The sequence below is a fragment of the Nonomuraea soli genome (assembly GCF_013761175.1).
Classification (GTDB): domain Bacteria; phylum Actinomycetota; class Actinomycetes; order Streptosporangiales; family Streptosporangiaceae; genus Nonomuraea; species Nonomuraea soli.
On the sequence record NZ_JACDUR010000004.1, the window covers coordinates 960,618 to 1,016,514 of the forward strand.

The following is a 55,897-nucleotide window of genomic DNA, read 5'->3' on the forward strand; positions in this document are numbered from 1 at the left end:
CCTGCCGTACGCGCCGAGCTTCGCGCCAGCCAGACCAGGTGAGCCGATGACGGATCCCCGGTGGAACAGCGGTGGGTGGGACCCGCTGCCTCAACCCCCTCCCCAATCCGATCCCGCCTCGCCGGTGCGCCCCTACGCGGTGACCGGCGGACGTACGGCCCCGCGGATGAAGCTGGCGATGGAGGCTCTGGTCTCCTCGGCGACGGCCGAGCGCAGGGAACTCACGCACATGACTCCGGAGTACCAGGCGATCAGCCAGTTATGCAGGCAGGTCCGCTCGGTCGCCGAAGTCTCCGCGCTGCTGCGGATCCCGCTGGGCGTGGTCAGAGTGCTGATCGCCGACATGGCGGCAGAAGGTCTGGTCCGAGTGCACCAGCCTGAATTGAACTCGGGCAGGCCCAACCGGGTGCTGCTGGAAAGGGTACTCAGTGGACTTCGCAGGCTTTGAGACGACCTCCGCGAAGATCGTGGTGGCCGGTGGTTTCGGAGTCGGCAAGACGACCTTCGTCGGCGCGGTCTCCGAGATCATGCCGCTGACCACGGAGGCGGTCATGACCGACGCGTCCGTAGGCGTCGACGACCTGGCGATGACGCCACTGAAGTCGACCACGACGGTGGCCATGGACTTCGGCCGTGTCTCGCTCGACCGCGACCTGCTGCTCTACCTGTTCGGCACCCCGGGCCAGCAGCGATTCTGGTTCATGTGGGACGACCTGGTGCGCGGCGCCATCGGCGCCATCGTGCTGGTCGACAGCCGCCGCCTGGCCGACAGCTTCTCGGCCATCGACTACTTCGAGGAAGCGCAGCTGCCCTTCGTGATCGGCCTCAACGGCTGGGACGGCAAGTTCGCGCACGGCGACACCGAGGTGCGCGAGGCTCTGACCTTGTCTCCCTCCGTCCCGCTCGTACGGCTCGACGCGCGTGAACGGGGCTCGGTGAAGTCCTCGTTGATCACGCTTGTGGAGCACGCGCTCAACGTCGACGCCGCGGTCTCCGGTTGGGGATAGGCTGGAAGCCAAGCCTAAATATCCCGAGGACTGGTCCACCACGTGTTCGAGACGCTATCCGACCGCCTGACATCGGTCTTCTCCTCCCTCCGGTCGAAGGGACGCCTTTCCGAGGCCGACATCGACGCGACGTGCCGCGAGATCCGCATCGCACTGCTCGAGGCCGATGTCGCGCTTCCCGTGGTCAGGGCGTTCGTCGCCCAGGTCAAGGAGCGCGCCCGCGGCGCGGAGGTCTCCCAGGCACTCAACCCCGCCCAGCAGGTCGTCAAGATCGTCAACGACGAGCTCATCGCCATCCTGGGCGGCGAGACGCGCCGGCTGCGCTACGCCAAGACCCCGCCCACGGTCATCATGCTCGCGGGTCTGCAGGGCGCCGGTAAGACCACCCTGGCCGGCAAGCTGGCCAAGTGGCTGGTCGCCCAGAACCACGTGCCCCTGCTCGTCGCCGCCGACCTCCAGCGCCCCAACGCCGTGCAGCAGCTGCAGGTCATGGGCCAGCGCGCCGGAGTGGCCGTCTACGCGCCCTTCGAGGGCAACGGCGTCGGCGACCCGGTGCGGGCCGCACGCGACTCGATCGAGTACGCCAAGCGCCAGCAGCACGACATCGTCATCATCGACACCGCCGGCCGCCTGGGCATCGACTCCGAGCTGATGAAGCAGGCCGCCGACATCCGCGACGCGGTCTCGCCCGACGAGGTCCTGTTCGTCGTCGACGCCATGATCGGCCAGGACGCCGTGACCACGGCGCAGGCCTTCATGGAGGGCGTCGGCTTCGACGGCGTGGTGCTCACCAAGCTCGACGGCGACGCCCGAGGCGGCGCCGCGCTCTCGGTGCGCCACATCACCGGCAAGCCGATCATGTTCGCGTCGACCGGTGAGAAGCTCGAGGACTTCGACGCCTTCCACCCCGACCGCATGGCCTCCCGCATCCTCGACATGGGTGACATCCTCACCCTGATCGAGCAGGCCCAGAAGACCTTCGACGAGGAGCAGGCCGCCAAGATGGCGGGCAAGCTCACCTCCGGCGAGGACTTCACGCTCGAAGACTTCCTCGAGCAGATGATGATGGTCCGCAAGATGGGGCCGATCAAGAACCTGCTCGGCATGATGCCCGGCATGGGGCAGATGCGCGACCAGCTCAACTCCATCGACGAGCGCGACCTCGACCGCATCCAGGCGATCATCCGGTCGATGACGCCCGGCGAGCGCGCCGACCCCAAGATGATCAACGGCTCCCGCCGGGCGCGCATCGCCCGCGGCTCCGGCGTCGAGGTCTCCGCGGTCAACAACCTCGTCACGCGCTTCTTCGAGGCGCAGAAGATGATGAAGAAGATGGCCAGCGGCATCGGCATCCCCGGCATGCCGGGACGTGGCGGCAAGCAGGGCAAGCAGGCCAAGAAGGCCAAGGGCCGCCGCGTCAGCGGCGACCCGCGCAAGGCCGCGCTGGGCAAGGCCAAGCCCGAGGCCGCCGACGACGAGCCGAAGCCCACCAAGGGCGGTGCACTGGGCAACCTGCGCCTGCCGCCGGGGATGCAGCTGCCGCCGGGGTTCGATCCCTCCAAGTTGAACCTGCCGGACCAGAAGTGACACCGCGGCGAGCCGGGTGGTGGGGCCGGCTCCGGGCGTTCGCCGGGAGCCTGGTCGACGGCTCGCGGCGGTCTCGGCTGGTGATCGCGGTGCTGGTGCTGGCGATCGCGGTGCTGTATGCGATGCAGGCATGGGGGATCATTCCTCGCGCATAGGGATGATCCCTGAGGCCGTGCCCCGAGAGATCGGGGCACGGCCTTTTTGGTTGCGTGCCCTGCTCGGGGGTCAGGTGGCCGGCGTGGCCGGCCGGGGCTGAGGTGTGTCGCTCGGGGCGTCCGGTGTGCCTTCTGGCCGGGGGTGGTGTCTTCTCATCGACGGAAGGGCGGCGAGTGCTGCCGGCAGAACCACGGTCAGTACCGCCACGCCGAGGAAGGCCTGCTGCACGCCGAAAGCGTCGGCGAGCATCCCGAAATACGCAGGCCCACCCAGAAACCCGAGGTAGGCGGCTGTGGAGATGACGGATGCCGCCCGCCCGCGCGACCCGTCGGGGACCCGGCGCAGGCCGTACGACAGCAGGGTCGGGAAGAGGACCGAGGTGCCCGCCGCGGCGAGGACGACTCCGGCCAGCGCGAGCGGCAACGTGGAGGCCGATGCCGTCACCACACCTCCAGCCGTGGCGATCACGCTGCCGCCGACCAGCGTGGCGATCGGACGGCTCAGGGTGAGGGGCGCGGCCGAGAAGCGCAGCACGGCGGCCGTCGTGGCGAAGAGCGCGGGCGCGGCCGAGGCCAGCAGGGGAGAGGCGGCGAACGAGTCGGTCAGCAGGACGGCGCCCCAGGACTGATAGGCGTTCTCCGATGCGAAAGCCAGGGCGCCGATCGCGCCGATGACGAGCGGGACGGCCCACCAGGGCGCCCCTTGACCCGCGCCTGCGCGCGACGGCGCCGCACGATCGCGGTCCGGTGCCGGGATCGAGCGCGTCGAGGCGACGACGGCCACGCCCAGCGCGACGGCGATCACGGCGGCCGCGCCGAAGTTCACCCACAGGCTGCCCGCCAGACCGGCGAGGGCACCCGCTCCCAGGCTGGAGAGCGCGACGGCCGCGGAGAAGGCGGCGTGCGAGCGCGACACCACGGGCCGCCCCGTGTGTCTCTCCACGGTCGCCGCCAGCGTGTTGATCGCCACGTCGGCCGCCCCCGAGGCCGCTCCCACCAGGAGGATCCCCGCGCACAACGCCACGAGGTCCCCCGAGGCGAAGGCGAGCACGACACCCGCGACGCCCAGCAGCGCGAGAAGCACTCCCGCCACGCGCAACCCGAGCCTGTCGACGAGGTGGCCGGTCACGAGCATGGCGGGCAGGGCTCCCGCGGCCACGAAGAGCAGGGCGTTGCCGAACTGCGTGTCGCTCACTCCGGCTTGGGTGCGCAGGAGGGGAAGGGTCGCGCCCCACACACCCCAGAAAGCGCCGAATCCGGCGAATCCGAGGAGGGGAGCCAGGCGGGGCATGCTACGCATGTGTGTAACGCTACACAACTACCATGGGTCTGTGCGAAGACGTGTGACGCTGAAGGACGTGGCGGATCGGGCGGGTGTGTCCCTCATGACCGCCTCCTACACCTTCACGCGCCCGTCGCGGGTCGCGGCCGCCACCCGAGAGCGCGTGCACCAGGCGGCAGCAGAGCTCGGCTACCACCCCGACCCCGTGGGCCGCGCGCTGAAGTACGGCCGCACCCACCAGCTCGGCGTCGTGTTCGGCGAGCACCTCGCCTACGCCTTCGACGACCCCCAGGCCGCCCAGTTCCTGGCCGGGGTCGCCGAGGTCTGCGTCGAAGAAGGCCTCGGACTGTCGCTGATCCCCACCCGCGGCGACGACGCCGACGCGGACCGCGTGCTCTCCGCCGCGGTCGACGCGTTCGTGCTGTGGACCACGTCCGAGGACGACCCCGTCCTGGCGGCGGTCGCCGGCGACCCCCGCCCCGCCGCCATCCAGGGCGGCCCACGGCGCGAGGGGATCGCGTGCGTCACCCAGGACGACCACGCCGCCGCCCTGGCGATGGCCACGCTCGGACTGCGTGACGGCAGGTCGCCCGTGGTCATCTCCTTCCCGCTCGACCGCCGGCGGGAGCCCGGGCTGACGAGCGGCGCGCACGTGCCCGAGCGCGTGCCCTTCCACGTCACCAACGCCCGCCTGAACGGCTTCCGCGAAGCGGTCGCGGGGGCGGGGCTCGACTGGGCGGGCACCCCCGTCGCCGTCGTGGCGCGCAACTCCCGCCAGGACGGGCTCGACGCCGCCCGGCTGCTCGCACCCCACCTCGCCGCTCACGGGGTCGTCATGGCCATGAGCGACGAGCTCGCCCTGGGGGCGCGCCAGGCGTTGCACGACAGCCACCCGGGCCTGGTCTACCTGGGGTGGGACGCGTCGCAGGAGGGGCGGCGGGCGGGCATCGTATCCGTCACCAACCCGCTGCGGGAGCAGGGGCGCCGCTGCGCGGAACTGGCGGTGAAGGACGACCGGCGGGGCGCCGCCGAGATCCCGTGGACCATCGTCGGCGCCCTGCCGTGAGGCGTCGCGGCCTCTCCCACAGCCCGCCCTCGCCGCTGCGACGGCTCCCGCTTATGCGCCTGCCTTCGCCGTAGTGACGGCATGGGTCTCAGCGCCTGCCTTCGCCGTAGTCACGGTTTCGGTCTGAGCGCCTGCCCTCGCCGCCGTGGCGGACCGCCGTACGCTGCTTTCGCTGTCGCCGGTGCCCTGCCGTACGGCGGCGCGGTGCCGTACGGCAGGCCGGGCCGTACGGCGGGCGTGGGCGTGTGGCCGGCCCCACGGGAGCGTCAGCGGCGGCGAGCCATGTAGCGGACGGTCAGACCGAGCGCGATCGCGGCCAGCGCGGCCATCGGCCAGACGAGGTGCAGGCCGGTGAAGGGCAGCTCGTCGCGGCCCGAGACCATGGACATGTCCCCGTCGTCATCGCCACCGTCGTGAGGAGGCCTGGGCGACGGGTTGTCGTCGGGCGTCGGCTTGGGAGAGGTCGTCGGAGGCTCGGTCGGCGGCTCCGTCGGGCTGGGCGACGTCGCGGTGGGCGTGGGTGTCGTGGGCGTGGGCGTCGGCGTCTCGGTCTGGATGGAGTTCGTCGGCGTCGGAGTGGTGATCGTCGGAGTGGGCGTAGGGGTGGTGACTGTGGGCGTGGGCGTCGGAGTGGTGACCGTGGGAGTGGGCGTCGGGCTGGTGGTCGTGGGAGTGGGTGTCGGGGTGGTGGGCGTCTCGGTCGGGCACGGCGTCGTGGACGTGGGTGTCGGAGTCGTGGGTGTCGGCGTGGGGACCGAGTTGCAGTTCGCCTCGGTCCTGGCCAGGACGAGGAAGGCCAGGTCGCCCGAGTAGATCTCGTAGTCCGCATCGTCGCGCAGGACGGCGGTGAAGGTCACCTCGGTGCGCGCCTCGGCAGGAAGCGTTCCCAGTGGGGTGACGACATCGGTCCTGCTCGCGGTGACATCCGCGGTCGCCACGCCTGGGAAGCCGAGCTGGTCGCCGGTCAGCGTCCTGGTCACGGTCCCGCCGTTGTTCAAGGCTGTTCCACCGGCAGGAGCCTCCCCGAAGACGCGGATGGTGCCCGGCGCCGTCTGTACGGCGGCGAATCCGTCGGCCTGCTCGGTGCACTGCGCGAAGTTGCTGACGTTGCCCGTGAACAGCAGCGGGATCTGAGCTGATGGCGCGAGCTTGAACTGGTCGACGACCAGGTTCGACGAGCCTCGCCACGCGTCGGGCGCGTCCACTCCCGAAGCCTCGAGGGTGCCGGTGGCGAGGGTCATGTACTGCGTCACGCCGTCCGGATCCGGCCACGTCGGATGGACCGCGCTCTCCGTCCCCGGTGTGTCGTCGACCGCGACAGACCCCCAAGTGCCCTGGAAGGCCGCCTGGTTGATCTCGGGAATCGCAGGAAGGGTCAGCTCCGCGCCGTTGGCGTGCCCGTAATCGCCGGGAGTCGCCCTCGCCGAGAAGGTGAGCAGCGCGCCGACCGACACGGTCGCCACGGCTGCCGTCAGCAGCGCGCGAGACTTGAGTGTGATGGTCACGTGAGAAATTGGCAGGTAAGAACGCATGGCGCACCTGCTGGACACACCGTGCTTGCCGATGCTTTGCGAACGCCTGCCGTACCTGGTCGTATGCAGTGCTCGCCATCTGGCACAATGACATGTTGGAACACCGTGACTGTGTGGGTGCCCTCTCATCTCCCGCCTGTCGCGCCTGTCCCTTCGAGCGGCTTCGCATCGTGCCCCACTCGATGAGACGCCGTTCACCCGCGCTCTAATGCAGGAGAGACCACACCCGTGGCAGTCAAGATCAAGCTCAAGCGGCTCGGCATGATCCGCAACCCGCAGTACCGTGTCATCGTCGCCGACAGCCGCACCAAGCGTGACGGCCGGGCGATCGAGGAGATCGGCCTGTACCACCCGAAGGAGAACCCTTCGGTCATCCAGATCGACGCCGAGCGCGCCGCTTACTGGCTGGGTGTCGGCGCGCAGCCGACCGAGCCGGTTCTCAAGCTGCTCAAGCTCACCGGCGACTGGCAGAAGTTCAAGGGTGAGCCGGCTCCGGCCCCGCTGAAGGTGGCCGAGCCCAAGGCCGACCGTCACGCGATCTACGAGGCCGCGGCCAAGGAGGCCATGTCCGGTGGCGACACCGGCACCGCCGCCACCACGCCGCGGAAGGCCAAGAAGGCCGAGCCGAAGAAGGAAGAGGGCTCTGCGGCCAATAGCGCCGAGGAGGCCTCCGCCGAGACTCCGGCCGAGGCCTGACATGCTCGAGGAGGCACTCGAGCACCTCGTGAAGGGCATCGTCGAACATCCCGACGACGTCCGGGTCCGTGCCCGCCGCATCCGCAGCGGGAGCGTGCTCGAGGTCCGGGTGCATCCCGACGACCTCGGCAAGGTCATCGGCCGCAACGGCCGCACCGCCAAGGCGCTGCGCACTGTCGTCAACGCCCTGTCCGGAGGGAAGCGCGTCCAGGTCGATCTTCGTGACCTGTACGAAGTGGCCCGCTAGCGGAAGTTTCGTCTGAACGCGCCCTCATCGGTTTCGTGCCGGTGGGGGTGCGGTCGTTTCTGAGGAGTTCATTGTGGAGCTAGCCGTCGGCCGCATCGGCCGTCCCCACGGGGTGCGCGGCGAGGTGACCGTCGAGGTGCTCACCGACGACCCGGAGGCCCGTTTCCAGCCGGGCACCGCCTTCGGCGACCTCGTGGTGGAGGCCGCGCGCTGGCACAAGGGCGTGCTGCTGCTGCGGATCGAGGGGGTCGGCTCCCGCGACGAGGCCGAGGAGTTGCGCGACACGATGCTCCTCATCGACTCCGCCGACGTCGCGGCCTCCGACGACCCCGACGAGTTCCACGACCACCAGCTCATCGGGCTGCGCGTGGTGACCGTCGCGGGGGCGGAGGTCGGCGAGGTGACCGACGTGCTCCACCACGGGCAGGATCTGCTGGTGGTGGGCAAGGACGTGTTCATCCCGTTCGTCAAGGCGCTCGTCCCGGTCGTCGACCTGGAGGGCGGCAAGCTCGTCGTCGATCCTCCCGAGGGGCTGCTGGAGTCGTGAGGGCCGACATCGTCTCGATCTTCCCCGAGTACTTCTCGCCGCTCGAGGTCTCCCTCATCGGCAAGGCCCGCGCGTCCGGCACCCTCGATGTGCGGCTGCACCAGCTGCGTGACTGGGCGCACGACGTGCACAAGACCGTCGACGACACCCCGTACGGCGGCGGCCCCGGCATGGTGATGAAGCCGGAGATCTGGGGAGCGGCGCTCGACGACATCGCCGGCGACGGCTCGCCCGTCCTGGTGGTGCCGACGCCGAGCGGCCGCCCCTTCACCCAGGCGATGGCGCAGGAGCTGGCCGCCGAGCCCTGGCTGGTGTTCGCGTGCGGACGCTACGAGGGCATCGACTCGCGGGTCATGGTGGAGTACGGCAGGCGGATGCGGGTCGTGGAGGTCAGCATCGGCGACTACGTCCTGGCCGGGGGCGAGGTCGCGGTCCTGGTGATGATCGAGGCGATCGGCCGGTTGCTGCCCGGGGTGCTGGGCAACGCCAACTCCGTCGTGGACGACTCCTTCGCTCCGGGGGCGATGGAGAACCTCCTGGAGGGTCCCGTCTACACCAAGCCGCCCGTCTGGCGTGAGCATGCCGTACCCGATGTGCTTCTGTCCGGGCATCACGGCAAGGTGGCGCGGTGGCGGCGAGACCAGGCGCTGCGCCGTACGGTCGACAACCGGCCGGATCTCGCGGCGCGCCTGACCGGGCTTGACAAGCATGATCGGGCGCTGCTCGACGAGCTGTCGTTTCGCGTCGGGCCGGAAGATATGGCACACTGAATCGCTGGCCCGGTTGACCGGGTCTTGTCATCATGCACGCGTGTCCCCCTCGAGCCGAGGCCGGGTGGACCTCCGGGTGCTCATCGAAACGTTGAGGAACTGCTGTCATGCACACGAAGATCCAGGAGCTCGACAAGGCGGGCCTGCGCAGCGACGTCCCGGACTTCCGTCCCGGCGACACGCTCGAGGTCCACGTGCGAGTCGTCGAAGGTAACCGCTCGCGTATCCAGGTCTTCAAGGGCTTCGTGCTCCGCCGTCAGGGCGCCGGCGTCCGCGAGACCTTCACGGTCCGTAAGGTCAGCTACGGTGTCGGCGTCGAGCGCACCTTCCCGGTGCACAGCCCGGTCATCGAGAAGGTCGTCCTCGTGACTCGCGGTGACGTCCGTCGCGCCAAGCTCTACTACATGCGCGACCTGCGCGGCAAGGCCGCCCGCATCCGCGAGAAGCGCGACAACACCTCCAAGTAAGCTTCAGGTGTCCGAAATGACCCGGTACGGCACAGCCGTACCGGGTCATTTCCTTTATCTTGAGGCGACGCGTGACGGGTGTAGCGTCGGTCCAGGCTTGTCGCGCACGCGCATCATCTAGGCTCGGGTAGCGATGAGTAGCGAGAGCCAGGACAACGAGGTGGACGTGGTCGCGGAAGACACCCAGAAGCCCGCCAAGGACAAGAAGGACAAAAAGGGGTCGTTCTGGAAGGAACTCCCCGTCCTGGTGGTCGTGGCGCTGGTCCTGGCCCTGATCATCAAGACCTTCGTCGTGCAGGCGTTCTACATCCCGTCGGAGTCGATGGAGAACACCCTCCTCGTCAACGACCGGGTCCTGGTCAACAAGCTCGTCTACCACACACGTGACATCGAGCGCGGCGACATCGTGGTCTTCAACGGCATCGACTCCTGGGACGCCGAGGTCTTCTACGAGGAGCCGTCGAACCCCGTCGTCGGCTTCTTCCGCTGGATCGGCACCGCCTTCGGCGTCATCCCCGGCGAGAAGGACTACATCAAGCGCGTCATCGGCATCGGCGGAGACCGGGTCAAATGCTGCGACTCCAAGGGCCGCGTCACCGTCAACGGCGTCGCCATCGACGAGAAGAGCTACCTCTATCCGGGTGACGTGCCGTCACTGACGTTCTTCGACGTCAAGGTGCCCGCCGGTGCGCTGTGGGTGATGGGCGACCACCGCTCGGTCTCCCAGGACTCCCGCAGTCACCAGGGCGAGCCCGGCGGCGGTACGATCCCTGTCGATCACGTGGTCGGACGCGCCTTCGTGATCGTGTGGCCCTTCTCCCGGGCCACCGTGCTCCCCATCCCAGAAACGTTCGCCCAGCCCGCCCTGCAGGCCATGGGCGGCGCCATACCGCTGCTCGCGGGTTTCGCGGGCGCGGTCCCCCTTGTGTTGCTGCGGCGGAGGTTGTTGTTTTGGCGGAAGAAGAAGTGACGGAGCCTGCCAAGAAGAAGAAAAAGGGCGGCGGGTTCCGCGAGACGATCTTCCTCTTGGCCGGTGGCGTCGGACTGGCGCTGGTGCTGCAGGCTTTCGTGGTCGGCTCGTTCTACATCCCCTCGGAGTCGATGGAGAACACCCTGCTCGTCAACGACAGGGTGTTCGTCAACAAGCTCGACCCCTCCGTCGACCGCGGTGAGATCGTGGTGTTCAAGGGGTGGAACGGCGAAGACACCATCAAGCGGGTGATCGCCGTGGGCGGTGACAAGGTGGTGTGCTGCGACTCCAAGCGGCGGATCACGGTCAACGGTGTGGCGTTGGACGAGCCTTATCTGTATCCGGACGACTATCCGTCGGGTGACGACTTCAGTGTGACGGTGCCGCCTGGGAAGTTGTGGCTGATGGGGGACCATCGGTCGGCTTCCGCGGATTCGCGGGCGCATTACGAGCGGTCGGAGGGGTGGATCTCCGAGGACGACGTGATCGGTACGGCGATGCTGCGGTACTGGCCGCTCAACCGGATCTCCACGTTCTCGACGCCTGAGACGTTCTCCAAGGTTCACTGAGGCGCCGGACAGCGGGCTCTGGGTGCGTGCCCCAGAGCCCGGTGCTTCTTCGTCCCGCGCCGGTCTCGGCGTCAGCCGCACCCACCTTGGCGTAGGGTCGCACGGTCGTCCCGCTCTGCCTCCGAGAGGCGCAGTGCGGCCGTGTCCCGCCGCTGCGGGGTCGCAGTGCGGCCGTGTCCCGCCGCTGCGGGGTCGCAGCGCGGTCGCCCCCGCCCCTCCGCCCCCGCCTCTGCTTACGCGAGTCATGGCGCGTTCGTCCCCCTGCCACCGCCAGGCGCAGTGCAGCCGTTCCCCCCTCGCGCCTCCCGCGGAATCCTTACGGCCTTACGGCGGGCCGTTACCTGCCGCCAGACGTCAGCCGCAGCGTGGCCCGTCCGCGCCTCGTCCTACCGCGCATCGCAGGCGGACCCAAAACCGCTCCCACCTGCGCACCAAGCCCTCTCCGCCCACCCGATGGAGGACCCGCCCACCACTCCCGCGGTTCGGCTCAGCGCGCATTTGGTCGCGGGTTGCGGCATATGGGGCGTACGCTGCCTCTGCCATGACATTTTCGTTCCGCCCCCGGCCGAGCGTCGTCCGCCGCGACTCCGGGCTCTACGCCTACGAGCGGGCTCTGGCTCGGCGCGGCCTGACGCCGGTGGCCGGGGTCGACGAGGCCGGGCGGGGCGCCTGTGCGGGGCCTCTGGTGGTCTCAGCCGTGGTGCTGCGGCGCGAGATCCCCGGCCTGGGCGACTCCAAACTCCTGACGCCTGCCGTACGAGAGCGCCTGTTCGCGCTGATCATGAAGTCCGCCTTCGTCGAGACCGTGATCATCCCGCCCGAGGTGATCGACACGCGCGGCCTGCACAAGTGCAACGTCGAGGGAATGCGCCGCGCGATCGCGCGGTTGTCATTCGTCCCGGAGTACATCCTCACCGACGGCTTCCCGGTGCCGGGCCTTCCCGCCCCGTCACTGGCCGTGTGGAAGGGCGACCAGGTCGCCGCGTGCGTCGCGGCGGCGTCGATCGTGGCGAAGGTGACCAGGGACCGCATCATGACTTCGCTCGACGCGGAATTCCCTCAGTACGGCTTCGCCGAACACAAGGGGTATACAACGCTTCAGCACCGATTGGCGCTGCAGGAGCACGGGCCGTGCGACCACCATCGCTTCTCCTTCGTCACGGTCAGTAGACGGATACGCGAGAATGGAGATGTGGGGGCCGCATGACGGGCGCGACAGGAGGGACTCGATGAGCGCAGAGGATCTCGAGAAGTACGAGACCGAGATGGAGCTGCAGCTTTACCGCGAGTACCGCGACGTTGTCGGCTTGTTCACATACGTCGTGGAGACCGAGCGGCGCTTCTATCTCACCAACTCGGTGGACCTGGAGGTCCGCACGGCCGAGAACGGCGACGTGTTCTTCGACGTGAAGATGCAGGACGCGTGGGTGTGGGACATGTACCGCCCGGCACGGTTCGTGAAGAACGTGCGGGTGGTGACATTCAAGGACGTGAACGTCGAGGAACTGGCCAAGAGCGATCTCGAGATGCCCAAGGAAGGCTTCTCCGGCTGACAGCCCTCCGCAGGCTGGCCGTACCCCCCGTCGACCTGGGCGCCGCCTGCAAGGCGAATGCCGGCGCCAGGTCGCGTCCGCCCCGAGGCCGGCTCCGCAGGTGACCTTGCCGTAGGACTCGGCCTACATCACCGCCTCGTGCTCCAGCTCGGCGTGCCGTCCACCCCCACACCCGGCTTCGAGGCCTTCATCCCCGCCACAGCGGCCCGCCTCCACCCAGCCACCGGTCGCCACCGCTTCCGGCCACGGCCTCTACGCGACGTGGACTCCACATCCGCGCCCGCTTCGGCCTCGCGTCCCGGTGCTGCCCTCGGCCCTCGCCCCCCGCCCGCGCCCCCTACCCCCGGCCCCGGGCGCCGGCTCCCAGCGGCCCAGCAAGTTCCCAAGGGCCCGCCACGCGCCGAAGACTCAGCAAGCCCACCGCGACTCACCAAGCCCTTTCCCACCAAGCCCCCTTATCCACAGAACCCGTTTCACCCCCTCCCCAGCCCCGCCCCCTCCGCGAAGGTCTTCCCCGGAGGTGGTCCCCATGGCCGCGAAAGACGATCTCGGCAGGCACGGCGAGCAACTGGCCGCCGATTACCTGACCGCCGCAGGCATGCGAATCCTGGAACGCAACTGGCGCTCCAGAAGGGGCGAGATCGACATCCTCGCCCGCGACGGCGTAGACCTCGTCGTGGTCGAGGTGAAGACCCGATCGAGCCGCTCACACGGCACGGCGCTCGAGTCCGTACGGCCCGCGAAGCTGGCCCGTCTGCGCACACTCGCCGCCCAATGGCTGTCCGCCCAGCCCTCGACGTTCCGCGCCGTCCGCATCGACGTGATCGCCCTTGAGCGTTTCGCAGGCGACTACTCCATCCGCCACATCCGCGGCGTGGTGGTCTGAATGGCCGTCGCTCGCACCAGAAGCGTCGCCCTCATCGGCGTCACCGCCCGCGGCATCGAGGTCGAGGCCGACGTCGGCAACGGCCTGGCGGGCATCCACCTGATCGGCCTGCCCGATACCTCGCTCAGCGAGGCCCGAGACCGTGTCAGATCGGCGATGGTCAACAGCCACTACCCCTGGCCCGACGCCCGCATCACCGTCAGCCTCTTCCCCGCCACCCTGCCCAAACGCGGCAGCCACTTCGACCTGGCTATCGCGGTCGCCATCCTGGGTGCCGCGGGCGCCGTGCCGGCCGACCGCATCGCCACGCCGTTCTTCCTCGGCGAGCTGGGCCTGGACGGCAGGCTCCGCCCGGTGCGCGGCATCCTGCCCTCCGTCCTGGGCGCGGCCAAGACCGGCGAGGCCACCGTGGTCGTCCCGGCGTCCAATGCTGCCGAGGCGGCCCTTGTCCCCGACGTACGAGTCGTGCCGATCCACGACCTGCGCCAGCTGGTGGAATGGCTCCGCAGCGGCGAGGAACCACCAGAAACCGACGAGCCCGAGTCAGCCACGATCCCCGTCACCGAACCCTCGTCCCTCGACCTGTCCGACGTGGCCGGTCAGCCCCTCGCCCGCCGCGCCCTGGAGGTGTGCGCGGCGGGCGGCCACAACCTCTGGCTCCACGGCCCACCAGGCACCGGCAAGACCCTCCTCGCGGAGCGCCTCCCCACCCTGCTGCCCGACCTGGAGATCGACCATGCCCTCGAAGTCACCGCGATCCACTCGGTAGCCGGAGTCCTCCCGCCCAGCAGCCCGATGATCACCCGGCCGCCCTTCGTCGCCCCTCACCACACCGCCACGGCCGCGGCCCTGGTGGGCGGCGGCAGCGCGGTCGTCCGTCCCGGCGCGGTCTCCTTGGCTCATCGGGGCACCCTCTTCCTCGACGAGGCCCCCGAGTTCCCCCGCCACGTCCTCGACTGTCTCAGGCAGCCCCTGGAGTCCGGCAACGTCAACGTCTCCCGCGCCGCGGGCACGGTGACCTTCCCGGCCCGCTTCATGCTGATCCTCGCGGCGAACCCCTGCCCGTGCGCCCAACCGGCCGACAAGAGCGACGTCTGCGAGTGCTCCCCGTCCATGCGCCGGCGCTACCAGGGCCGCCTGTCCGGCCCCCTCCAGGACCGCATCGACCTCAAGGTCACCGTCGCCCGCTCCAGCAAGCGAGAGCTGATGGCCGACCGCCAGTTCGTGGAGACCAGCGCCACCGTGGCCACCCGCGTCCTCCACGCCCGCCAGCGCGCCGCCAAGCGCCTCGACAGCACCCCATGGCGCACCAACGCCGAGATCCCGCCAACGGCGCTGCACGGCGAATTCCGCCTGTCGGAGGCGGCGATGAAGCCCATCACATCGTGCCTCGACTCGGGCTCGCTCACAGCCCGCGGTCTCGATCGTGTGGTGCGCGTGTCCTGGACCATCGCCGATCTCGCGGACAAGGACATCCCCGGCGAAGAGGACACCGCCCAGGCGCTTGCACTGTGGCTGGGGGTGGGCGCGTGAACGAGCTGACCGCTCGCGTGATCCTCATGCGCATCGCGGAGGTTGGAGACCCGGTCATGGGCTGGCTGGTCGAACAGTACGGCGCGATCGAGGCGGTGAACATCGTCCGCGCAGGCTCCCCGCCCGCCTCCGGCCCCTACCGCGCCCCAGACCCCGCGAGGAAGCGGGCAGCAGCAGCGACACCCGCAACCGCCGGCCAGCAGGACAGGGCACCCACAACGGCCAAGCAGCAAGATCCGGTCTCCACACCGGCGCAGTGGCCGGCTACGGCACCCACCGATCCCTCAACCCAGCACTCATCAGCCACCCCGGATGCGACTTCAGCTGCCAGCATCCCCTCAGCAGCTAACGCCGCCTCAGCTGCCAGCATCCCCTCAGCAGCTAACGCCGCCTCAGCTGCCAGCATCACCTCAGCGGCTGACGGCACCCCAGCCCTTACCGCTTCACCGTCACCGGTGAGTCGTGCCGCCACCCCATCATCCTCATCGCCGGGAGCCGCCACCTCAATGTCCAGCGACCGTCCAGGAGCCGTCCTGAACAGGCGTCTGGCGACCTGGCAGGCGCGCCTCCCTCAAGCCGACCCCACAGCCGACTTGGCCGCAGGCGAACGCGCAGGAGCACGGTTGGTGACCCCGGGCGACCCAGAATGGCCCACCCAACTCTCCGACCTCGGCCCCGGCATCCCTCTCGGCCTCTGGCTCCGTGGTTCAGCCGACCTACGCTTCTCCTGCCTACGCTCGGTAGCCATCGTCGGCGCCCGCGCCGCCACCGCCTACGGCGTCCACGTAGCCTCCGACTTCGCCGTCGAACTGAGCGACGCGGGCTGGACGGTGGTCTCCGGAGGTGCGTACGGCATCGACGGCGCAGCCCACCGCGGCGCCCTGATCGGCGGCTCTCCCACAGTCGCCGTACTCGCCAACGGCGTCGACGTCTGCTATCCCACCGGCCACACCCAGCTGTTCGACGCCATCCGCGAGCAGGGAGTCCTGGTCAGCGAATGCCCTCCAGGCACCCACCCGACGCGCTCCCGTTTCCTCATCCGCAACCGCCTCATCGCCGCCCTGTCGCGCGGCACCGTGGTCATCGAAGCCGCCGTACGCAGCGGCGCCCTCAACACGGCCGGTCACGCGGTGACCCTGCAACGCCCCCTGGCCGCAGTCCCCGGCTCGATCACCTCTGAGGTCTCCGCCGGCTGCCACCGCCTGCTCCGCGAGGGCCGTGCGGTATGCGTGACCAACCACGAGGAGGTGGTCGAGCTCGTCGGTGAGCTGGGCACCGACCTGGCACCGGAGCCTCGCGGCCCCGTCCTACCCCGAGACAGCCTGAGCGAGACCACGCGTCGAGTCCTCGACGCCGTGCCTGCGAGAGGAGGAGCCGGGACAGCGTCCATCGCTGTGAGCGCCGGAGTGGACCTCAGCACCGCGCTGAGCAGCCTAGGTAGCTTGGCCGCGGCCGGTTTCGTCGAGCGATGCACGAAGGGCTGGCGGGTCCGCCGACACTCGTGAAGGGGCGACCACTTGGAGCCGTCTGAGCGACCCCGGGGAGCCGCCGCCGGACGAGCGCGTCGCTGAGGCGGCTAGGCCTGACTCTGGCGCCTCAAGTTAGTCGCGGTGCTGGCCTCGCGGTGCTGGCCTCGCGGTGCTGGCTCGCGGTGCTGGCTCGCGGTGCTGGGTTGCGGGGCTGGCTCGAGGTGCTGGCTCGTCGGGCTGGGTAGCGGTGCTTGGCTCCCCGGCGGGGTGTGGTGCAGCGGGGCTTGGCGTGGGGTGCCGGGACTCGATGTGCCGGGGCTCGAAGTGGTGGGCGCCCGATGTGGCAGCAGGCGGGCGGATGGAGTGGGCGTATGGAGAGGGCCCGAAGAAATGGGACCGAAAGAGTGGGGCTCGCCTTGAGAACTGCGGTCGGAATGCGCCGGGCGCGGGTCCCGCGCTGCCGATCGGGCGTCGCCTCGTAGAGGGTGGAGACTGGGGCGATCGGGTAGATCAGACAAGCCGAACAGCAAGCAGCTTCAGTGAGTGTCGAGCGGAGGTTCGCGGTGGCGGTCCGTGAAGACGACAACACGAGCCCGCGGGGCGAGGTCGATCCGCGAGGCTCGTACGGTGGGAGCCGCTCCAACGGTGGGCGAGGTTCGCAGGGCAATGGCAGCTCGCGGGGGGAAGCCGGACTGCATGGTGAGGCCGGTCTGCATGGTGAGGCCGGTCTGCATGGTGAGGCCGGTCTGCATGGTGAGGCCGGTCTGCATGGTGAGGCCGGTCTGCATGGTGAGGGCGGTCCTTACGGTGACGGCGGTCCGTACGGTGAGGGCGGTTCCCGAAGGGGGGCCGGGGCGCGAGGGGAGCGGTACTCGGCGGGCGGGGGTTCCGCGCAGGAGTCTGAAGTTCCTCCTGGGGCTGGCGGCGCGTCGACGATCATCGGGGAGTTCGAGCGGCACCTCCGCTACGAACGTGACCTCAGCCCGCACACCGTGCGCGCATACCTGACCGACCTGGGGAGTTTGCTCGCGCATCTGGACGATGGTGGGCTGGGCGGGCTGGACATCTCCACGCTGCGGGCCTGGTTGGGGGAGCAGCATGCGGCGGGGCTGTCGAGGGCGACGCTGGCCAGGCGTACGGCGTGCGCTAGGAGCTTCACCGCCTATTGCTATCGGCGGGGGTGGTTGGCGAGTGATCCGGGGCTCTTGCTGGGGAGTGCGAAGTCTCCTCGATCGTTGCCTGCCGTACTGGATCAGGAGCAGGCCCGGGCCGCGCTGGAGCCTCGTGGGGAGGGGGAGGCGGTTGATCTCAGGGATCAGGCGATGCTTGAGCTTCTTTATGCGACCGGCATTCGGGTCAGTGAGTTGTGCCAGCTGGATGTGGATGACGTGGACCGTGGGCGGCGGGTGATCCGGGTGCTGGGGAAGGGGCGTAAGGAGCGGTCTGTGCCGTTCGGGTTGCCTGCGTTGCGCGCCCTCGATCGGTGGTGTGTTTATGGGCGGCCGTTGTGGATCAAGGAGAGGACTGGGGCGGCGCTTTTTCTGGGGGTTCGGGGGGGTCGCATTGATCAGGGGACGGTGCGGCGTGTCGTGCACGCTCGGCTGCGGCAGGTTGAGGGAGCGCCTGATCTGAGCCCGCACGGACTGCGGCACAGTGCTGCGACGCATTTGCTGGAGGGCGGAGCGGATCTGCGCAGCGTGCAGGAGCTGCTGGGGCATGCTTCGTTGAACACCACGCAGATCTATACGCATGTCTCGATTGAGCGGTTGCGGGCTGCGTTTCGGCAGGCGCATCCCCGCGCTTGAGGCCGGCCGGGGGGCGGCGGCCGGAAGCCCTGGAGGTGGCGGCTGGAGCCCTGGGGTGGCTACTGCGGTGCGGCTGGAGCCTTGGGGTGGCTACTGCGGTGCGGCTGGGGGTGGTGAGGTGAGGAGGAAGGCGGGTGGGGTGGCTTGCCACTCCTCTGCTCGGAGCGAGTTGAGGGCCTCCACGATGCGCTTCTCCTCGTAGACGAAGTGCGTCTCGATCAGTGCTGCCAGGCCGTTCAGCTCTCCTCGGATTCGTTGCGCCTCGGCGGGGGTTGGGGCGGGCGCGTCTTCGGCGAGGGTGTTCAGGAGGGCTTGGAGCTTGTGCATGCTGTCGGTGACGATCTCGTGGTCGCGGCCCAGTTCGTCGAGGATCGGGCGTAGCTCGGGGAACTGTTTGGCCAGTGCGGGGAAGGCGCTGGTGTCCTCGCCTGTGTGGTGGCGGGTGAGGGCTGAGCAGAACGTCAGGCAGTGGGTCTGGAGGTCCTGCGGGCGGGTGCCTTCGCCGGCGAGATAGGCGTCCACGTCGTCGCGGAGTTCGGCCAGTTGTTCTCGCAGCCAGATGTGCACGCTGATCAGCTGGTTGCCGAACGTTTCCAGGCGGGCGTTTCGTGAGTTTTGTGTCCTCATATGTCGCTTCATGATGACATGCGGGTGCGTGCTGATCGATCAGGTGGTCCTGGCCAGTGGGGGAACAGGCGGACTTGGCCGAAGCCGACGAGGAGCAGGGGATCCAGGTATTGGCGAGTGCGGATCAGGCCCCAGCGGAGGCAGGAGACGCGGCAGTGGCCTGGGGCGTCTTGGAGCACGCCTAGCTGGGTGCCGGTGGTGACTTGTTGGCCCGGCCGTACGGAGGGCTGGACGGGGAGGTAGGTGGTGCGCAGGCCGTTGGGGTGGATGACTGTCACCACGCTGCGGTCGGCTATGGGGCCTGCGTGGCCGATCGTGCCGGGGCCGGCGGACAGGACTGGGGTGCCGGGGGATGCGGCGAGGTCGGTGCCGCGGTGGCCGCGGAGCCAGGGGGCTGGTGGGGGTGTGAAGGGGCGCAGGACGTGGGGGCGGGTGGGGAGGGGCCAGGACCAGCTGCGGGGGAGGGGGTCGGGGAGAGGCTCGGATTCCGTGTGGGGTGGGGGGCGGAGGTACGGCTCGGTGGAGGTGGACGTGGAGGTGGACGTGGAGGTGGACGCGAGGGCGGGCGCGAGGGCGCGCGCGGTGGTGGAGGCGGATGCGGTGGGGGTGGGTCCGATGGTGGTGGTGGAGACGGGGTTGGGTGGGGTGGGGTGCGGAGTGATTTGAGCCTTCGGAATGGCCGATGTCTGGGGGGCCGCTGGGGAGTGAGGGGTGAGCCACATGACGGTGGTGGTGAGGAGGAGGGCGGCCAGGCGAGTTGCGGTGCGGCGCCGGGTGGGGGTGGGGCTGGCTGGGGGAGGGGAATCGGGCATGGCGGCATGGTGGCTGGAGCGGCGCTGGCTGGGGCGGGCCGAATGCGGTTCTGTGGATGGGGCCTGCGAACAACCGGGACGGTGATGGGCGGGGCGTGGCATGCTGCTCGGCGTTCGGTACCTGGGGTTCGAGGTGCGAGGTTCGAGTGCGGTGGGCTCGCGGGAGCGGGAGCGGGAGGGAAGGTGCGATCCGTGTACGAGAAGGCGATCGCGGAGCTGGCCTCTTCGGTGCAGGTCGAGCTGCCGCCGGTGCGGGTGGTGGACGACGGGGCTCGGTTGCCCTCCCCCTTCAAGGTGGAGGAAGCCGCCGCGGTGTCCGTGGGGGCGGCGCTGGGGGCCGCTGCGGGGCTGGTGGGTGGCGAGGGCGAACTGGAGATGCGGGAGGCCCTGGCCGCGTTCCTGGATGAGCGGTTCTTCAGGGTCAACAACAAGCCGCCCCTGATGTGGGCGCCGTTCTCCGGCGACTATCGGGCGGCCGACGGGTGGGTGCGGCTGCACTGCAATTTCGACCATCACCGCGAGGCCGTACTTCGGGCACTGGGGTTGAAGCCGAAGGCTGAGCGGGAGGAGGTCGAGGAGGCTTGCGCCGGCCGTACGGCTCGCGGGGTCGAGGACGCGGTGACGGCGGAGGGCGGGTGCGCGGGGGCGCTGCGGACGATGGAGGAGTGGGCCGCGCATCCGCAGTCGCGGGCCGTACGGGAGTTGCCGCTCGTGGGGATGGAGCGGGTCGGGGGCGCGCCTGCGGGGGCCGGGCGGCGGCGGGCCGGGGAGTGGCCGCTGGAAGGGGTGAGGGTTCTGGATCTCACCCGGGTGATCGCGGGGCCAGTGGCGACCAGGACGCTGGCCGCGCATGGGGCGAAGGTGCTTCGGGTGGGGGCTCCGGCGTTGCCGGAGGTGGCGGGGCTGGTGGTCAGTACGGCTTTCGGGAAGCGCTCGACCTTGCTCGATCTTCGTTCTGAGAAGGGGGCGAGGCGGTTGCGGGAGCTGGTCGCGGGGGCGGATGTGATCGTCCGGGGGTATCGGCCGGGGGCGTTGGAGGGGCTGGGGTTCGGGGTCGAGGAGCTGGCGAGCCTTCGTCCGGGGATTGTTTGTGTTGATATTTCGGCGTATGGGGGGCGGGGGCCCTGGGGGATGAGGCGCGGGTTCGACAGTTTGGTGCAGATGGTCACCGGTATCGCCCACGGACCCGAGCCGGAGCCGTTGCCTGCTCAGGTGCTTGATCACGCGACCGGGTATCTGGCGGCGTTCGGGGCCATGGCGGCTCTGGCTCGTCAGGGGGCGGAGGGCGGCTCCTGGCGGGTGGAGCTGTCGCTGGCCAGGACGGCGCAGTGGCTGGTGGAGATGGGGCAGGCCGCTCCTGTCGAGCGGTTCCGTATCGACGGGCTGCTGGGGGAGATGGAGTCCACCTTCGGCGAGCTGACCTATGTGCTGCCGCCCGGGCGGATCGACGGGCGCAGGCCTGAGTGGACCGGCCCGCCGCCGATGAAGGGGCAGCATCATCCCGAGTGGTGGTGACGGCGGGCGTCAACGGAGCCACGGCTTGGCGAGGGTGAGGGCGTCCAGGGCACCGGGGATGGTGGCGGTGGTGGAGCCGGGCGTCGGGGTTAACGGGGACGTCGCACGGTCGTACAGCCAGCGGAGGCGGCGGCGGGCGGAGGTACTCATGGGTGGCTCCTTCGTTGTCGGTTACGGGCGGTGGGACGTGCGCAGGGGTGAGGCCCAGATCCAGACGCTGCTCAGGGCGATGCCGGCGGCGCAGATCCAGATGACGGGGCGCAGGCCGATCAGCTCGGCGAGCAGGCCGCCGAGGAGGCCGCCGAGGGCCATGACGCCCTGGGTGGCGAAGTTGATCGTGGAGTTCACGCGGCCGCGCACCTCGACCGGGGCGTCGCGGAGGATGACCGCGCCGAGGCTGGTGGCGAAGGCGACCACGATGCCGCCGGTGATCAGGCCGGTGCTGAGCAGCATCGTGAGCTTCCACCACAGCGGCCCGTCGAGCAGGGCGACGGTGACGATGCTGAGCGGGAAGAACAGGACGGAGCCGAGCAGGATGCGGTTCTCGCCGAAGCGCCTGACCAGGCGGGTGGTGACCCAGGCGCCGAGCAGGCCGCCCGCGCCGGAGACCGCGGTGAGCAGGCCGAGCAGGCCCTCGGGGATGTCCAGGACCTTGACCATGAAGAGCATGTGGACGGCCGTGTAGGCCATGGCGAAGAAGTTGATCGTCGTGCCCGAGCCGAGGAGCGCGCGCAGTGTCGGGTCGGTGATGGTGGCGCGCAGGCCCTCGGCGACGTCGCGGGTCAGGCCCCGTGAGGGGGCGGGCTCGTTGTGCTCGGGAGTCCTGATCGAGCGCAGGAGGAAGGCCGAGACCAGGAAGGACACGCCCTCGACGAGCACCGCGATCGGCGCGGTGAGGAACTGGACCAGCGCTCCAGCGAGGCCGGGACCGGCCACCGAGGCGACGGAGTAGGAGGCGTGGAAGCCCGCGAGGGCCTCGGTGCGCTGGTCGGCGTGGACCACGGCGGCCAGGTGGGGAAAGTTGGCGGCCTTGAACAGCGTCGCCGCCGTCCCGATGACCAGAGCGACCACGATGAGCCAGGTGACCGACAGGGTGCCCGCCAGCCAGGCGGCGGGCACCGAGAGGGCGGCCAGGGCCGAGACCAGCTCGCATCCGATCATCAGGGGCCGGTGACGGCGCAGCCGGTCGGCGATGGCGCCCGCGTGCAGGCCCAGGAGCAGCGTCGGAACGAACGCCGCGGCCGTCAGCACCCCCATCTGGGCGGGGGAGGCGGACAGCAGGGTGATGGCGGTGAGGGGGATGGCCAGGCGGGAGACCTCGGAGCCGGTGATCGAGGAGGTCCTGGCCGACCACAGGAGGCGGTAATCGCGCTGCTTGCGCAGGGGGATCGGCTGGAACACCGGGGGCTCCGAGGGGGATGCGGTCGAGTCGTGAAGGGTTTCCTTCATGACTCTGAAGGTAATCCTTCAGAACTATGAAAGCAACCCTTCAGATTGCTATTCTTCTCGCATGACGGAACGTCACCAGCCCCTGAGCGACCCGAAGGCCATGCGCGCGCTCGCCCATCCGGCCAGGTTGGCGATGCTCAACCACCTCGCGGTGGTGGGTACGGCGACTGCCACAGAACTGGCCGAGGTCGTGGGAGTGAGCCCGAGCGCGGCCAGCTATCACATGCGGATGCTGGAGAAGTACGGCTTCGCGGCCGACGCGCCCGCGCGCAGCGACGGCAGGGAACGGGTGTGGAAGCACCACTCGGCCGGCATCACGCTGTCGCACGAGCCCGGCGAGCCGGGGGAGACGCGGGCGGCCAGGGACCTGCTCGTCGACGCGATCTGGAGCGACGCGGAGCGAGAGGCGCGACGGGCGCTGGCCCAGGTGGAGCAGACGTCCGAGGAGTGGCGTGGAGCGACCGTCTTCGCCCGCAGCACGCTGATCGTCACGGCGGAGGAGCTGAAAGGGCTCACCGAGGAGATCGAGAAGCTCGTGGAGCCCTTTCTGGCCAAGCACCGCCAGGGTGGCAAAAGGCCTGAGGGCGCACAGGTGGCCGAGGCGCAGTACCGGCTGTTCCCGCGGGCGGAACGCCGTACGCCGGGGCTTCCGACTGAGGACCACGACGCTCGGGTGGCGGGCGAAGAGGCCTGAGAGCTCTGCGGTTCCTGGGGCCTGAGCAGTGCCGTGGCGACGCCGGGCGGGGGCTTGTGGGCAGGCAGGAGTGGTGACGCGGGTCAAGGCCGCTCGGTCAGGAGGTACACTTTTCGATGGCCTGTAACTACGGCCAACTTCGCATGCCCCACCGCGAGCCGGTCCCTCGGTCCTGGTGAAAACCAGGCTGGAGCGGCTCAGGGGCATCAGGGCGGGAGTCGCGAGGCGCCCGCAGCACAACCGAGAACCGCGCAGCGATGCGCGCCGACCTGGAGGACCAGCACATGGCCCCCGTCGTAACCATGCGACAGCTGCTCGAGAGCGGCGTTCACTTCGGCCACCAGACCCGCCGGTGGAACCCGAAGATGAAGCGCTTCATCTTCACCGAGCGCAACGGTATCTACATCATCGACCTGCAGAAGTCGCTGTCGTTCATCGACCGCGCCTTCGACTTCGTCAAGGAGACCGTCGCCCACGGCGGCACCATCCTGTTCATCGGCACGAAGAAGCAGGCCCAGGAGGCCATCGCCGAGCAGGCCACCCGAGTCGGCATGCCGTACGTCAACCAGCGCTGGCTGGGCGGCATGCTCACCAACTTCTCCACCGTGCACAAGCGGCTTCAGCGTCTGAAGGAGCTCGAGGAGCTCGACTTCGACAACGTCGCCGGCTCGGGGCTCACCAAGAAGGAGCTCCTCATGCGCCGCCGCGAGAAGGAGAAGCTGGAGCGCACCCTCGGCGGTATCCGTGACATGGGCCGCGTGCCCAGCGCGGTGTGGGTCGTCGACACCAAGAAGGAGCACATCGCGATCTCCGAGGCCCGCAAGCTGGGCATCCCGGTCGTCGCGATCCTCGACACCAACTGCGACCCCGACGAGGTCGACTACCCGATCCCGGGCAACGACGACGCCATCCGCGCCGTCGGCCTGCTGACCCGCGTCGTCGCCGACGGTGTCGCCGCCGGTCTCATGGCCCGCTCCGGCGCCGCTCGCGGTGACGAGAAGCCCGCTGCCGCCGAGCCGCTGGCCGAGTGGGAGCGCGAGCTCATCGAGGGTGCCGAGGCCGCGGCTCCGGCCGCCGCCGCTGCTGAGGTCGCCGAGGCCCCCGCCGCTGAGGCCGAGGTCGCTGAGGCCGAGGTCGCTGAGGCCGAGGTCGCCGAGGTCGCCGAGGTCGCTGAGGCTCCGGCCGCCGAGGAGGCCGCCGAGGCCCCCGCCGCCGACGCTGAGGCCGAGGCCGAGAAGGCCTGAGGCGGCTGACGCCACCAGGGCAGGCAACGGGCCACCGCCGGTGAACTCCGGCCGTGTCGGGCAGAGGCTTCAGGCCGAAACCGGGTACGGCCGGCGCCGCGCGAAAGGCCGGGCACCGTCGCAGCCGGGCCGGAACGTGATTCCGGCCCGCGCGGCTGGGCAGAGGCGCGGAAGCGCCGAAACCCGCCAGGCCGAGCCTGGCAGGGGAGCTCGGCAGAGACCGGCAGAGACCGCAATCCGCCGGGCCGACCCGGTAGGGACCGAGACCCGCGAGGGCCGGGCGGAGATCCACGGCCAGGTGGCCGGGTGAGCCCGATGGCTTGCAGGTACGGCAGGAGCCGCGAGGCGACGGCCGCACCACAGCCGGAATGGCGAACAGCCAAGCCGGCACCGAGGCTTCACGGGCCGGCGTCCGACGAGGACGCGGGCCCGAACACACGACGACATCCCACGAGGAAAAGCAAAATGGCTTCCGTGAACATGGCCGACGTCAAGCGGCTTCGTGAGCTGACCGCCGCGGGCATGATGGACTGCAAGAAGGCGCTCGAGGAGTCCGAGGGCGACTTCGACCGCGCCGTCGAGATCCTGCGTCTCAAGGGCGCCAAGGACGTCGGCAAGCGCGAGTCGCGCACCGCCTCCAACGGCCTCATCGCCGTCAAGCAGGACGGCGAGTCCGCCGCGGCGCTGCTCGAGCTCAACTGCGAGACCGACTTCGTCGCCAAGGGCGAGCGTTTCCAGGAGCTGGCGGCCGAGGTCGTCGAGCACATCCTGGCCAGCAAGCCCGCCGACGTCCCGGCGCTGCTGAGCTCGGAGTACGCCGGCAAGTCGGTCCAGAACCACCTCGACGAGGCCAACGCCGCGCTGGGTGAGAAGATCGAGATCCGCCGCTTCGCGGTGCTCGAGGGTGGCTACATCGGCGCCTACATGCACAAGACCGACCCGCAGCTGCCGCCGGCGGTGGGTGTGCTCGTGCAGCTCGACAAGCCGAACGCCGACGTCGCCAAGGACATCGCGCAGCACGCCGCCGCCATGGCGCCGAAGTACCTCAACGCCGAGGCCGTCCCGGCCGAGGTCGTCGAGAAGGAGCGCGCGCTCTTCGAGGAGATGACCCGCGACGAGGGCAAGCCCGAGGCCGCGATCGCCAAGATCGTCGAGGGCCGCGTCAACGGCTGGTACAAGGACTTCACCCTGCTGCAGCAGGCGTTCGTCAAGGACAACAAGAAGTCGATCGCCAAGTACGCCGACGAGAACGGCGTCGAGGTGCTGGCCTTTGTTCGTTTCAAGGTCGGTCAGGCTTAGTCTCAGTCCCGAGGGACGTCAGAACCAACAACGAGGAGGCCGCCGTCGTGCAGGAGAACCAGGAGCCAGCTACGTCGGCGGCTTCGTCGTATGCGGAACAGGGCAGGGCCCCGCTTCGGTGGAAGCGGGTGATGTTGAAGCTGTCCGGCGAGGCGTTCGCCGGCGGTGAGCCGCTCGGCATCGACGCGGCGGTGGTGGGCCAGCTGGCCGACTCCATCGCCGACGCGGTGCAGGAGGGCGTGCAGGTCTCCGTGGTGGTCGGCGGCGGCAACATGTTCCGCGGCGCCGCGCTGTCCAAGCAGGGCTTGGATCGCGCCAGGGCCGACTACATGGGCATGCTCGGCACCGTGATCAACTGCCTGGCGCTCCAGGACTTCCTGGAGAAGCGGGGCATCGACACCCGGGTCCAGACCGCCATCACCATGCAGCAGGTCGCCGAGCCCTTCCTGCCGCGCCGCGCCATCAGGCACCTCGAGAAGGGCCGCGTGGTGATCTTCGGTGCCGGACTCGGCTCGCCGTACTTCTCCACCGACACCTGCGCCGCCCAGCGAGCGCTGGAAATCGGTGCGGAGGCGCTGCTGAAGGGCACTCAGGTGGATGGAGTCTATGACTCGGATCCGCGCAAGAACCCCGATGCGGTCAGGTTCGACCACCTCGACTACGCCGAGGTCCTGGTGCGCGACCTCGCCGTCATGGACCAGACCGCGATCAGCCTGTGCAGGGAGAACGACCTGCCCATCGTCGTGTTCGACCTGATGGGCGAGGGCAACATCCTGCGCGCTGTCCGCGGTGAGAAGATCGGCACGCTGGTGAGTCCGGCAGGGAAGTAGGAGCGAACCCGACGAGCGAGCTTCGCGATGTTTCGCGAGGCAAGTACGGAAAGGTGAGCGACGGGAGGCAGGAGCCGCTGTGATCGACGAAACTCTCCTCGAAGCCGAGGAAAAGATGGACAAGGCCGTGTCGGTCGCGAAGGAGGACTTCGCGAACATCCGGACGGGCCGTGTCACCCCGCAGATGTTCAACAAGATCAACGCCGAGTACTACGGGACCCCGACGCCGATCCAGCAGTTGGCCTCGTTCTCGGTGCCCGAGGCCCGGATGGTCATCATCCAGGCCTTCGACCGCGGTTCGGTCACGGCGATCGTCAAGGCGATCCGTGAGTCCGACCTCGGCGTGAACCCCACCGACGACGGTGCGACGATCCGCGTGGTCTTCCCCGAGCTGTCGGAGGAGCGGCGCAAGGAGTACATCAAGGTCGCGCGGACCAAGGCCGAGCACGCCAAGGTCTCCGTCCGCAACATCCGGCGCTCGGCCAAGGAAGTCCTCGACAAGATGATCAAGGACGGCGAGGCCGGCGAGGACGAGGTGCGCCGCGCCGAGAAGGAACTCGACGACATCACCCAGCGGCACGTCGCCAAGATCGACGAGCTGCTGAAGCACAAGGAAGCCGAGCTGCTCGAGGTCTGAGCGTCCGGCTGTCGCCAGGTCCCCGCACCCCTCGTGGTGCGGGGACTCTCGCGTAGCTCGGGCGGGATTCCTCGGACGCCGCCCGCGACCTGGGTGTTGTGCGCTGCCGGGTGACGGCGAGGCCGTCGAGGGCAGTGGTACGGCAGGCGCCCGGTGACGCGTGGCCCCGACCGCAGGGACGTGGTGGGCGCGCCGAAAGGGTGGCGCCTGCCGCAGAAGCGCGGCGCGTGCCGCAGGGTGGCGTGTGTCGCGGAAAGCGGTGCGCGTGCCGAAGTGGTGGCGTGTGTCGCAGGAAGCGTGGCGTGTGCCGAAACCGGTGGCGCGGGCCGTACGAAGATGACGCTGGGGCGTGTCCCAGGTGACGCGCGCGTAACAGGTAGGGTGCGTGAGGTGCTCGCCGCTGGGCCGGGCGCACGCGTGTGGAACGTCCAGGACCCTGGGCGAGCAAGAACGGGCCGGGAGTTTTCGTGGAAGAACGTACGGCCGGCACCGGCCCGAGCGGCGGCAGCCGTACCGGCCGGAACCTGCCCGCCGCGATCGCCGTGGGCGTGGGCCTGGGCGCGCTGGTCATCGTCTCGCTCTTCACCGTCAAGGAGATCTTCCTCGCGGTGGTCCTGGGAGCGGTCGGCGTGGGCGTGGTGGAGCTGGTCCGGGCCTTCGCGACGCGTGACATCAAGGTGCCGATGATCCCGGTGCTGGCCGGCATGACGGCGATGATCTGCGGCGCCTACTGGGGCGGGCCCGGCTGGCTGGTCGGCTCGTTCGCGATCTTCACGTTCGTGGTGCTGATCTGGCGCATGTTCGCCGCTGGCACCGAGGGGTACGTCCGCGACTCCACGGCGTCGGTCTTCACCCTGGTCTATCCGGCGTTGCTGGCCGCCTTCGTGGCGCTGCTGCTGCAGCCCGACGACGGCCACTACCGGGTGCTGATCTTCGTCGCGGTGACCGTCGCCAGCGACATCGGCGGGTACGCGGCCGGGGTGCTGTTCGGCAAGCACAAGATGTCGATCATCAGCCCGAAGAAGACCTGGGAGGGGTTCGCCGGGTCCGTCCTCGCCTGTGTGGGGGTGGGGGCGTGGCTGGTGGTCTGGCTGATGGGCGGCCAGATCTGGCAGGGCGCGCTGATCGGCGCGCTGGTCGCGGTGCTGGCCACGCTGGGCGACCTGATCGAGTCGATGATCAAGCGCGACCTGGGGATCAAGGACCTGGGGTCGATCCTGCCGGGGCACGGCGGCCTCATGGATCGGCTCGACTCGCTCGTGGCCACGCTGATCCCGGTCTACGTGCTCCTGAGCTGGTTCTTCTAGCGCCAGGCCCCGGTCTACGTGCTCCTGAGCTGGCTCTTCTAACGCCATGCCCCCGTCTACGTGCTCCTGAGCTGGCTCTTCTAGCGCCAGACCCCGGTTTCTTCCAGCGCCGAGTGCCGGTCCTGCCGGCAGGGGCGCCGGTTCGTCAACGCCAGGGCTGCAGCCACAACCATCGAACGGCCTCGCCGCCGAAGGCGAAGCCTGACATGTCGGGCATGTCCGGAGGTTCGGCGTCGAGCATCACCCCGCTGTACTCCGGGCCGAACGGGAATGTCTCCGGCTCGTGATACCACTTGGCGGTGTGCCCATGCCCGAGCCAGGTGACCGAATGCCAGGGATACTGCGCCAGCCACACCAGCAGCAGCGCCGCGTCCCGCGGATCGTCGTGCGTGGCCACCGCCAGCTCGATGCGCGCGTAGGCGTCGGGACGATCGATCCACTGCTCGACCGTCGGCATGCGCTGGCAGCTCATCCCCACCGTCGACAACACGGTGACCTCCCGGTCGCCGTGCGGGGGCCGCTCGGTGATGCCCACCGTGGGCATGCGCTCGCCGCTGGCGTCCCAGTACCTTCCCGCGGGGCCGAGAGCGCCGTCCAGGTGGCCCATCACGAACTGCTGGAACGACGCCCAGCTGCCCTCGGCGTGCCGCCACTGCCAGTAGGACCTGGCCTTCGCGACGCGAGGCGCCAGACCCTCCAGGGCCTCGTCGAGCGCCCAGGCGAAGGGCGTCTCGCCGATCGCGTCCTTCGCGTAACCGGGCATGCCGCGGCTCATGTCCGCCCAGCCAGGAATGACCGCGAGAAGGTCGTCGTTCTCATACAGGGCGACGCCGTCACCCTCCTCGAACCAGAGGGGGGTCAGCTGGCCGAGAGGTCTGCGTCCGGCCGGATGGCCGGTGTTCGCCCTGGGCATCAGCGGCGGCCGGCCGGCGTTGACCCGGCCCAGGTCGATGACCGCGGGAGCGCTGCGGTGGTTGGCCAGCCAGACTGCTCCATGGACGGTGCCGTCGGGCGAGCACAGGTAAGCTACCGAGGACTCCTCGTCACGCTCCACGACCAGCGTGCGGCTTCCGTAGGGGTTGCCGGCAGTGAGGACGACCTCGGTAAGCCCCTCGCCTGTGTCTCCGGAGAGTCCGGAACCCAAGGCCGGCCGGAAAATCGCCATACATCTGGATACTTTAGATCGTCCCGGAGTGTTACGTGAGTCAGAAGACCGGAGTCACCGCGCCAGAGTCGGGTGCGGCCGGGAAGCAGAAGCCCCCGGCCAAGGAGCGGCCGCTGCTGCAGTTCGTCGCGCCGCGGCGAGCCAAGCCCGCCCGCCACCTGGCCGACCTGACGATGGCCGAGCGCCGCGCCGCCGTCGCCGAGCTGGGTGAGAAGCCCTTCCGCGCCGACCAGCTCTCACGCCACTACTTCACCCACCTGACCACCGACGTGGCCGCCATGACCGACCTTCCGGCGGCGGCCCGCGAGAAGCTCTCCGCGCTGATGCCGCCGCTGCTCACCTCCGTCCGCGAGATGACCACCGACGCGGGCACCACACGCAAGACGCTGTGGCGGCTGTTCGACGGGGCGCTGGTCGAGTCCGTGCTGATGCGCTACACCGACCGCGTCACCATGTGCGTCTCCTCCCAGGCCGGATGCGGCATGAACTGCCCCTTCTGCGCCACCGGCCAGGCGGGCCTGACCCGCAACATGTCCACGGCCGAGATCGTCGAGCAGGTGGTCGCCGGCGGGCGGGCGCTGGCCAACGGCGAGGTTCCCGGCGGTGCGGGGCGGGTCAGCAACATCGTCTTCATGGGCATGGGCGAGCCGCTGGCCAACTACAAGGCCGTCATGGGGGCCGTGCGCCGCATCACCGACCCCGCACCCGACGGGCTGGGGATCTCCGCGCGCAACGTGACGGTGTCGACCGTCGGGCTGGTGCCCGCGATCGCCAAGCTCGCCGACGAGGGGCTTCCGGTGACGCTCGCCCTGTCGCTGCACGCGCCCGACGACGAGCTGCGCGACACGCTCGTGCCGATCAACACGCGCTGGAAGGTCGCCGAGGTGCTCGACGCGGCCTGGGCCTATGCGGCCAAGACCAAGCGGCGGGTGTCGATCGAGTACGCGCTGATCAAGGACATCAACGATCAGGAGTGGCGGGCGGATCTGCTCGGGAAGCTGATCAAGAACAAGCTCGTGCATGTGAACCTGATTCCGCTGAACCCGACACCGGGGTCGAAGTGGACCGCCTCGCGGCCCGAGGACGAGCGGGCGTTCGTGCGGCGGCTGGAGTTCCACGGCGTGCCGGTCACCGTCCGCGACACGCGGGGCCGCGACATCGACGGCGCCTGCGGCCAGCTGGCGGCGGCCGAGTAGCGTCCAGGACGGCCGGGAGGCGACCTGTGCCGCCGCATGGCGGGCCCGGGGTGGCGCGCTGGGACCAGCGCGCACCGATGGCCCGGCGCGGCGGTCAACAGCCACGTACGGCGGGCGCGTCGCGGTGGGTCGCCTGCGGCGGGCGCGGGTCCGGTCAGGGTCGCGCACGGCGGCGCGCGTCCGGTCAGGGGCGGGTACGGCGGAGCTGGGCGTAGCCGGCGAAGGCCGCCGCCAACCACACCACCGAGATCCCCGCGATCAACGGCAACTGCTCCACCAGCTGGTTGTCGTTGGCCGCCTTCATCCACCCGGTCACCGGCACCGTCAGCCAGTACACCGAACTGCGCCCCACCAGCAGCATCACGATGTACCCCAGGATCAGCACCATGATGGAGATCGCCGGGCTGGGCAGGATGGCGCGGCTGGTCAGCGCGCCGAGGGCGGTGCCGGTGAGGGCCGCGATCAGGTGCAGCGCGACCCCGGCGGCCAGCACCGCAGTGGTGATGGGGGTGGCGATGCCGATCACCAGGGCGGCGGCCAGGGCCACGGCGGCGAAGAGCACGTTGGCGCCGAGTGCCGCGAGCAGCCCGGCGGCGACCTCGCGTGAGGGGCCGCCGACGGAGGTGGCCGAGATGACGCGCTGGCCGTCGGGCTCGGTGTCGAGGACGCTGCGGGCGGCCCAGGCCAGGAAGGGGATCATCAGTGCCGCGGAGTCGGCGAGCACGGCGGCTTCCTTGCCGGCGGGGGCGACGTTGCTGTGCAGGATCGCCAGCATGATCAGGATCGGCAGCAGTGCCTGGTAGACGCGGTGGGAGCGCACGTAGGCGGTGAGGCGGAAGCGGGTCAGGGCGATCATCGTTCTGCCTCGTATCCCGCCTCGCGCATCCTGGCCACGAAGGCGTCGGCTTTGTCGGCGGGCAGGGTGACCCGCACCGTGGCGGGGGCGCAGTTCCCCATGGCCGGCTCCGCGCTGCCCTCCTTCACGCTGCCCTCCTCCGCGCTGCCCTCCTCCGCGCTGCCCTCCTCCGCGCTGCCCTCCTCCGCGCTGCCCTCCTCCGCGCTGCCCTCCTTCACGCTGCCCTCCTTCACACGCCCGTCCACCACCGACCACCGGCGCACCGAGGGCACGTCCTGCAGCCCGCCCTGGTGGTCGCTGGCGACCACGATGCCCGAGCGGGCGCGCACCTCGGCGATGATGGCCGGCAGCGCCTCCCGCGTGGTGACGTCGAGCCCCGCGAACGGCTCGTCGAGGATCAGCAGCCCGGGGGCGCACATGAGGGCCTGCACCAGCCCCACCTTGTGCGCGCTGCCCTTGGACAGTTCGCCGAGCCGTACGGACAGCAGCGGTTCGAGCCCGAGGCGGGCGCACCAGGGCTCCCAGGAGGCCGTGCCGCGGACGCGGGCGAGGTGGGTGAGGTATCCGGCGACCGTGAAGGGCTGGTCGGCGGGGAAACGGTCGGGGGCGAAGCCGACCACGGAGGGCCGGTCGACGATCGAGCCGCCGGTCGGGCGGGTGATCCCGGCGAGCAGCCGCAGCAGAGTGGACTTGCCCGCCCCGTTGGCGCCCACGACTTCGATCACGTCGCCGGGCGCGAGCCGTACGGCGACGTCGCGCAGGACGGAGGGTCCACGACGGCGGTAGGCGAAGGAGACGTTCGACAGCTGCATGACACTTGTAACCGTATAGGCACAACTCGCCGGTAGCCCCGCGAGAGCCGGGACAATGGACGGGACATCAGCCCGCAGCAGGAGGACCAGGCTTGAATCGCTTTCCGCGCGTCACGGGTTTGCGGTCAGGCTACGACCCTCTCGAAGTCGACACGCTGATCGCCCGTATCGAGGCCACGCTGGGCAGGGGGCCGCAGGAGCTGCGCCCGGTGACGGCCGACGAGGTGCGGCGGGCGACCTTCGCCGTGCGCCGCCGCGGCTACAAGGAGATGGCGGTCGACTTCGCCCTGGAGGCGTTCGTCGTGGCGCTGGAGACCAAGCAGCGGGCTCCTGTCCGGCTGGCGTTCACCGAGCCGACGGAGCATCTGCGCAGGGAGCAGTGGTTCGAGGAGCAGGCGGCCAGGGTGGAGCGGGTGGCGTTCCGGCCGGGCCGGATGGGCGGCGGCTACAGCGAGGACGCGGTCGACGCCTTCCTCGACCGCATCGTGGCCACGCTGCGCGGCACGACCGAGCAGCCGCTGCGGCCGGAGGAGCTGCGGGAGGCGAGTTTTCCCACGGTGATGGTGCGCCCCGGCTATCTGATCCAGGACGTAGACGCGTTCCTGGCCGAGATCGGTGAGGTGCTGGGCCAGCGCTGGCCGTCGGCCCGTACAGGCGGGCTGATCTAGAGCGGGTCGCCGAGGAGCCGACCGCCGGGCTGATTTGGAGCGGGTCGCCGAGGAGCCGATCGCCGGGCTGAGCTAAGGCCGATCGCCGGACTGATCTAGACCGCCGCCAGGCCGCCCTTGAGCTCGCGGTTCCTGACGAGTGCCACCGCCGCCGAGGCGATGGGCGCGGCGAGGAAGGCTCCGGTGATCCCCGCCAGGACGCTGCCGACCGCGATGGCGATGAGGATGACGGCTCCCGGCAAGTCGAGCGCCCGCCCGTAGATCTGCGGCGCGAGCACGTGCCCTTCGATCTGCTGCACGGCGATGGTCACGCCGACCACGATGAGCGCCACCACCCAGCCGTGGGCGGCGAAGGCGACGGCGGCGGCCAGGAGCCCGGCGACGAAGGCTCCGACGATCGGCAGGAAGGCGCCGATGAAGGTCAGTACGGCCAGCGGCAGGGCGATGGGCACCTTGAGGATCCACAGGGCCAGTCCGATGAAGAACCCGTCGACGAGCCCGACGAGGGCGACGCCGCGGATGTAACGGCCGATCACGTCGAAGACGAGCGCGCCGCCGTCGCGCACCCTGGGGCGTGCCTTGATCGGCAGCAGCTCCACCAGCCAGGCGAAGAGGCGGTCGCCGCCGTGGGTGAAGTAGATCGCGAGGATGAGGGCCAGCACGGCCCCGATGACGACCTCGCCGACCACCTTGGCGCCGGTCAGCGCGCTGGTGGCCAGCTCGCTGGCCCGCTCGTCGATGTAGGCCCTCGTCTGCTGCAGCAGGTTGTTGAGCGTCTGGTCGTCCAGGCCGAGCGAGATCGCCAGCTCGTGGAGCTGGTCGACGGCCTGGCCCACGCTCTCCTTGAGCTGGGCGAAGCCGTCGACGGTCGGCTGTACCAGCAGGGCGATGAACGCTCCTCCCAGCACCACCCCGCCGAGGCAGACGAGCGTCGTGGACAGCCCGCGTCCCATGCCGCGCGAGCGCAGCCAGCGCGCGGGCGGCAGGAACAGCGTGGTCAGGAACATGCCGAGGATGATCGGGATGACGACGGTGCGCAGGTACCACAGGAACAGGGCGATCACCACGATGAGGGCGATCACCCCGAGTGCGCGCCACGCCCTGGTTGCGGTGGCCATAGGGCGATCTTTCCCCCGTGGGCCGGAAGTGACACTAGTGCTGTTCGCGCTTCGCCTCCCGATAGGCCCCGTAACCTGCGCTGTCCTCCGCGACGGGAACGTCCCACCAGGCCTCGGAGGAGGGCGAGTCGACCATCGGGTCGGTGCGCACGTAGACGACCGTCGTGGCCGTGGACGCCCGCGCCGTCTCCAGCGCCTTGCGCAGGTCGTCGATGCTCTCGGCCCGCAGGACCACCGCTCCGAGCGAGGCCGCGTTGGCAGCCAGGTCGACCGGCAGCGGCCCGCCGTCGTAGCGGCCGCTTCCGCGGTGGGCGTAGGAGGTGCCGAGCCGTTCGGCGCCGACGCTCTCCGACAGGCGCCCGATCGAGGCGAACCCGGCATTGTCGACCAGCACGACCGTGAGCTTGACGCCCTCGGCGACGGCGGTGACCAGCTCCTGGGCCATCATCAGGTACGAGCCGTCGCCCACCATCACGAAGACCTCGCGGTCGGGGCGCGCCATCTTCACGCCCAGGCCGCCGGCGATCTCGTAGCCCATGCAGCTGTAGCCGTACTCGACGTGGTAGCTGCCCGGCCCGCTCGGCCGCCAGAGTTTGTGCAGGTCGCCGGGCATCGACCCGGCGGCGCAGACGACCACGCCGTCGTCGCCCGCCGCCGCGTTGACCGCGCCGATGACGGCCGGCTGGGGCAGCACGGGCGAGGAGTCCAGGGCGTAGGCGGCGTCGACCGCGGCGTTCCAGCCGCGGTTGAGCTCGCCGACGCGGGAGCGGTACGCCTCGGAGGTGGCCCAGCCCTCGCAGGCGAGCGCGAGGTCGGCCAGCCCGGCCCGGGCGTCGGCGACCAGCGGCAGCCCGGTCAGCTTGCCCGCGTCGAAGGCGGCCACATTGAGGTTGATCACGGCGGCCGAGGCGGGGAAGAGCGAGCGGGAAGCGGTGGTGAAGTCGCTGTAGCGGGTGCCGATGCCGATGATCAGGTCGGCCTCGCGGGCCAGCGTGTTGGCGGCGGTCGTGCCGGTCGCGCCGACCGCCCCGGCCGCGAGCGGGTGACCGTACGGCAGAGCGCCCTTGCCCGCCTGCGTCTCGGCGACGGCGATGCCGTACCTCTCGGCGAAGGCTCGCAGGGCCTCGCAGGCCTCGCTGTAGATCACTCCGCCGCCCGCGACGATCAGCGGCCGGGCCGAGCCCTTGAGCAGCGCGGCGGCCCGCTCCAGGACCGCCTGTTCCGGACGCGGACGCGGGATGTGCCACACGCGGCGCCCGAACAGCTCCTCCGGCCAGTCGAACCCCTCCGCCTGGACGTCCTGCGGCAGCGCGAGCGTGACCGCGCCGGTCTCGACCGGGTCGGTGAGCACCCGCATCGCGGCCAGCAGCGCCGGCGGCAGCTGCTCGGGCCGGTTGATCCGGTCCCAGTAGCGCGAGACCGGCTTGAAGCAGTCGTTGACGGAGATGTCGTACGAGCGGGGGTCCTCCAGTTCCTGGAGCACCGGGCTCGCCACGCGGGTGGAGAAGATGTCGCCGGGCAGCAGCAGCACCGGCAGCCGGTTGATCGTCGCGCCCGCCGCCCCGGTGACCATGTTCGTGGCGCCAGGACCGATCGAGGTGGTGCACGCCAGCGTGGCCAGGCGGTTGCTGGCCCTGGCGTAGGCGGCGGCCGTGTGCACCATCGCCTGCTCGTTGCGTGCCAGGTGGTAGGGCAGGTCGCCGTTGGCCGCCAGGGCCTGGCCGAGCCCGGCCACGTTGCCGTGGCCGAAGATGCCGAAGAGCCCGCCGAAGAAGGGGCGCTCGACACCGTCGCGCTCGGAGTGCTGTGCGGCGAGGAAACGGGTGACGGCCTGCGCGACCGACAGCCTGATCATGGGGTCCTCCCGAAGGGCAGCCGGGGATCGGTCTCCTGCTCGGTCCAGGTCCCCCTGATCCAGGCGTGCGCGGGGTCGTCGCAGAAGGCCATGGATCGTTCGTCGGCCGGGCCGGCCAGGACGTTCAGGTAGTACAGGTCGTATCCGGGCGCCGCCATCGACGGCCCGTGGTAGCCGTAGGGGACCAGCACCACGGCGCCCGAGGAGACCTCGGCCAGGGTGTCGATGTGGCCGCGCTCGGAGCTGTAGACGCGCTGGTATCCGGGCCCGCCCTCGAAGTAGTAGATCTCCTCCAGCACGGCCTCGCCCTCGTGCGCGGTGTCGTGCTTGTGCGGGGGATAGGAGGACCAGTTGCCCGCCGGCGTGAGCACCTCGACGGCGACGAGCTTGTCGCACTCGAAGACGCCGGGGGCGGCGAAGTTGTTGACCTGGCGGGTCGCCTGGCCCGCCCCTCTGATCTCGACCGGGACGGCGGAGGCGGGCTGGTGCCGGGGCGGCAGCGCTCTGGTCGCGCGGGCCGCGGGCAGGGCGATCCGGCCCGAGCCGGTGAGCGTGACCGCGGCGCCGATCGGCAGGTAGGCGAAGTCGGTGGGCCCGGAGAAGACCGACTCGCGGCCGGCCAGGCGGAAGACCGCGGGGTCGCCGGCCGGCGAACCAGAGGTGATCGTCACAGCGCACGAGCCGGAGAGCGGGACGACGAGCATCTCCTCCTCCCCGGTCGGGAAGGTGACCGTGCCCGACAACTCCACGATCCGCAGCCCGGAGTAGGTCCATCCGGCCAGCTCGGGCGTGATCTCCACGGACCAGGGTGACGAGGCGGCCTTGCCGTACGGAATGAACGTCATCGAGAATCCTCCCTGACCAGAGCGGCGGCGGCGTCCACCGCGGCGGCGACGTCGTCGTCTGGAGGGTAGAGCAGCGCGCGCCCGACGACGAGCCCGCGCACTCCCGGCAGGCGCAGGGCACGCTCCCAGGAGGCCAGCGCGGAGTCGAGGTGCGCCGGGTCGCCGCCGAGCAGCAGCGCGGGCAGCGTGGTGGCGGCCATGACGGCCTCCATCTCGGGCAGGCACGGGATCTTGAGCCAGGTGTAGGCCGAGGTGGTGCCGAGCGCCTGGGCGACGGAGACGGCGCGGATGACGGCCTCGACCGACAGGTCGTTGCGCAGGGAGCCGGAGACGCGCGCGGACCAGAAGGGCTCGACCATGGCCAGCAGCCCGCGCCTGGCCAGCGCGCTGACGGCCTGCGAGCACGCCTCGAGGGTGGAGGCGGTGGCGGGGTCGCCCGGGTCGATGCGGCACAACATCTTGCCGCCGTCGAGGCGTAAGTCGAGCAGGGCGCCGGCGTCGAAGGCGGTGAAGCGGTCGTCGGCCTCGAAGACGGTGCCGGGCAGGCCGCCGCGGTTCATGGAGCCGATCACGATCTTGCCGTCGAGCGCGCCGAGCAGCAGCAGGTCCTCGATCACGTCGGGCGCGGCGAGCACGCCGTCGACGCCGGGACGCGACAGGGCCAGCCGGAGGCGGTCGAGCAGGTCGTGGCGGCTGGCCATCGCCAGGGGCCGGTCGCGTACGGCGAGCGAGCCGCGGGCCGGGTGGTCGGCGGCCAGGAGGAAGAGCCGGTCTTTCAGGACGCCGGGAACGCGCCGGGATGCGGCCTCGGCGATGAGCGACGGCCTGGTGGCCCGGATGTGAGTCAGCCGGTCGTACCCGCTCATCGTGATGTCCAAGGCGCCTCCCTAGAAACACAGTATGTCATGACATCATGCCTTAGATTGTGACAGGACCGTAATCGCTGTCCATGACATCTCCCCGTCACATCGAGTGGAATCGTTTACTGACCGCGAAACCGCAGCGTAAGCCAGACCCACGAGTTGATAACAGGTCTTTACGTCGTCTTCATGTCATGACATATTAGGCGCCCTGATGCCTCCCATTTCGGACAGCCCCGGAGGGTATGCATGAAGAGATCAGTGGTCGCAGTGCTCGCCGCTTCGGGCCTGGCCTTAACGGCCTGCGGCAGCGGCGGCTCCGGCGAATCCGGCAGCGGCACGATCGAGCTGACCATCACCCAGAACGCGATCGCGGGTGGCAAGAACGCCAACGCCGCCGATCACCTGACCAAGTGGATCATCCCCGAGTTCGAGAAGACGCACCCCAACGTCAAGGTGAAGTTCGTCCCGAACGGCGTGGACGACGAGCAGTACAAGACCAAGCTGGCCCTGGACCTCAAGTCCGGCAAGGGCGCCGACATCATGGACATCGACGGCATCTGGGCCGGAGAGTTCGCCGAGGCCGGCTACATCAAGCCGCTGGCCGAGGTGGCGCCCGACAGCGAGAAGTGGGACGGCTGGGCCCAGATCCCCGAAGCCGTCCAGGGCCTGACCACCTTCAACGGCAAACGTTACGCCCTGCCGATCGGCACCGACGGCCGCGTGCTCTACTTCAACAAGACCCTCTTCTCCAAGGCCGGCCTGCCCGCCGACTGGCAGCCGGCCAGCTGGCAGGAGGTGCTCGACGCCGCGCAGAAGCTCAAGGACTCCGGCGTCCCCGTGCCGATCCAGATCAACGCCGGCACCGCGATGGGCGAGGCCACCACCATGCAGGGCGTGCTGCCGCTGCTGGCGGGGGCCGGCGGCGAGGTCTACAAGGACGGCAAGTGGTCGGGCGCGACCCAGCCGCTCAAGGACGCGCTCACGCTCTACCAGAAGATCTACGGCGGCAGTGGGCTCGGCGACCCCAAGCTCCAGCAGGAGGCCAAGGGCCGCGACAAGTCGTTCGCCCAGTTCGCCGAGGGCAAGATCGGCATCCTGATGGAGGGCGACTACTTCTGGCGCGGCGTCGTCAACCCCAAGGACGGCGTGGCCAAGATGGCCGACCGCGACACGGTCGTCGGCTTCACCAGGATCCCGGCGATCGAGCCCGGCAAGGGCATCCGCGGCCAGGACTTCGTGAGCATGTCGGGCGGAGCGCTGCGCACGCTCAACCCGAACACCAAGCACCCGAAGGAGGCCTTCGAACTGCTGGCCTTCACCCTGTCGCCCGAGGCGCTGAAGCAGGAGACCAAGAGCGCGGTGCGCATCACGCCGCGCAACGACGTCAACAAGGAGATCCTCACCGGTGACCCGCTGCTCAGCTACATCTCGGAGAACGTGCTGCCGGTGACCGCCTACCGGCCCCCGCTCGCGGTCTACCCGCAGGTGTCGGTGGCGCTCCAGGAGGCGTCCGCGGCGGTGATCAACGGCACGGCGCCCGACCAGGCGGCGGCCGACTACGCCAAGAAGCTCGAAGGACTCGTTGGTGGCGCTGACAAGATCGCAAGCTGACGAGGAAGCCCAGGGGGCACCCGGCCACGGCGCTCAGGCGCCGCGGCCGGGTGCGGCCCGGTTCGCCACCGACGCCGCGGGCCTGGGAGTCGGCAGGGCGGCGGCGTTCGTCGCGCCCGCGCTGATCCTCATCGCGATCTTCCTGGTCTTCCCCGCCCTGTGGGTCATCCTGCTGGGCCTGTCGAACTACAGCCTGACCGGCGCGGCGGCGGCCAACCCCGAGTTCGTCGGCCTCGACTACTTCGCCAAGGCCCTGACCGACGGCAGGTTCGGCAACTCCACCTGGCTGACCTTCCAGTTCGTGCTCGGCTCGGCGGTCATCGGCCAGGCGGTGCTCGGGTTCATCCTGGCCAAGGTGCTGCACGGCCGGATCAAGCGGCTGGTCGAAGGCCTGGTCATCCTGGCCTGGATCCTGCCCAGCGCGGTGGTGTCGTTCCTGTGGGTGGCGCTGCTCGACCGCGACAGCGGCACACTCAACGCGCTGCTCGGCATCCCCGGCTTCGCCTGGCTGATCGACCACCCGATGTTGTCGATCATCATCTTCAACACCTGGCGCGGCACCGCCTTCTCGATGATGTTGTACGGCGCGGCACTCGGGAACGTCCCGCCCAGCCACCTGGAGAGCGCCCGCCTGGCCGGAGCCAACGCCTGGCAGCAACTGCGCGACGTGATCTTCCCGCACATCCGCGGCCACATCCTCACGAACCTGCTGCTGATCAGCCTGTGGACCTTCAACGACTTCTCGCCGTTCCTGCTCACCGCGGGAGGCCCCGACGGCAAGTCGGAGGTGCTGGCGGTCTTCGTCTACAAGGTGGCGCTGTTCGGCGGCGAGCTGGGGTACGGCGCGGCCGTCTCCACCGTCATCCTGCTGATCAACCTGGTGGTGGCCGTCTTCTATCTCAGAATGCTCAGAAAACGATGACGCGATTCGTCCTGGGCCGCATCGGCTTCTATACCTTCGTCGCGGTGGTGCTGGCCTTCTTCAGCGTCCCGCTGCTGTGGCTGCTGACCGCGCCCTTCACCGACACCCCCACCTACCGTGTGAAGATCCCGGACTTCACGGTCGCGAACTTCGCCGCCATGTGGGAGCACCCCTACGCCCTCGGCTCGCTGGGCAACTCCCTGATCCTGGCGATCGGCACGGCGGTCATCGTCGTGGCGCTGGCCGCCCTGGCGGCCTACGCGCTCAGCCGGGTCCGCATGCCCGGCCGCGACGCGCTGCTCTACACCCTGCTGCTGCTCTCCTCGATCATCACGGGCACCGCGGCGATGGTCCCGCTCTTCCAGCTCGCGGTCACCGTCGGGCTGATCGACTCGCAGTTCGGGCTGATCCTCATCATGACCGGCGGCCTGCTGCCCGCCGCGATCTTCATGCTGAAGGACTTTATGGACTCCACGCCCAAGTCCTACGAGGAGTCGGCGCGCGTCTTCGGCGCCTCGCCCCTGCAGATCGTGCGGCACGTGGTGGTGCCCCTGGTCCGGCCGGGCCTGGCGACCATCGCGGTGTGGGCGGTCGCCAACGTCTGGGGCAACTTCCTCATGCCCTACCTGCTCCTCAGCGACGTGGAGAAGCAACCCGCCGCGGTGATCATGTACACCCTGTACACCGAGGGCGGCCAGGCCAACCTGCGCCTGCTGTCCACGTTCGGACTGCTCTACTCCATCCCCGTGGTGCTCATGTATCTGTTCGTCAGCAAGAAGTACGGCTTCCGCTTCCACGGAGGGATCAAGGCATGACCGAGCTTGTCGAGGTCATCAATAGGCACAGCATCTTGATCGTGAGGCCGACGAAGGAGGCCTCATGATCGAGCTCAAGAGCCTGACCAAGGTCTATCCGGGCGGGGTGAAGGCGCTCGACGCCCTCGACCTGGAGATCCGCGACGGCGAGTTCTTCGCGCTGCTCGGCCCCTCGGGCTGCGGCAAGACCACCCTGCTGCGCACCATCGCGGGCCTGGAGACCGCCACCTCCGGCCAGGTCGTGATCGGCTCCAAGGACGTCACCCACGTCCAGCCGGGCGCGCGGGACGTGGCGATGGTCTTCCAGGACTACGCGCTCTTCCCGCACATGGACGTCACCGACAACATCTCCTACCCGCTGCGCATCAAGAAGGTCGCCAAGCCCGCGCGGACCGCCAAGGCCGCCGAGGTCGGCGCCCGGCTGGGCCTCGAGGGCCTGATGGACCGCAGGCCAGGACAGCTGTCGGGCGGCCAGCAGCAGCGTGTCGCCCTCGCCCGCGTGATGGCCACCCAGGCGCAGGCCTTCCTGTTCGACGAACCGCTGTCGAACCTCGACGCGCGGCTGCGCCTGGAGGCCCGCACCTTCCTCAAGAAACTCCAGCGCGAGCTGGGCGTGACCACCGTCTTCGTCACCCACGACCAGGCCGAGGCCCTGGCCATGGCCGACCGCATGGCGGTCATGGAGGCCGGGCACATCCGGCAGATCGGTACCCCCGCCGAGGTCTTCCAGCGCCCGGCGAACACCTTCGTCGCAGGATTCATCGGCTCGACCCCGATGAACCTGCTTGACGGGACCGTTCGCGGCGAGACCCTGGAGGTGGCAGGGTGCAAGGTGCCCGCCCCTGCCGCCGGTCTCAGGGATGGAGAGAAGATCGTGTACGGCGTGCGTCCCGAGTACGTCACCTACTCCGTCGAACCCGTCGACGGCTCCATCGCGGGGAAGGTCGTGCTCTCCGAGAGCCTGGGGGCCTCCCACCTCGTCACCCTCGAAGCGGCGGGTGAGACGGTGCAGGTCATCGTGCCGGAAGGCGACGAGCCCGCGCTGGGCGACGAGGGCTACGCGGTGCCCAGGACCGACCGGGCGCTGATCTACCGAGACGGGGAGCTGGTGTGAGGTCACGCTGGACACTGGACGACCGGCTGGAGCGCATCCTGCGCGAGGTGCCCTTCGAGGTGCCCGCCGGGACGGCCGCGGTGACGGTGAAGCTGCGTTACGACCGCTCGCAGGGCGTGCTCGACCTGGGGTGCGGCTCGCCGTACGGCTTCCGCGGCTGGTCGGGCGGCGCGCGCGACGAGTACACCGTCACCCGCGAGTGGGCCACGCCCGGCTACCTGCCGGGCGAGATCGAGCCGGGGGTGTGGCAGGTCTGGCTGCGGCTGCACCGCATCCCACCCGGCGGCCTCGACTTCGAGCTCGACATCACCACCTCCGCCGAGGTCCCGGCCAGGCCCGCCGATCCCGTCGTGCCGACCGCCGAGCGGCCGCCCGCGCGCGACATCCCGGCCGTCGGCGCGCTGCGATGGTGGGCGGGCGACTTCCACGCCCACACCGTGCACAGCGACGGCTCGCTGACCGTGCCCCAGCTGGCGCAGCTGGCCAGGAGCCGCGGCCTCGACTTCCTGGCCGTGACCGACCACAACACCGTCAGCCATCACCCCGAGCTGCCGCTCGCCGACGGCATCACGCTGCTGCCCGGCCAGGAGGTCACCACCGACCGAGGGCACGCCAACGTCTTCGGCGACGTCGGCTGGGTCGACTTCCGCCAGGACGCAGACTCCTGGACCGAGCGTGGCCTGATGTCGATCAACCACCCGCTCGGCGGCGACTGCGCCTGGCTGCAGCCGATCAAGAACAGGCCGCAGGTCGCCGAGGTGTGGCATTCCGGCTGGTGGGACCGCCGCTGGGGAGCCCCGCTGGCCTGGGCGGAAGCCTGGCGCGACGACGTGATCCCGATCGGCGGCAGCGACTTCCACCGCGACGGCAGCGACGGCCTGCCCGGCGCGCCCACGACCTGGGTGCTGGCCGAGGACCCGACGCTGGTCTTCGACGCCGTACGGCAGGGCCGTACCGCGATCTCGGCCGGGCCCGACGCGCCGCTGCTGCTGAGACTCGGCGACGAACTGCTCGCCCTCGACGCCGACGGCCTGGTGCTGGTGCGTCCCGACGGCTTTCGGCAGGTGATCCGCGGCGAGCGGGTCCTGCTGTCAGGCGGAGCGGGCACGCACCGGCTGGAGACCCACGAGAACGAGGTGATGGCGCTGTGCGCCTGATCGCGAACGCGCCGGTGAGCTTCGGCGTCTTCGAGCCGGGACAGCCGCCACTCGCCGCGGAGGAACTGGTCGCCGCCCTGTCCGAGGCCGGGTACGACGGCATCGACCTGGGGCCGCTGGGCTACCTCGACCTGGGCAGGCTCGCGGGGCTGCGCCTGGCGGGCGGCTGGGTGGACGTGCCGGAGGAGTCCTTCGACGACCTCGACGCCACGCTCGACGCCTTCGGCCGCGCACCCTCGGCTCCGTTCAGGCCGGTGCCCACGCTGGGACCCCCGTCGATGCCCGCCCGCTTCGCCCGCCCCGGGCACGGCGAGCCGGAGATGACGGACTGGGCGGCATTCGCGGCGCAGGTCCAGGCCGCCGCGGACCGATGCAGGGAGCGCGGCTACGAGCCCGCCCTGCACCACCACCTCGGTCACGCCGTCGAGACGCCCGACGAGATCGAGCGCCTGCTGGAGCTCACCGACGTCAAGCTCTGCCTCGACACCGGCCACCTCCTGCTGGCCGGCGGAGACCCGGTCAAGGCGCTGGCCGACTGGTCGGAACGCATCGGCCAGGTGCACGTCAAGGACGCCTCGTCCGCCCTCATGAACGGCGACCTGCGCTCCATGATGGGCGCGGGCGTCTTCACCCCGCTGGGCGAGGGCGACCTCGACCTGCCGGGCGTCGTCGCCGCGCTGCGCGACTACGAGGGCTGGATCGTCGTCGAGCAGGACACCCTGCCCGCCCACCGCCGCACCGCCGACATCGTCGCCGACCAGGCCGCCAACCTGAGAAAGCTGAAGGAGCTGGGACTGTGAGAATTGCTCTCGTCGGATGCGGGGCCGTGACGCAGGCCGTCTACGTGCCGCTGCTGTCCAGGCGGCGCGAGCTGTTCGAGGTGCGGGCGGTCTGCGACCTGTCGCGGACGCTCGCCGACGCCGTCGCCGACCGGCTGGGCGCCCCGGGCCGCTACACCTCGTTGCAGGCCATGCTCGCCGACGGCGGTTTCGACGCGGTGCTCGTGCTGGCCTCCGGCTCGCACGGCGAGACGGTGCGGCTGGCGCTCGAAGCCGGTTACGCGGTGTTCTGCGAGAAGCCCCTGGCCCTGACCAGGGCCGAGGTCGCGGCCCTGCCGCCGGGCAGGCTGATGGTCGGCTACATGAAGCAGTACGACCCGGCGGTCCTGCGGGCCGTCGAGCTGCTGCGCGATGTGGAGATCCGCTCGGTCGAGGTCACCGTGCTGCACCCGAGCGGGGAGTCGCAGCTCGCCTTCGCCAACCTGGTCCATGCCGCCGACGCCGATCTGACGCAGGTGCGCAAGGCGGAGCAGGCGCTGCTGGACCAGGCTCTGGGGGCCGACGCTCCGGAGAGTGTGCGTTCGGTCTACAACATCAGCCTCGGCTCCATCTGCCACGACCTGTCGCTGCTGCGGCGCTTCACCGGCTCGCCCACCGCCGTCGAGCACGTGGCGACCTGGGGTCCGGCGCCCGGTTCCGTGGAGATCTCCGGGTTGCTGCCCGGTTCCGCGCGGTTCTCCATCAGGTGGCACTACCTGGAGGACTACCCGGCCTACCGGGAGACCGTCGCGATCCACCACTCGGAGGGCACGCTGGAGCTGGCCTTCCCCTCGCCGTACCTGATGAACGCCCCGACCGTGCTGACCGTCGTCTCGCCCGGCGAGGCGCGCACGGAGTGGCGTGACGTCACCGAGGCCTTCGAGACGCAGCTCCTGGCCTTCCACGCGGGCGAGGAACCGCTGACCGGGGCCGAGGGGGCCCTGGAGGACATCGTCACCGCGCAACGTATCGCCGCCCGCTTCGCCGTACAGAACGCTCTTCCTCTCGGAGGGGAAGCCCGTGAGCTCTGACATCGTCGTCGTCCCGCACACCCACTGGGACCGTGAGTGGTACGAGCCGTTCCAGCGGTTCAGGCTGCGGCTGGTCTCCCTGCTCGACGAGGTGCTCGACCGCATGGAGGCCGATCCCGGCTACCACTTCACCCTCGACGGGCAGATGGCCTGCGTCGACGACTACCTGGAGGTGCGGCCGGAGAACCAGGGCCGCATCGAGGCGCTGGTGCTCCAGGGGCGGCTGGCGATCGGGCCCTGGCAGATCCTGCTCGACGAGTTCCTGTGTTCCGGCGAGACGATCGTCCGCAACCTGGAGATCGGCATGGAGCGGGCCGACAAGCTCGGCGGGCACATGCCGGTCGGCTACCTGCCCGACATGTTCGGCCACACCGCCCAGATGCCGCAGATCCTGCGGCTGGCGGGCCTGGAGCACGCGTGCGTCTACCGCGGCGTGCCGTCCTCGGTCGTGACCTCGGCCTTCTCCTGGGTCGCGCCCGACGGCACCCCGATCCGCACGCAGTACCTTCCCGAGGGCGGCTACGGCAACGGCGCCCACCTGTTCGAGGTGCCAGGCGAGCTCGACAAGCGTGCCGCCGAGTTCGTCGAGCGCATGGCGCGCTGGGGGAGCGGGCCCTTCCTGGCCATGTACGGCGCCGACCACTCCGCGCCCGTCGCCGGACTGCCCGCGATGGTGACCGCCCTGGGCGCCCGCATGGACACCCTGTCAGGGTTCGTCGGCGGAACGGCCGACGGCCTGCCTGTCGTCGCCGGCGAGCTGCGCTCCCACGCCCGCGCCAACATCCTGCCCGGCGTCATCTCGGTCCGCGCGCACGTCAAGCAGGCCATGGGCCGCGCCGAGCGCATGGTCGAGCGGTACGCCGAACCCCTGGCGGCCCTGTGGGGAGCCGACTGGCCGGGACGTTTCCTCGACATGGCCTGGTGGCGCCTGGTCGACGCCTCGGGACACGACTCGGTCACCGGCTGCGGGGTCGACGACACCGCCCAGCAGGTCGCCGCCCGCATCGCCGAGGCCGAACACCTCGGCCAGGCGGTCCGCGACATGGTCACCGCCCGGCTGTCGGCCACCGTGCCCGCGGGAGCCGTGCTCGTCGTCAACCCGACGCCAGCCGTACGGCAGAGCGTCGCGTTCTTCGAGGTCGCCGGGCTCGACCCGCTGCCGGTGCCCTCGCAGACCCTCGAATACGCGCCGACGCTCCTGCTCGACGAGGAGATGGAGCCCTCGGTCGCGCTGAGCTTCATCCACGGCACCGAGCTGTACGGCCAGCACATCACCGGCTGGTCGGTCGAGGACGGCGTGCTCACCTTCACCGTCGCCCGCGACTCCGACGTGGCGTTCAACGTCGCCGAGCTGCGCGGCCACCTGGAGGGCGTCACCCGCGTCCGCATCGAGGCCGAGCCCCGCCGCACGGTGGCGGCCCTGGTCGAGGTCCCCCCTCTCGGCCACGTCGCCCTCGCGCCCGTCGCGCCGCTGGGCCAGGCGGCCGCCCCCACCGCGCCGGTGCGGCGAGTCGAGACGCCGGTGGATTCCGGCGCGCCTCGTACGGCGCTCACCAACGGCCTCGTCACCGTCGAGCTCGCCGACGACGGCACCCTGACCCTCACCGGCCAGGACGGCGTCGCCATCACCGGCGCCGGGCGGATCGTCGACGGCGGCGACGTGGGCGACACCTACAACCACGCCCCTCCCGTCCACGACCTGCTGGTCGACCAGCCGTCCCAGGTCGAGGTGGAGCCGATCTGCTCAGGCCCGATCGTGGCGGCGTTCGACGTGCGCCGGACCTACGACTGGCCAAGGTACGGCGGTCACCGCACCGGTGAGCCCGACCCCCGCTCCTGGGCCGACGCCCCGCCCGAGCAGGGCCCGGAAGGCACCGAGGAGACCGTCGTCACCACCCGCGTCGAGCTGCGGGCGGGCGAGCCGTTCGTGCGCCTGACCGTCACCTTCGACAACCGCTCGGTCGACCACCGGGTGCGCCTGCACGTCCCCCTGCCGGAGCGGGCCACAAGCTCGCTGGCCGAGGGCCAGTTCGCGGTGGTCGAGCGCCCGCTGACGAGTGAGGGAGGCTGCGGCGAGACCCCGCTGCCGACCTTCCCCGCCTCCGGGTGGGTGGCCGCGGGCGGCGCCGCGGTGTTGCTGGAGCACGTCACGGAGTACGAGGTCACCGAGGACAACGAGCTGGCACTGACCCTGCTGCGTTCGGTCGGCTACCTGTCGCGCAACCGCAACGGCCTGCGGCCCGAGCCCGCCGGTCCGCAGCTGGCGACCCCTGCCGCCCAGTCGCGCGGGGTGAGGCAGGTGAGCCTGGCGCTCATGCCGTACGGTCCGCAGGTCGCGCCGGCGGCGGAGGTCTTCCGCCACGACCTGCTCGCCGTCCCCGGCTCCGGCCCGCGCGGGCTCGGCCTGCCGGAGGCGGGCACCGGGCTGGAGGTGAGCGGCGCGGTCATGACCTCGCTCAGGAGGCGTGACGGCCGGCTGGAGCTGCGCATGCTCGCCCACGAGGCGGGCGAGGCGGTCGTGTCGGGCGCCATCACCGCCGCCCGCCGCGCCGACCTGCGCGGACGGCCGGGCGAGGAGCTGACCGTGAGCGAGGGCACACTGCGGCTGCCGGTGCGTGCCTGGGAGATCGTCACGGTGCAGCTGCTCCGATGATCACTTCCGGACCGCGGCCGCACCATGACGACCGGCCTAGTCCTGCATGCCGAGCTGGCGCGCGGCCCTGATCGCCAGCCACACCTCGGCGAAGGCCTCGGTCGACGACAGGTCGCGCCCGGTCAGCGCCGAGAAGCGCCGCAGCCGGTAGGCCAGGGTGTTGGGATGCACGTGCAGCGCCGACGCGGCCTCCTCGGTGCGCCGGTCGCGCTCCATCCAGGTGCGCACCGAGGTCACCAGCCGCGAGCCGTGCGCGGAGTCGTAGGCGAGCACCTCGCCCAGCACGTGCTCGACCAGGGCGGTGAGGGTCCACGGATCGTCGGGCAGCCAGCGTCCTGTCGTGTCCTCGCCGTAGTGCACCAGCGGCCGGCCCGACTCGGCGGCCCGTGAGGCCGCCCATCCGGCCTCCCGCTGGGCCACGCGGGTCGACTCGCCGGGCGGGAAGGGCCGCGAGACCCCGGCCGACACCCCCGGCACCGAGGCGACGGCCTCGCAGAGCGACTCCGGCCCGAGCACGTGGTGGTCGTCGCCCCGGCGCAGCAGCAGATGGGGCAGGTCGTCGAGGGCGCGGCGCAGCTGGTCGTCGGGGACGCCTCGCACGACCAGCAGCACCACGTCCGCCTCCAGGCCCAGGCGGGCCAGGCGGCGGCGCGCGGTGGCCGGGTCGAGTACGTCCTGCAGCAGCTCGGCGAGGGTCTCGGCGCCCTCGCGGCGTAGCGTCTCACGGTCGTGGCGTGCCATGGCCACCTGCAGGGCCGCCACGGTGGCGATGTGCTGGGCGACCGCGAGCCCGGCGGGCTGCGCGCCGTCGCGGCCGAGGGCCACGATGAAGCCGGCGGGGCCTCCCGGCGCGGGCACCGGCAGCACGAAACCGCCCGGAATGGTCGGCGGGGCGTCGGGCTCGTCCGGGATCACCGCCGGATCGGGGACCGGCACGCCGGGCAGCAGCGGGCGGCCCGCGGGCGTGCAGGCGAAGACGTCGTAGCCGGACAGCCGCTCCAGCCGCCGGAAGAGGGAGGCGGTGTCGAGATCCTCGGCGGCCAGCCAGCGCAGCGCGCCGAACACCTGCAACTGGGCGCCGAGCCGCTGCCTCGCGTCCTCCTGCACGGCCGCCGCCACCTCCTGCGCGATGGCGATGAACGGCACCGCCAGCGGCACCTCCAGCACCGGCATGCCACGCTCCGTCGCCGCGTCGAAGAAGGCCGCGTGCAGCGGAGGCACGTGCAGCTGGGCCGACAACGCCAGGGCCGACACCCCGGCGTCGTCGAGGCGCTCCAGGTAGGCCCGCTGGGCCGCCGCCGTACGGGGGATCGCGATGCCCGTCGTCATGATGACCTCGGCGCCCAGCAACCACGGCGTCGGGTCGTCGAGCTCGCTGACGTGCGCCCACGACACAGGGCGCGACAGACCGGGCTCCCCGGCGAGAACCCGCAGCTGGAGAGCGGGGGAGCGGACAAGATCCTCCACCGAGACTTTTGTGGCCACCCACAAAGCATAGGAACCACTTTCATGGCGAGCACAATTGTCCCCCGGCGGCGCGGCTTGCACACTCTGCGTCATGACTCGAGGACCCGTCGACTCCAGCAAGATCCCCCGGTTCGCCGGACCGGCCACCTTCGCCCGGCTGCCACGCCTGGACGAGGTGGAGCGGGCCGACGTGACCGTGATCGGCGTGCCCTTCGACAGCGGCGTGTCCTACCGGCCCGGCGCCAGGTTCGGCCCGGCGGCGGTCCGCGAGGCCTCGCGGCTGCTGCGGCCCTACCACCCGGGCCTCGACGTCTCGCCGTTCGAGCGGGTCCAGGTCGCCGACGGCGGCGACATCGCGTGCAACCCGTTCCACATCGAGGAGGCGGTCGAGACCATCGACGCGGCCGCGTCGTCCATCGACTCCCGCCTGGTCACCATCGGCGGCGACCACACGATCGCACTGCCGCTGCTGCGCGCCGCCGCCCGCAAGCACGGACCGGTCGCGCTGCTGCACTTCGACGCCCACCTCGACACCTGGGACACCTACTTCGGCGCCGCCTACACCCACGGCACCCCGTTCCGCCGCGCGGTCGAGGAGGGCATCCTCGACACCGAGGCGCTCAGCCACGTCGGCATCCGCGGCCCCCTGTACGGCAAGCGCGACCTGGAGGAGGACCGCCGCCTCGGCTTCGGCATCGTCACCTCCGCCGACGTCATGCGCCGGGGGATCGACGAGGTCGTCGACGCCCTGCGTCAGCGCATCGGCGAGCGCCCCCTGTACGTCTCGGTCGACATCGACGTGCTCGACCCCGCCCACGCGCCCGGCACCGGCACCCCGGAGGCCGGCGGCATGACCAGCCGGGAGCTGCTGGAGATCCTGCGCGGCCTGGCCGGATGCAACCTGGTCGGCGCGGACGTGGTGGAGGTCGCCCCCGCCTACGACCACGCCGAGATCACCTCCATCGCCGCCTCGCACGTGGCCTACGACCTGGTCAGCCTCCTAGCCCTCCGGGAGAACAAGTGAGCACCCCCATCACCGAAGTCGAGACCTACGGCGTCGAGCGCATCCCCGACGCCGACCGGACCGCCACCCCGTTCGACCTGTTCAGGGTGGCGTTCGGCGGCGCGAACACCTTCGCCACCTGCGTGCTCGGCGCCTTCCCCATCCTGTTCGGCCTGTCGTTCTGGCAGGGACTGGCCGCCACCGTGCTCGGCCTGGTCGTCGGCGCGCTCATCCTGGCGCCGATGTCGCTGTTCGGCCCGCTCAACGGCACCAACAACGCCGTCTCCTCCAGCGCCCACCTGGGCGTGCACGGCCGGGTCGTCGGCTCGTTCCTGTCGCTGCTGACCGCGATCGCCTTCTTCTCCATCTCCGTCTGGTCGTCGGGCGACGCCCTGGTCGGGGGCGCGCACCGGCTGGTCGGCCTCCCGGAGAACGACGTGATGTACGGCCTGGCCTACGCGGTGTTCGCCGGGCTCGTCCTGATCGTGTGCGTGTACGGCTTCCGCTTCATGCTCTTCGTCAACAAGATCGCCGTCGCCGCCGCCTCCCTGCTGTTCGTGCTGGGCGCCTTCGCCTTCGCCGGAGACTTCGACCCCTCCTACGCCGGGTCGGTGACGCCGGAGCTGTTCTGGCCCTCCTTCATCGGGGCGGCGCTGATCGTGCTGTCCAACCCGGTCTCCTTCGGCGCCTTCCTCGGCGACTGGTCGCGCTACATCCCCGCCTCGACACCACGGCGCAAGGTCATGGCGGCGGCCTTCCTGTCGCAGATCGCCACGATCATCCCCTTCACCTTCGGCCTGGCCACCGCCTCGATCGCCGCCGTCAAGGCCCCCGACTACGGCGCCAACTACGTCGGCGGCTTGCTGGCCGTCTCCCCGGCCTGGTTCTTCGTCCCCGTCTGCCTCATCGCCCTGATCGGCGGCATGTCGACGGGAACGACCTCGCTGTACGGCACCGGCCTGGACTTCTCCAGCGTCTTCCCGCGCTTCTCCCGGGTCCAGGCGACGCTGTTCATCGGCACCCTGTCGATCGTCTTCATCTTCATCGGCCGCTTCGCCGCCAACCTCACCGCTTCGATCTCCACCTTCGCCACACTCATCATCACCTGCACGGCGCCCTGGATGATCATCATGACGCTCGGCTACGTCACCCGGCGCGGCTGGTACGACCCGGAGGCGCTGCAGGTGTTCAACCGCCGCCAGCGCGGCGGGCGCTACTGGTTCACGCACGGCTGGAACTGGCGCGGCCTGACCGCCTGGGTCACCGCCGCGCTGGTCGCGCTGCTCTTCGTCAACCTGCCCGGCCAGTTCGTCGGGCCGTTCGGCGAGCTCGCCGGAGGCGTCGACATCTCGCTGCCGCTCGGCCTGGCCCTGGCCGCGCTGCTCTACCTGGCGCTGCTGACGCTCTTCCCCGAGCCCCGCGAGGTGTTCGGTCCGCAAGGACCCCGGTGGGTCAGGAGCGCCGACACCCCCGTACCGCCGATCGTTGCTGTCACAGTAGAGGTGTGATGCTGATCGACCTGTCCGTGCCGATCACCAGCGGCATGCCCGTCTACCCGGGCGATCCCGAGGTGCTGGTCGCCCCGGCGCTCACCGTGGCGGCCGACGGGGTCAACGTGCTCGCCCTCCACCTCGGCTCACAGTCGGGCACGCACGTCGACGCCCCGTTCCACATCGACGACTCGCTGCCCGACCTCGACGAGCTGCCGCTGTCGCGTTTCGTGGGCCCGTGTGTGGTGGTGGACGTGCGCGGCATGCCGCCGCGCTCCGCCATCCCCGCCTCGGCCTTCTCCGAGGTGCCGCCCGACGTGCTGGTGCTGGTCGCCACCGGCTGGTCGGCGTACTGGGGGAGCGAGCGTTACCTGGAGCATCCGTACCTGAGCTGGGGCGCCGCCGCCCTGCTCGTGGCGCGCGGCACGCGGGCGGTGGCGATCGACGCGCTCAGCGTCGACCCCACGCCCGCCCAGACCTTCCCGGCCCACCGGGAGCTCTGCGGGGCCCACGTGGTGATCGGGGAGAACCTCACCAACCTGGAGCCGGTGATCGCCGCTCAGCGTGCGGGGCGGCCGATCGAGTTGTCGCTGCTGCCGATCAGGATCGGCTCGGCGGACGGTGCTCCGGTGCGGGCGGTGGCGAAGATCGCCTGAGCTCCTCCGCGACACGGTCCAGCACGTCGGACCACGGCCGGGCGGGCACCACCGGCGCCCCGGCCAGGCGTCCCCGCTCGGCGAGCCAGTCGCCGTACAGCAGGCTCACCCGGGCGCGCCCGCGCTGCTCGCCCTCCTCGGGCTCACGTGCGCGGTAGTTGGCGACCAGCTGCTCCTCGTCGGCCTCGTGCAGCACGATCGATCTGACGCCCCGCCGTACGACAGGCAGGAGGTAGTCGCCCTCGATGACCACGGGCGTGGAGGTCGACAGATGGTTGCCGACGACCGCCTCGACCGCCGGCACGAGCGCGCGGGCGACGGCGATCTGCAGCTCCACGATCTCCTCGGGAGGCAGGTGGACCGCTTCCGGATGGGCGTCCCAGTAGTGCAGCGCCGGCAGCTGCTCGGGCGTCGTCACGGCCTTCAGCGCCTCGACGATGTCGTCGACCTCGACCAGCGGCACTCCGAGGCGCGCGGCCAGAGGGTAGGACAGGCGGCTCTTGCCCGTTCCCGAGGCGCCGCAGACGAGGACGATCACAAAGCGTGATCCTAGGGCGTCTTCTTCAGCAGGGAGAGCATCAGCGTGATCTGGTCCTTGCGTGACAGCTCCACCTGCTTGGCCCAGTCCTTCACCTCGGGGTTGGCGCCGGCGAAGCCCTCCTTGACCGCCAGCTGGGCGGCGTCGTCCTGGTGGGCGATGAGCAGGTTGAGCAGGTCGCGGTCGAAGTTCTTCGACTTGCGCAGGGAGGTGATCTTCTGGAAGTCGGTCTCGGGGACCTCGTGACCGGCATGGGCGTCCGACGGAGCCGTGAGCGGCTGCCGCCACCCGTGCAGCCACCGGGTCATCCGGGTGATCTCTTCCGTCTGGGTGCTCTCGATCGCCGCGGCCAGGGTCTTGAGCTCGGCACTCCTGGCCTGTTCCCGCCCCAGCCTGACGATCTCCACGCCCTGCTTGTGATGGGGGATCATCATCTGCAGGAACATGACGTCGTCGGCGTTGACCGGATCGGCGGCGTTCTGCTCGGCCGCCCCGCACCCCGCGAGGAGCAGGACGGCGAGCAGGAACACGACTGCTTTCATCAGACCTTGCGCCACAGCGCCGCGACGTTCGGCGGCTCCCAGCCGGTCAGTGCGGTGTGCGGCTGCAGGCACTCGTAGGTGGAGCCGTTGTAGGTGACACGGTCACCGGCCCGGTAGGCGGTGCCCGCCGCCCAGGTCCCGCCCGGCTGGGTGACCGTCGGGGTGGGTGTCGGGCTGGAGGTCGGCGAGACCGTCACGGTCGGCGTGGGCGACGGCGAGGGCGTCGTGCCGCCGCCGAAGTTCACGTCGGAGCAGGTGTAGAAGGCCTCGTTGCTGCCCACCACGCGCTGCCAGATGGAGTACAGGATGTGCCTGCCGCTGCGCTGGGGCAGGTTGATCGTCCAGTTGGTGAAGGTCGACGGGTTCTGGTTGTTGAAGGTCTGGATGTGCACCAGGTCCGACCACTTCAACGGCATCGTCGGGTTCCAGCCCTCGCGGGTGATGTAGAACTCGAAGTTGCTGTTGGAGTGCGGAGCGGACGCGTGGTAGGTCAGCGTGAAGGCGCCGGAGCGCACGTTCGTGGCGGGCCAGTCCGCGCGCTGCAGGTCGAGGCCGCGATACTTGTCGCGTCCCGCGCTGCACAGCTTGCCATCGGGGATCAACTGGCGATGCCGCCCACCGGCCTCCAGCAGCGACACCTCGTTCCAGTCGTAGTAGGCCTGCGTGCCTCCGGCCGCCACGGCGGCCTTGCAGGCGTCTGACTTGGGGGTCTCGGGGCCTTCGTTCTTGCAGACGTAGACCCTGCTGGGCGGGTTGGACATGGTGCCGTGAGCGTGGGCCGCGCTCGCGGGAAGCAGGACGACCGCTCCCGTGACCGCGGCGGCCGCGGCCAGAACTGTTCTGCGCACTTCAACTCCTGGGGGGTGAACAGGAATTAAAAGGAAACCTTCCTAAGAATTAATCACCCCACCGCTGGCACGCAAGGCTCTTATGCGGCTCTTAAGGAAAATTGGGCCCCCCTAGCGGGCGCCCCAGGAGTAGGTCTGCTTACGCAGCTTCAGGTAGACGAAGGACTCCGTGGCCCGCACGGCGGGGATGGCCCGGATCTTGCTGAGGATCTCGAGCAGGTGCGGGTCGCCCTCGCACACGACCTCGACGATGACGTCGAAGGACCCGGCCGTCAGCACCACGTAGTCGATCTCGGTGATCGCCGCGAGCTCGTCGGCGACCGCCTCCAGATCGCCCTCGCAGTTGATGCCGATCATCGCCTGCCGCGGGAAGCCGAGCGTGAGCGGATCGGTCACCGCCACGATCTGCATGACACCCGTGTCCTGCAGCCGCTGGACGCGCTGCCGTACCGCGGCCTCGGAGAGCCCGACCGCCTTACCGATGGCGGCGTACGGCATGCGACCGTCGGATTGCAGCTGTTCGATGATCTGCTTGGAGAGGTCGTCGAGCACGACGGGTCCCGCCACAGCGTCGTTCCCCCGGCGTGCCTTTGGCGGTGTCGTCATGGATCACCTTCCGCAAGCGTCGTTGGTGCGACATGTTGTCAGTTCTCCGCCCTCTGTCAAGCGAATTCGTAGCATTTTGGTATCGTCGCAACGGAATCCCTTGTCGAGGCCAGGTTGCTCTGTCAGAGTCGCGGCAACCCAGCCCACCTCACCAGGAGGTCACATCTTGAATCGTCTGCAGAACTTCATCAACGGGAAGTTCGTGGATGCCAAGAGCGGCCGCTACTCCGATGTCATCGATCCGTGCACCGGTGAGGCCTATCTCCAGGCACCCGTCTCCGGCCAGGAGGACGTCGACGCGGCCTACGCCGCCGCGGCTGCCGCCTTCGAGACCTGGGGGACGACCACTCCGGGCGAGCGCGCCAATCTCCTGCTGAAGGTGGCCGACGCCATCGAGGCGCGCGCGGACGAGATCAACGACGCCGAGTGCCGCAACACCGGCAAGCCGCGCGCCCGCATGGCCGAGGACGAGACCCCGGTCGCCGCCGACCACTTCCGCTTCTTCGCGGGCGCCGCCCGCACGCTGGAGGGCCCGACGGCGGGAGAGTTCCTCGCCGAGCACACCAGCGTCATCCGGCACGAGCCCGTCGGCGTGATCGGCCAGGTCACCCCGTGGAACTACCCGATGATGATGGCGGTGTGGAAGATCGCTCCCGCGATCGCCGCGGGCAACACGGTCGTGCTCAAGCCGTC

59 protein-coding genes (2 of these 59 only partly in view) are annotated in these 55,897 nt (G+C 70.3%); 40 read left to right on the forward strand and 19 right to left on the reverse strand.

Features of this window, described 5'->3' with window-relative positions; genetic code table 11:
* The 5 genes in view from HNR30_RS22945 to HNR30_RS22965 are tightly spaced (at most 42 nt apart) and all read left to right on the forward strand, a layout consistent with a single transcriptional unit that may run on beyond the window.
* Positions 1-42, forward strand: the 3' portion of a protein-coding gene (locus tag HNR30_RS22945) for a roadblock/LC7 domain-containing protein (protein ID WP_181611986.1). It extends 381 nt beyond the left edge of the window; 42 of the gene's 423 nt are visible here — the last part of the coding sequence; its start codon lies off the left edge, out of view; it ends in the stop codon at positions 40-42.
* A gap of 4 nt (positions 43-46) precedes the next feature.
* A complete protein-coding gene (locus HNR30_RS22950; protein WP_181611987.1) occupies positions 47-448 on the forward strand; it encodes a DUF742 domain-containing protein in 402 nt (133 codons plus the stop codon).
* A complete protein-coding gene (locus HNR30_RS22955; protein ID WP_312894568.1) occupies positions 429-1,007 on the forward strand; it encodes a GTP-binding protein in 579 nt (192 codons plus the stop codon). The genes HNR30_RS22950 and HNR30_RS22955 overlap by 20 nt, the downstream gene beginning before the upstream one ends.
* Positions 1,008-1,049: 42 nt before the next feature.
* Positions 1,050-2,594, forward strand: coding sequence for a signal recognition particle protein (gene ffh, locus HNR30_RS22960; RefSeq protein ID WP_181611988.1), 1,545 nt, complete (start codon positions 1,050-1,052; stop codon positions 2,592-2,594).
* Positions 2,591-2,749, forward strand: coding sequence for a hypothetical protein (locus HNR30_RS22965; protein WP_181611989.1), 159 nt, complete (start codon positions 2,591-2,593; stop codon positions 2,747-2,749). Before ffh ends, HNR30_RS22965 begins: the two co-directional genes overlap by 4 nt.
* A gap of 70 nt (positions 2,750-2,819) precedes the next feature.
* Here the strand turns inward: HNR30_RS22965 and HNR30_RS22970 are convergent, their stop codons facing one another.
* Positions 2,820-4,049 carry an MFS transporter gene (locus HNR30_RS22970; RefSeq protein ID WP_181611990.1) on the reverse strand — a complete coding sequence of 410 codons (1,230 nt, stop codon included), beginning with the start codon at positions 4,047-4,049 and terminating at the stop codon, positions 2,820-2,822.
* Between the two features lie 31 nt (positions 4,050-4,080).
* Here HNR30_RS22970 and HNR30_RS22975 point away from each other — a divergent pair, with 31 nt between their 5' ends.
* Entirely contained in the window at positions 4,081-5,097 is a 1,017-nt protein-coding gene (locus HNR30_RS22975; protein ID WP_181611991.1) for a LacI family DNA-binding transcriptional regulator, read from the forward strand.
* Between the two features lie 266 nt (positions 5,098-5,363).
* On the opposite strand, the gene HNR30_RS22980 is transcribed toward HNR30_RS22975, so the two are convergent.
* Entirely contained in the window at positions 5,364-6,602 is a 1,239-nt protein-coding gene (locus tag HNR30_RS22980; RefSeq protein WP_181611992.1) for a hypothetical protein, read from the reverse strand.
* Between the two features lie 255 nt (positions 6,603-6,857).
* On the opposite strand from HNR30_RS22980, the gene rpsP reads away from it, so the two are divergent.
* The 12 genes from rpsP to dprA all read left to right on the forward strand — a co-directional run bounded on the left by rpsP (position 6,858) and on the right by dprA (position 16,372).
* Entirely contained in the window at positions 6,858-7,325 is a 468-nt protein-coding gene (rpsP, locus tag HNR30_RS22985) for a 30S ribosomal protein S16 (protein ID WP_181611993.1), read from the forward strand.
* Position 7,326: 1 nt separating this feature from the next.
* Entirely contained in the window at positions 7,327-7,572 is a 246-nt protein-coding gene (locus HNR30_RS22990; protein WP_181611994.1) for an RNA-binding protein, read from the forward strand.
* Positions 7,573-7,645: 73 nt separating this feature from the next.
* On the forward strand, positions 7,646-8,119 hold the full coding sequence (rimM, locus tag HNR30_RS22995; RefSeq protein WP_181611995.1) for a ribosome maturation factor RimM: 474 nt from the start codon (positions 7,646-7,648) through the stop codon (positions 8,117-8,119).
* Positions 8,116-8,889: a tRNA (guanosine(37)-N1)-methyltransferase TrmD gene (gene trmD / locus HNR30_RS23000; protein WP_181611996.1), complete on the forward strand. Its 774-nt coding sequence runs from the start codon at positions 8,116-8,118 to the stop codon at positions 8,887-8,889. Before rimM ends, trmD begins: the two co-directional genes overlap by 4 nt.
* A 107-nt stretch (positions 8,890-8,996) precedes the next feature.
* Positions 8,997-9,356 (forward strand): 50S ribosomal protein L19, encoded by a 360-nt coding sequence (gene rplS / locus HNR30_RS23005; protein ID WP_181611997.1) that lies wholly within the window; start codon positions 8,997-8,999, stop codon positions 9,354-9,356.
* 133 nt (positions 9,357-9,489) lie between these two features.
* On the forward strand, positions 9,490-10,326 hold the full coding sequence (gene lepB / locus HNR30_RS23010) for a signal peptidase I (RefSeq protein ID WP_181611998.1): 837 nt from the start codon (positions 9,490-9,492) through the stop codon (positions 10,324-10,326).
* Positions 10,323-10,895 (forward strand): signal peptidase I, encoded by a 573-nt coding sequence (lepB, locus tag HNR30_RS23015; protein ID WP_181611999.1) that lies wholly within the window; start codon positions 10,323-10,325, stop codon positions 10,893-10,895. The genes lepB (HNR30_RS23010) and lepB (HNR30_RS23015) overlap by 4 nt, the downstream gene beginning before the upstream one ends.
* A gap of 541 nt (positions 10,896-11,436) precedes the next feature.
* On the forward strand, positions 11,437-12,102 hold the full coding sequence (locus HNR30_RS23020; RefSeq protein ID WP_181612000.1) for a ribonuclease HII: 666 nt from the start codon (positions 11,437-11,439) through the stop codon (positions 12,100-12,102).
* 22 nt (positions 12,103-12,124) lie between these two features.
* The gene (locus tag HNR30_RS23025) at positions 12,125-12,448 is read left to right on the forward strand and encodes a DUF2469 domain-containing protein (protein ID WP_181612001.1); all 324 of its coding nucleotides are present in this window, start codon (positions 12,125-12,127) and stop codon (positions 12,446-12,448) included.
* Positions 12,449-12,977: 529 nt separating this feature from the next.
* A complete protein-coding gene (locus tag HNR30_RS23030) occupies positions 12,978-13,334 on the forward strand; it encodes a YraN family protein (RefSeq protein WP_181612002.1) in 357 nt (118 codons plus the stop codon).
* Positions 13,335-14,867: a YifB family Mg chelatase-like AAA ATPase gene (locus HNR30_RS23035; protein WP_181612003.1), complete on the forward strand. Its 1,533-nt coding sequence runs from the start codon at positions 13,335-13,337 to the stop codon at positions 14,865-14,867. It begins immediately after the preceding gene.
* Positions 14,868-15,373: 506 nt separating this feature from the next.
* Positions 15,374-16,372: a DNA-processing protein DprA gene (gene dprA / locus HNR30_RS23040; RefSeq protein WP_181612004.1), complete on the forward strand. Its 999-nt coding sequence runs from the start codon at positions 15,374-15,376 to the stop codon at positions 16,370-16,372.
* 500 nt (positions 16,373-16,872) lie between these two features.
* Here dprA and HNR30_RS23045 read toward each other — a convergent pair whose 3' ends face one another.
* Positions 16,873-17,124 carry a hypothetical protein gene (locus HNR30_RS23045; RefSeq protein ID WP_181612205.1) on the reverse strand — a complete coding sequence of 84 codons (252 nt, stop codon included), beginning with the start codon at positions 17,122-17,124 and terminating at the stop codon, positions 16,873-16,875.
* Positions 17,125-17,271: 147 nt separating this feature from the next.
* Here HNR30_RS23045 and HNR30_RS23050 point away from each other — a divergent pair, with 147 nt between their 5' ends.
* Entirely contained in the window at positions 17,272-18,141 is an 870-nt protein-coding gene (locus HNR30_RS23050) for a tyrosine recombinase XerC (protein WP_181612191.1), read from the forward strand.
* Between the two features lie 90 nt (positions 18,142-18,231).
* Here HNR30_RS23050 and HNR30_RS23055 read toward each other — a convergent pair whose 3' ends face one another.
* Entirely contained in the window at positions 18,232-18,768 is a 537-nt protein-coding gene (locus tag HNR30_RS23055) for a hemerythrin domain-containing protein (RefSeq protein WP_181612005.1), read from the reverse strand.
* Positions 18,769-18,776: 8 nt separating this feature from the next.
* Positions 18,777-19,682: a M23 family metallopeptidase gene (locus HNR30_RS50655; RefSeq protein WP_376771754.1), complete on the reverse strand. Its 906-nt coding sequence runs from the start codon at positions 19,680-19,682 to the stop codon at positions 18,777-18,779.
* Positions 19,683-19,772: 90 nt separating this feature from the next.
* Between HNR30_RS50655 and HNR30_RS23065 the strand changes: the two genes are divergently transcribed.
* Entirely contained in the window at positions 19,773-21,095 is a 1,323-nt protein-coding gene (locus HNR30_RS23065) for a CoA transferase (RefSeq protein ID WP_312894571.1), read from the forward strand.
* 9 nt (positions 21,096-21,104) lie between these two features.
* Here the strand turns inward: HNR30_RS23065 and HNR30_RS23070 are convergent, their stop codons facing one another.
* Both HNR30_RS23070 and HNR30_RS23075 read right to left on the reverse strand, forming a co-directional pair.
* A complete protein-coding gene (locus tag HNR30_RS23070) occupies positions 21,105-21,245 on the reverse strand; it encodes a hypothetical protein (RefSeq protein WP_181612006.1) in 141 nt (46 codons plus the stop codon).
* 21 nt (positions 21,246-21,266) lie between these two features.
* On the reverse strand, positions 21,267-22,544 hold the full coding sequence (locus HNR30_RS23075) for an MFS transporter (protein ID WP_181612007.1): 1,278 nt from the start codon (positions 22,542-22,544) through the stop codon (positions 21,267-21,269).
* A 61-nt stretch (positions 22,545-22,605) separates the two neighbouring features.
* On the opposite strand from HNR30_RS23075, the gene HNR30_RS23080 reads away from it, so the two are divergent.
* The 6 genes from HNR30_RS23080 (at position 22,606) to HNR30_RS23105 (ending at position 28,555) form a co-directional block, all read left to right on the forward strand.
* Positions 22,606-23,238, forward strand: a complete 633-nt coding sequence (locus tag HNR30_RS23080; protein WP_181612008.1) for an ArsR/SmtB family transcription factor — start codon at positions 22,606-22,608, stop codon at positions 23,236-23,238.
* Positions 23,239-23,522: 284 nt separating this feature from the next.
* Positions 23,523-24,482 carry a 30S ribosomal protein S2 gene (rpsB, locus tag HNR30_RS23085; protein WP_181612009.1) on the forward strand — a complete coding sequence of 320 codons (960 nt, stop codon included), beginning with the start codon at positions 23,523-23,525 and terminating at the stop codon, positions 24,480-24,482.
* 465 nt (positions 24,483-24,947) lie between these two features.
* Positions 24,948-25,781, forward strand: coding sequence for a translation elongation factor Ts (gene tsf / locus HNR30_RS23090; RefSeq protein ID WP_181612010.1), 834 nt, complete (start codon positions 24,948-24,950; stop codon positions 25,779-25,781).
* Positions 25,782-25,912: 131 nt separating this feature from the next.
* The gene (pyrH, locus tag HNR30_RS23095) at positions 25,913-26,611 is read left to right on the forward strand and encodes a UMP kinase (protein WP_220133826.1); all 699 of its coding nucleotides are present in this window, start codon (positions 25,913-25,915) and stop codon (positions 26,609-26,611) included.
* Positions 26,612-26,690: 79 nt separating this feature from the next.
* Positions 26,691-27,248, forward strand: a complete 558-nt coding sequence (gene frr, locus HNR30_RS23100; protein WP_181612012.1) for a ribosome recycling factor — start codon at positions 26,691-26,693, stop codon at positions 27,246-27,248.
* Positions 27,249-27,715: 467 nt separating this feature from the next.
* Positions 27,716-28,555, forward strand: a complete 840-nt coding sequence (locus HNR30_RS23105; protein WP_312894572.1) for a phosphatidate cytidylyltransferase — start codon at positions 27,716-27,718, stop codon at positions 28,553-28,555.
* Positions 28,556-28,700: 145 nt separating this feature from the next.
* Here HNR30_RS23105 and HNR30_RS23110 read toward each other — a convergent pair whose 3' ends face one another.
* Positions 28,701-29,720, reverse strand: coding sequence for a suppressor of fused domain protein (locus HNR30_RS23110; protein ID WP_181612013.1), 1,020 nt, complete (start codon positions 29,718-29,720; stop codon positions 28,701-28,703).
* A gap of 113 nt (positions 29,721-29,833) precedes the next feature.
* Between HNR30_RS23110 and rlmN the strand changes: the two genes are divergently transcribed.
* Complete coding sequence (gene rlmN / locus HNR30_RS23115; protein ID WP_220133937.1) at positions 29,834-30,916, forward strand: dual-specificity RNA methyltransferase RlmN; 1,083 nt, start codon at positions 29,834-29,836, stop codon at positions 30,914-30,916.
* Positions 30,917-31,100: 184 nt separating this feature from the next.
* Here the strand turns inward: rlmN and HNR30_RS23120 are convergent, their stop codons facing one another.
* Together HNR30_RS23120 and HNR30_RS23125 are read right to left on the reverse strand one after the other, a co-directional pair.
* Entirely contained in the window at positions 31,101-31,772 is a 672-nt protein-coding gene (locus tag HNR30_RS23120; protein ID WP_181612015.1) for a hypothetical protein, read from the reverse strand.
* Positions 31,769-32,584 (reverse strand): ABC transporter ATP-binding protein, encoded by an 816-nt coding sequence (locus tag HNR30_RS23125; protein ID WP_181612016.1) that lies wholly within the window; start codon positions 32,582-32,584, stop codon positions 31,769-31,771. Before HNR30_RS23125 ends, HNR30_RS23120 begins: the two co-directional genes overlap by 4 nt.
* A 92-nt stretch (positions 32,585-32,676) precedes the next feature.
* Between HNR30_RS23125 and HNR30_RS23130 the strand changes: the two genes are divergently transcribed.
* Positions 32,677-33,252 (forward strand): DivIVA domain-containing protein, encoded by a 576-nt coding sequence (locus HNR30_RS23130; protein WP_181612017.1) that lies wholly within the window; start codon positions 32,677-32,679, stop codon positions 33,250-33,252.
* Positions 33,253-33,347: 95 nt separating this feature from the next.
* On the opposite strand, the gene HNR30_RS23135 is transcribed toward HNR30_RS23130, so the two are convergent.
* The 4 genes from HNR30_RS23135 to HNR30_RS23150 are packed head-to-tail and all read right to left on the reverse strand — an operon-like array spanning position 33,348 to position 37,936.
* A complete protein-coding gene (locus tag HNR30_RS23135; RefSeq protein ID WP_181612018.1) occupies positions 33,348-34,370 on the reverse strand; it encodes an AI-2E family transporter in 1,023 nt (340 codons plus the stop codon).
* 34 nt (positions 34,371-34,404) lie between these two features.
* Positions 34,405-36,225 carry a 3D-(3,5/4)-trihydroxycyclohexane-1,2-dione acylhydrolase (decyclizing) gene (iolD, locus tag HNR30_RS23140; RefSeq protein WP_181612019.1) on the reverse strand — a complete coding sequence of 607 codons (1,821 nt, stop codon included), beginning with the start codon at positions 36,223-36,225 and terminating at the stop codon, positions 34,405-34,407.
* Complete coding sequence (gene iolB / locus HNR30_RS23145; protein ID WP_181612020.1) at positions 36,222-37,070, reverse strand: 5-deoxy-glucuronate isomerase; 849 nt, start codon at positions 37,068-37,070, stop codon at positions 36,222-36,224. The genes iolD and iolB overlap by 4 nt, the downstream gene beginning before the upstream one ends.
* Positions 37,067-37,936: a Cgl0159 family (beta/alpha)8-fold protein gene (locus HNR30_RS23150; RefSeq protein WP_181612195.1), complete on the reverse strand. Its 870-nt coding sequence runs from the start codon at positions 37,934-37,936 to the stop codon at positions 37,067-37,069. Before HNR30_RS23150 ends, iolB begins: the two co-directional genes overlap by 4 nt.
* Before the next feature lie 243 nt (positions 37,937-38,179).
* Between HNR30_RS23150 and HNR30_RS23155 the strand changes: the two genes are divergently transcribed.
* The 8 genes from HNR30_RS23155 (at position 38,180) to HNR30_RS50250 (ending at position 48,054) form a co-directional block, all read left to right on the forward strand.
* Positions 38,180-39,544, forward strand: a complete 1,365-nt coding sequence (locus HNR30_RS23155; RefSeq protein WP_181612021.1) for an extracellular solute-binding protein — start codon at positions 38,180-38,182, stop codon at positions 39,542-39,544.
* The gene (locus HNR30_RS23160; protein WP_181612022.1) at positions 39,519-40,466 is read left to right on the forward strand and encodes a carbohydrate ABC transporter permease; all 948 of its coding nucleotides are present in this window, start codon (positions 39,519-39,521) and stop codon (positions 40,464-40,466) included. Before HNR30_RS23155 ends, HNR30_RS23160 begins: the two co-directional genes overlap by 26 nt.
* On the forward strand, positions 40,463-41,281 hold the full coding sequence (locus HNR30_RS23165) for a carbohydrate ABC transporter permease (protein ID WP_181612023.1): 819 nt from the start codon (positions 40,463-40,465) through the stop codon (positions 41,279-41,281). The genes HNR30_RS23160 and HNR30_RS23165 overlap by 4 nt, the downstream gene beginning before the upstream one ends.
* A gap of 64 nt (positions 41,282-41,345) precedes the next feature.
* Positions 41,346-42,395, forward strand: a complete 1,050-nt coding sequence (locus tag HNR30_RS23170) for an ABC transporter ATP-binding protein (protein WP_181612024.1) — start codon at positions 41,346-41,348, stop codon at positions 42,393-42,395.
* Positions 42,392-43,552: a CehA/McbA family metallohydrolase gene (locus tag HNR30_RS23175; protein ID WP_181612025.1), complete on the forward strand. Its 1,161-nt coding sequence runs from the start codon at positions 42,392-42,394 to the stop codon at positions 43,550-43,552. The genes HNR30_RS23170 and HNR30_RS23175 overlap by 4 nt, the downstream gene beginning before the upstream one ends.
* Positions 43,543-44,352 carry a sugar phosphate isomerase/epimerase family protein gene (locus HNR30_RS23180; RefSeq protein WP_181612026.1) on the forward strand — a complete coding sequence of 270 codons (810 nt, stop codon included), beginning with the start codon at positions 43,543-43,545 and terminating at the stop codon, positions 44,350-44,352. Before HNR30_RS23175 ends, HNR30_RS23180 begins: the two co-directional genes overlap by 10 nt.
* Positions 44,349-45,401: a Gfo/Idh/MocA family protein gene (locus tag HNR30_RS23185; protein WP_181612027.1), complete on the forward strand. Its 1,053-nt coding sequence runs from the start codon at positions 44,349-44,351 to the stop codon at positions 45,399-45,401. Before HNR30_RS23180 ends, HNR30_RS23185 begins: the two co-directional genes overlap by 4 nt.
* Complete coding sequence (locus HNR30_RS50250; protein ID WP_181612028.1) at positions 45,391-48,054, forward strand: glycoside hydrolase family 38 N-terminal domain-containing protein; 2,664 nt, start codon at positions 45,391-45,393, stop codon at positions 48,052-48,054. Before HNR30_RS23185 ends, HNR30_RS50250 begins: the two co-directional genes overlap by 11 nt.
* 36 nt (positions 48,055-48,090) lie before the next feature.
* Here HNR30_RS50250 and HNR30_RS23195 read toward each other — a convergent pair whose 3' ends face one another.
* Entirely contained in the window at positions 48,091-49,539 is a 1,449-nt protein-coding gene (locus HNR30_RS23195) for a PucR family transcriptional regulator (RefSeq protein WP_312894576.1), read from the reverse strand.
* 73 nt (positions 49,540-49,612) lie between these two features.
* Between HNR30_RS23195 and speB the strand changes: the two genes are divergently transcribed.
* Genes speB through HNR30_RS23210 form a run of 3 tightly spaced genes read left to right on the forward strand, consistent with a single transcriptional unit; the run spans position 49,613 to position 52,670 of the window.
* On the forward strand, positions 49,613-50,545 hold the full coding sequence (gene speB / locus HNR30_RS23200) for an agmatinase (RefSeq protein WP_181612030.1): 933 nt from the start codon (positions 49,613-49,615) through the stop codon (positions 50,543-50,545).
* Positions 50,542-52,032 (forward strand): purine-cytosine permease family protein, encoded by a 1,491-nt coding sequence (locus tag HNR30_RS23205; RefSeq protein ID WP_181612031.1) that lies wholly within the window; start codon positions 50,542-50,544, stop codon positions 52,030-52,032. Before speB ends, HNR30_RS23205 begins: the two co-directional genes overlap by 4 nt.
* Positions 52,032-52,670 (forward strand): cyclase family protein, encoded by a 639-nt coding sequence (locus HNR30_RS23210; RefSeq protein WP_181612196.1) that lies wholly within the window; start codon positions 52,032-52,034, stop codon positions 52,668-52,670. Before HNR30_RS23205 ends, HNR30_RS23210 begins: the two co-directional genes overlap by 1 nt.
* Here HNR30_RS23210 and HNR30_RS23215 read toward each other — a convergent pair.
* The 4 genes from HNR30_RS23215 to HNR30_RS23230 form a co-directional block, all read right to left on the reverse strand.
* Positions 52,615-53,208, reverse strand: coding sequence for a hypothetical protein (locus HNR30_RS23215; protein WP_220133827.1), 594 nt, complete (start codon positions 53,206-53,208; stop codon positions 52,615-52,617). The two genes, HNR30_RS23210 and HNR30_RS23215, sit on opposite strands and share 56 nt — an antisense overlap.
* 11 nt (positions 53,209-53,219) lie before the next feature.
* On the reverse strand, positions 53,220-53,750 hold the full coding sequence (locus HNR30_RS23220; RefSeq protein WP_181612032.1) for a DUF305 domain-containing protein: 531 nt from the start codon (positions 53,748-53,750) through the stop codon (positions 53,220-53,222).
* The gene (locus tag HNR30_RS23225; protein WP_220133828.1) at positions 53,750-54,598 is read right to left on the reverse strand and encodes a lytic polysaccharide monooxygenase auxiliary activity family 9 protein; all 849 of its coding nucleotides are present in this window, start codon (positions 54,596-54,598) and stop codon (positions 53,750-53,752) included. The genes HNR30_RS23220 and HNR30_RS23225 overlap by 1 nt, the downstream gene beginning before the upstream one ends.
* A gap of 111 nt (positions 54,599-54,709) precedes the next feature.
* Positions 54,710-55,204, reverse strand: coding sequence for an Lrp/AsnC family transcriptional regulator (locus HNR30_RS23230; RefSeq protein WP_181612033.1), 495 nt, complete (start codon positions 55,202-55,204; stop codon positions 54,710-54,712).
* A gap of 163 nt (positions 55,205-55,367) precedes the next feature.
* Between HNR30_RS23230 and HNR30_RS23235 the strand changes: the two genes are divergently transcribed.
* Positions 55,368-55,897, forward strand: partial view of a gamma-aminobutyraldehyde dehydrogenase gene (locus tag HNR30_RS23235; RefSeq protein WP_181612199.1) — the beginning only. The gene runs 904 nt beyond the window's last position; the window shows 530 of its 1,434 coding nt (coding positions 1-530); it begins with the start codon at positions 55,368-55,370; its stop codon lies off the right edge, out of view.

Bases quoted from the DNA above. Each gene is read 5' to 3' on its own strand.
- HNR30_RS22950 (WP_181611987.1), top strand. From the start codon at position 47: ATGACGGATCCCCGGTGGAACAGCGGTGGGTGGGACCCGCTGCCTCAA.
- HNR30_RS23155 (WP_181612021.1), top strand. From the start codon at position 38,180: ATGAAGAGATCAGTGGTCGCAGTGCTCGCCGCTTCGGGCCTGGCCTTA.
- lepB (WP_181611998.1), top strand. From the start codon at position 9,490: ATGAGTAGCGAGAGCCAGGACAACGAGGTGGACGTGGTCGCGGAAGAC.
- rpsB (WP_181612009.1), top strand. From the start codon at position 23,523: ATGGCCCCCGTCGTAACCATGCGACAGCTGCTCGAGAGCGGCGTTCAC.
- HNR30_RS23135 (WP_181612018.1), bottom strand. From the start codon at position 34,370: ATGGCCACCGCAACCAGGGCGTGGCGCGCACTCGGGGTGATCGCCCTC.
- HNR30_RS23125 (WP_181612016.1), bottom strand. From the start codon at position 32,584: ATGCAGCTGTCGAACGTCTCCTTCGCCTACCGCCGTCGTGGACCCTCC.
- HNR30_RS23020 (WP_181612000.1), top strand. From the start codon at position 11,437: ATGACATTTTCGTTCCGCCCCCGGCCGAGCGTCGTCCGCCGCGACTCC.
- speB (WP_181612030.1), top strand. From the start codon at position 49,613: ATGACTCGAGGACCCGTCGACTCCAGCAAGATCCCCCGGTTCGCCGGA.
- HNR30_RS23230 (WP_181612033.1), bottom strand. From the start codon at position 55,204: ATGACGACACCGCCAAAGGCACGCCGGGGGAACGACGCTGTGGCGGGA.
- HNR30_RS23035 (WP_181612003.1), top strand. From the start codon at position 13,335: ATGGCCGTCGCTCGCACCAGAAGCGTCGCCCTCATCGGCGTCACCGCC.
- HNR30_RS23030 (WP_181612002.1), top strand. From the start codon at position 12,978: ATGGCCGCGAAAGACGATCTCGGCAGGCACGGCGAGCAACTGGCCGCC.
- HNR30_RS23120 (WP_181612015.1), bottom strand. From the start codon at position 31,772: ATGATCGCCCTGACCCGCTTCCGCCTCACCGCCTACGTGCGCTCCCAC.
- HNR30_RS23070 (WP_181612006.1), bottom strand. From the start codon at position 21,245: ATGAGTACCTCCGCCCGCCGCCGCCTCCGCTGGCTGTACGACCGTGCG.
- iolD (WP_181612019.1), bottom strand. From the start codon at position 36,225: ATGATCAGGCTGTCGGTCGCGCAGGCCGTCACCCGTTTCCTCGCCGCA.
- HNR30_RS23045 (WP_181612205.1), bottom strand. From the start codon at position 17,124: ATGCAGACCGGCCTCACCATGCAGACCGGCCTCACCATGCAGACCGGC.
- HNR30_RS23165 (WP_181612023.1), top strand. From the start codon at position 40,463: ATGACGCGATTCGTCCTGGGCCGCATCGGCTTCTATACCTTCGTCGCG.
- HNR30_RS23170 (WP_181612024.1), top strand. From the start codon at position 41,346: ATGATCGAGCTCAAGAGCCTGACCAAGGTCTATCCGGGCGGGGTGAAG.
- HNR30_RS22990 (WP_181611994.1), top strand. From the start codon at position 7,327: ATGCTCGAGGAGGCACTCGAGCACCTCGTGAAGGGCATCGTCGAACAT.
- HNR30_RS23025 (WP_181612001.1), top strand. From the start codon at position 12,125: ATGAGCGCAGAGGATCTCGAGAAGTACGAGACCGAGATGGAGCTGCAG.
- HNR30_RS23055 (WP_181612005.1), bottom strand. From the start codon at position 18,768: ATGAGGACACAAAACTCACGAAACGCCCGCCTGGAAACGTTCGGCAAC.
- HNR30_RS23080 (WP_181612008.1), top strand. From the start codon at position 22,606: ATGACGGAACGTCACCAGCCCCTGAGCGACCCGAAGGCCATGCGCGCG.
- HNR30_RS23110 (WP_181612013.1), bottom strand. From the start codon at position 29,720: ATGGCGATTTTCCGGCCGGCCTTGGGTTCCGGACTCTCCGGAGACACA.
- HNR30_RS23220 (WP_181612032.1), bottom strand. From the start codon at position 53,750: ATGAAAGCAGTCGTGTTCCTGCTCGCCGTCCTGCTCCTCGCGGGGTGC.
- HNR30_RS23150 (WP_181612195.1), bottom strand. From the start codon at position 37,936: ATGAGCGGGTACGACCGGCTGACTCACATCCGGGCCACCAGGCCGTCG.
- HNR30_RS23075 (WP_181612007.1), bottom strand. From the start codon at position 22,544: ATGAAGGAAACCCTTCACGACTCGACCGCATCCCCCTCGGAGCCCCCG.
- HNR30_RS23210 (WP_181612196.1), top strand. From the start codon at position 52,032: ATGCTGATCGACCTGTCCGTGCCGATCACCAGCGGCATGCCCGTCTAC.
- HNR30_RS50655 (WP_376771754.1), bottom strand. From the start codon at position 19,682: ATGCCACGCCCCGCCCATCACCGTCCCGGTTGTTCGCAGGCCCCATCC.
- pyrH (WP_220133826.1), top strand. From the start codon at position 25,913: ATGTTGAAGCTGTCCGGCGAGGCGTTCGCCGGCGGTGAGCCGCTCGGC.
- HNR30_RS22970 (WP_181611990.1), bottom strand. From the start codon at position 4,049: ATGCGTAGCATGCCCCGCCTGGCTCCCCTCCTCGGATTCGCCGGATTC.
- iolB (WP_181612020.1), bottom strand. From the start codon at position 37,070: ATGACGTTCATTCCGTACGGCAAGGCCGCCTCGTCACCCTGGTCCGTG.
- dprA (WP_181612004.1), top strand. From the start codon at position 15,374: ATGTCCAGCGACCGTCCAGGAGCCGTCCTGAACAGGCGTCTGGCGACC.
- rplS (WP_181611997.1), top strand. From the start codon at position 8,997: ATGCACACGAAGATCCAGGAGCTCGACAAGGCGGGCCTGCGCAGCGAC.
- tsf (WP_181612010.1), top strand. From the start codon at position 24,948: ATGGCTTCCGTGAACATGGCCGACGTCAAGCGGCTTCGTGAGCTGACC.